The organism is Trabulsiella odontotermitis (assembly GCF_001297775.1).
Classification (GTDB): Bacteria; Pseudomonadota; Gammaproteobacteria; order Enterobacterales; family Enterobacteriaceae; genus Trabulsiella; species Trabulsiella odontotermitis.
Genome location: NZ_LIFX01000008.1, coordinates 57,672 through 114,612, shown reverse-complemented (window position 1 = coordinate 114,612; position 56,941 = coordinate 57,672). Strand labels below are relative to the sequence as shown.

The following is a 56,941-nucleotide window of genomic DNA, read 5'->3' as shown; positions in this document are numbered from 1 at the left end:
AACCACCAGGCCGCCGAAGTCGTCGATGTTGCTGCAAACCACCGGGCTAATCATTGAGCGCGCGTTGGCGTTCAGGAAGTCCAGATCCATCTCAAGGATGGGTTGGCCTGCTGTCACTTCCGCACCCTCTTCCACCAGACGTTTGAAGCCTTCACCGTTCAGTGCGACGGTATCGATACCCATGTGGACAACGATTTCCGCGCCTTTGTCGGTTTCCAGGCAGAACGCGTGGTTGGTGTTGAAGATTTTCACGATCGTGCCCGCCGCCGGAGAAACCACAACGCTTTCCGTCGGTTTCACCGCCACACCGTCACCCACCGCTTTGCTGGCAAAGGCTTCGTCAGGCACCTGATCCAGCGCGACGACATCACCGGTCACTGGGGAAACCAGCGCCGCGATGGTGACCGCGTTCGGTACTGCCTGCGGTTTTGCCGCCGCCTGTGCTGGCGCTGCAGCCGGAGCCGCTTCTGCCGCCGCGACAGGGCCGGTAGTGTGCATTGCGTTAGCGATTTTTTCCGCCACAAAGCCAACGATAATCTGTACGCTGGTTTTGTTCAGACGGATAACACCGGTTGCGCCCAGGCGTTTAGCCAGCGCTTCGTTCACCAGGCTTGAATCTTTCACTGACAGACGCAGACGGGTGATACAGGCATCGATACCAGTCAGGTTGTCAGAACCACCGACAGCGGCGATGTACTGACGTGCCAGACCTGCGACGTCCTGATCTTTACCACTGCTCAGATTCACGTCCTGACCATCCGCTTCGCTGCCAGCAACCGCCAGTTCGCGACCCGGAGTCATCAGGTTGAATTTGGTGATGGTGAAGCGGAACACCAGGTAGTAGATCACGAAGAACACCAGGCCCTGCGGGATCAGCATGTACCACTGTGTGGCCAGCGGGTTACGCGAAGACAGCACCATATCCACCAGACCGGCGCTGAAGCCAAAGCCCGCAATCCAGTGCATGCTCGCCGCGATGAACACGGAGATACCCGTCAGGATAGCGTGGATGACGTACAGCACAGGCGCAACGAACATGAAGGAGAATTCCAGCGGTTCGGTGATACCGGTGAAGAAGGCCGCGAAGGCGCCTGCCATCATGATACCCAGCACTTTCGCTTTGTTTTCCGGACGTGCGCAATGGTAGATAGCCAGTGCCGCGCCAGGCAGACCGAACATCATGATCGGGAAGAAACCTGCCTGATAACGACCGGTGATACCCACAACCGCTTTACCTGCTTCGATGGACTGTGCGCCGCCGAGGAAGTTAGGAATGTCGTTGATACCCGCCACGTCGAACCAGAATACTGAGTTCAGCGCGTGGTGCAGACCGACCGGGATCAGCAAACGGTTGAAGAAGGCGTAAACGCCCGCACCGATAGAGCCCAGTTTCTGGATGTGCTCACCAAAGTTCACCAGACCATCGAAAATCACCGGCCAGATGTACATCATGATGAACGCGACAACGATCATCACAAAGGAGGTGAGGATCGGCACCAGACGACGACCGCTAAAGAAGGAGAGCGCTTTCGGCAGCTCTACGCTTGAGAAGCGGTTGTACAGTTCAGCGGAGATGATACCGACCAGGATACCCACGAACTGGTTGCTGATTTTACCAAACGCCGCCGGAACCTGGTCCGCCGGAATTTTTTGGATCATCGACACGGCAGCTGGCGAGCAGAGTGTCGTTAAAACGAGGAAACCGACGAAGCCGGTGAGTGCTGCTGCACCGTCTTTATCTTTAGACATACCGTAAGCAACACCGATGGCGAACAGTACGGACATGTTGTCGATAATGGCAGAGCCGGATTTGATGAAGAACGCCGCCAGCGCGTTCTCACCACCCCAACCTACCGGGTCGATCCAATAGCCGACACCCATCAGGATGGCTGCGGCCGGCAGCGTGGCCACTGGCACCATCAGTGCGCGGCCTACTTTTTGTAAATAACCTAGAATACTCACTTTCTTCCCCCTATGAGACCCCGTTCAGACTCATTCAAAGCCGTTTTTTTATTGTGTAACAAACCTTGAAGCGTGGCGATTTATCACCTACGTTCAGAGTGTGTGGAAAATTAATTCGTCTCGCAAATTAAACACCCGTTTTTTGTGATTATAATCACCAAATATCGTAATACCCCCTCCCATTCGCTGGCTAACAGCCAAAACTTATTTTATCATTCAAAAAATCAAGACGGATTGTCCCCTTTCGCTGGCAAACCAGGTTACCCTTAACAGAGTATCGGTACCAATCCGCCAATGCTTTAAATCAACTTTATTGAGGTGAACAATGAGACTGATCCCCCTGGCGACCGCTGAGCAAGTAGGTAAATGGGCCGCACGTCATATCGTCAATCGTATCAATGCGTTCAAACCTACTGCGGATCGTCCGTTTGTACTCGGCCTCCCGACCGGCGGCACGCCGCTCACCGCGTACAAAGCGCTGGTTGAGATGCATAAAGCAGGCCAGGTTAGCTTTAAGCACGTTGTCACCTTCAACATGGACGAATACGTTGGTCTGCCGAAGGAACATCCGGAAAGCTATCACAGCTTCATGCACCGCAACTTCTTCGATCATGTTGATATCCCGGCAGAAAACATCAACCTGCTGAATGGTAACGCACCGGACATCGACGCGGAATGCCGTCAGTACGAAGAGAAGATCCGTTCGTACGGTAAAATCAATCTGTTCATGGGCGGCGTAGGTAACGATGGTCATATCGCGTTCAACGAACCGGCCTCTTCACTGGCATCCCGCACCCGCATTAAAACCCTGACCCATGACACTCGCGTGGCAAACTCCCGTTTCTTCGATGGCGATGTCAACCTGGTGCCGAAATATGCGCTGACCGTTGGCGTGGGTACCCTGCTGGATGCCGAAGAAGTGATGATTCTGGTGCTGGGCTCTCAGAAAGCGCTGGCGCTGCAGGCAGCGGTTGAAGGGAACGTCAACCACATGTGGACCATTAGCTGTCTGCAACTGCACCCGAAAGCGGTCATGGTCTGCGACGAACCGTCCACCATGGAGCTGAAAGTGAAAACGTTGAAATACTTCAATGAGTTAGAAGCAGAAAACGTTAAAGGTCTTTGATTCAATACCGTCTCTCCTTCGGGGGAGACGGTCGTATTTTTGTTACCGGGGGTTGTAATGTATGCATTAACCCATGGTCGGATTTATACCGGCCACGAAATTCTGGATGACCATGCGATTGTTGTCGCCAATGGCCTGATCGAACGTCTCTGTCCGCTGGCGGATTTACCGTCTGACATTGAGCAGCGCTCAGTCAATGGCGCCATTCTCGCCCCGGGTTTTATTGATGTTCAGTTGAACGGCTGCGGCGGTGTGCAGTTTAACGACACCATGGACGCCGTCAGCGTGAAGACGCTGGAAATCATGCAGAAGGCCAATGAAAAATCGGGCTGCACCAGCTATCTGCCGACGCTGATTACCTCCAGCGACGAACTGATGAAACAGGGCATTCGCGTGATGCGCGAGTATCTGGCGAAATACCCGAACCAGGCGCTGGGTCTGCATCTGGAAGGGCCGTGGCTGAATATCGTCAAGAAAGGCACCCATAACCCGGATTACGTGCGCAAACCGGACGCTGAACTGGTGGATTTCCTCTGCGCTAACGCAGACGTCATTACCAAAGTCACCCTCGCGCCGGAAATGGTGGAGCCTGAGGTGATCCGCAAGCTGGTGAACGCCGGGATTGTGGTCTCTGCCGGTCATTCCAACGCCACGCTAAAAGAAGCGAAAATCGGCTTCCGCGCCGGGATTACTTTCGCCACGCACCTTTATAACGCGATGCCGTACATCACCGGGCGTGAGCCGGGTCTGGCGGGCGCGATTTTTGATGAGCCGGACGTTTACTGCGGCATTATCGCCGACGGTCTGCATGTCGATTTCGCCAACGTGCGTAACGCAAAACGTCTGAAAGGCGACAAGCTGTGTCTGGTGACAGATGCGACCGCACCGGCAGGCGCAAATATTGACCAGTTCATTTTTGCCGGGAAAACAATATACTACCGGAATGGATTGTGTGTAGATGAGAATGGCACGCTGAGCGGCTCCTCTCTGACCATGATTGAAGGGGTTCGCAATCTGGTTGAGCACTGCGGCATCGCGCTGGATGAAGTCCTGCGTATGGCGACGCTCTACCCGGCGCGTGCGATAGGTGTCGACAAGCAACTGGGCAGCATTGCGCCCGGGATGATCGCCAACCTGACCGCATTCACTCGCGACTATAAGGTAACCAAGACCATCGTTAATGGTAACGAGGTCGTCACTGAGTAAGTAAATGTATGACACCTGGCGGACAAGCTCAAATTGGCAATGTTGACCTCGTAAAACAACTGAACAGCGCAGCGGTATACCGTCTGATCGATCAGCACGGCCCCATCTCGCGCATTCAGATCGCAGAACAAAGCCAGCTTGCTCCCGCCAGCGTGACAAAAATTACCCGTCAGTTAATTGAACGCGGCCTGATTAAAGAAGTCGATCAGCAAGCCTCCACCGGGGGCCGCCGCGCGATCTCCATCGTCACCGAAACCCGCAATTTCCACGCTATCGGCATTCGCCTCGGGCGTCATGACACGACCCTGACGCTCTATGATCTGAGCAGCAAAGTGCTGGCGGAAGAGCACTACCCGTTACCGGAGCGCACGCAGGAAACGCTCGAACACGCGTTGCTGAATACCATTTCGCTGTTTATCGCTTCCTGTCAGCGGAAAATCCGCGAGCTGATTGCCATCTCCGTGATCCTGCCCGGGCTGGTCGACCCCGACAGCGGGGTGATTCGCTATATGCCGCACATCCCGGTGGAGAACTGGGCGCTGGTCGATGCGATGGAAAAACGCTTTAACGTCACCTGTTTTATTGGACATGACATCCGCAGTTTAGCGCTGGCGGAGCACTATTTCGGTGCAAGTCAGGACTGCGAAGACTCCATTCTGGTGCGTGTTCACCGCGGTACCGGCGCCGGGATCATCTCCAACGGGCGTATTTTTATCGGACGTAACGGCAACGTCGGTGAAATCGGCCACATTCAGGTCGACCCGCTGGGCGAACGCTGCCACTGCGGCAATTTCGGCTGTCTGGAAACCGTTGCCGCCAACGCCGCCATCGAACAACGCGTCCGTCATCTGCTGGAACAGGGCTATCAGAGCCGTGTGACGCTGGATGACTGTTCGATCAGCGCCATCTGCAAAGCCGCTAATAAAGGCGACCCGCTGGCGAGCGAAGTCATCGAACATGTTGGCCGCCAGCTTGGCAAAACCATTGCCATCGCCATTAACCTGTTTAACCCGCAGAAAGTGGTGATTGCCGGGGAAATCATCGAAGCCGAGCGCGTGCTGCTCCCCGCCATTGAAGGGTGCATTAATACGCAGGTGCTGAAGGCGTTTCGCAAGAATCTGCCGGTCGTGCGTTCCACGCTAGATCACCGCTCCGCCATTGGCGCGTTTGCGCTGGTAAAACGCGCTATGCTTAACGGCATCCTGCTACAGCGTTTGCTGGAAAGCTAAAGCGGTTTTATAGTACGCCTCTCTTTAAGCTGTTGAGCCTGGGTAGTCCATGACCATTAAGAACGTAATTTGTGATATCGACGGTGTGCTGATGCACGATAACGTCGCCGTTCCCGGTGCTGCGGAGTTTGTTACCCGCATCCTGGAGAAAGGCCTGCCGCTGGTCCTGCTGACCAACTACCCTTCCCAGACCGGGCAGGATCTGGCAAACCGTTTCGCCACCGCCGGTGTCGATGTGCCGGACAGCGTGTTTTACACCTCGGCTATGGCGACCGCGGATTTTCTGCGTCGTCAGGAAGGTAAAAAGGCGTATGTCGTCGGCGAAGGCGCGTTGATCCATGAATTGTATAAAGCCGGATTCACCATCACAGACGTCAATCCGGATTTCGTGATCGTCGGTGAAACGCGCTCTTATAACTGGGACATGATGCATAAAGCCGCGTTCTTCGTCGCCAACGGCGCGCGCTTTATCGCCACCAACCCGGACACCCACGGTCGTGGTTATTATCCGGCCTGCGGCGCGCTCTGCGCGGGTATCGAGAAAATCTCCGGTCGCAAACCGTTTTACGTCGGCAAGCCCAGCCCGTGGATCATTCGTGCCGCGCTCAATAAAATGCAGGCGCATTCCGAGCAAACGGTCATTGTCGGCGACAACCTGCGTACCGATATCCTGGCGGGCTTCCAGGCCGGTCTGGAAACCGTGCTGGTGCTCTCCGGCGTTTCAACGGTCGATGACATCGACAGCATGCCGTTCCGCCCCTCCTGGATTTACCCGTCCGTTGCGGAAATTGACGTTTTTTAATTCCAGAGCCGGATGTTGCATAACGCATCCGGCCTTCCATTATTATTCATCTAATAAATAATGCGATTTACTGATAATTCATCAACAGATGCATAGTATTGCCGCGTCTTTTTCATCATTCGACAACTCTCATTGCATTATTTTCTGATACGCCCGTAAACCCCTTGCGCCAGCCTCGCGCTTTGCGGCATTGTCTCTCTCAGAGCAAATGACACAACAGCATTACGCAACAGGTTAACGGAGACGTTTATGTGTTCTATTTTTGGTGTACTGGATATCAAAACTGACGCGGGAGAGCTGCGCAAAAAAGCGCTGGAGCTTTCCCGCCTGATGCGCCATCGCGGCCCGGACTGGTCCGGTATTTATGCCTGCGATAAAGCGATTCTCGCCCACGAACGTCTGTCTATTGTCGACGTCAACGCCGGTGCCCAGCCGCTGTATAACGAAAAGAAAACGCACGCGCTGGCGGTTAACGGTGAGATCTACAACCACCAGGCGCTGCGCGCAGAGTACGGCGATCGCTACGCGTTCCAGACCGGTTCTGACTGTGAAGTGATCCTCGCCCTGTATCAGGAAAAAGGGGCTGAGTTTCTCGACGATCTGCAGGGCATGTTTGCTTTCGTCCTTTATGACAGCGAAAAAGACGCTTACCTGATTGGCCGCGATCATATCGGCATTATTCCGCTGTATATGGGTTACGACGAGCACGGCAACTTCTACGTCGCCTCTGAAATGAAAGCGCTGGTACCAGTGTGCCGCACCATCAAAGAGTTCCCTCCGGGAAGCTATCTGTGGAGCAAAGACGGCGAGATCCGCTCTTATTACCAGCGTGACTGGTTTGACTACGACGCCGTCAAAGACAACGTGACGGACAAAGCAGAGCTGCGTCAGGCACTGGAAGATTCCGTTAAAAGCCATCTGATGTCTGACGTGCCGTACGGCGTGCTGCTGTCCGGCGGGCTGGATTCGTCAGTTATCTCCGCGATCACCAAAAAATATGCCGCGCGCCGCGTTGAAGATCAGGAGCGTTCGGAAGCCTGGTGGCCGCAACTGCACTCCTTCGCCGTTGGTCTGGTGGGCTCGCCGGATCTGAAAGCCGCGCAGGAAGTCGCGAACCATCTCGGCACTGTTCACCATGAAATCCACTTCACGGTGCAGGAAGGGCTTGACGCGATCCGCGATGTTATCTATCACATTGAAACCTACGATGTGACCACGATCCGAGCCTCAACGCCGATGTACCTGATGTCGCGTAAAATCAAAGCGATGGGCATCAAAATGGTGCTCTCCGGCGAAGGTTCTGATGAAGTGTTCGGCGGTTATCTTTATTTCCATAAAGCGCCGGATGCGAAAGAGCTGCATGAAGAGACCGTGCGTAAACTGCAGGCGCTGCATATGTTTGACTGTGCCCGCGCTAACAAAGCGATGTCAGCCTGGGGTGTTGAGGCGCGTGTCCCGTTCCTCGACAAGAAATTCCTCGACGTGGCGATGCGCATCAACCCGCAGGACAAAATGTGCGGTAACGGTAAAATGGAAAAACACGTCCTGCGTGAATGTTTTGAAGCTTACCTGCCGGCAAGCGTCGCATGGCGTCAGAAAGAGCAGTTCTCCGACGGTGTGGGTTACAGCTGGATCGACACGCTGAAAGAGGTCGCGGCGAAACAGATTTCTGATCAACAACTGGAAACCGCCAGCTTCCGTTTCCCGTACAACACGCCGACCTCTAAAGAAGCGTATCTGTATCGTGAAATTTTCGAGGAGCTGTTCCCGGTACCGAGCGCAGCAGAATGTGTGCCTGGCGGCCCGTCTGTCGCCTGCTCTTCCGCCAAAGCGATCGAGTGGGATGAAGCCTTCAAAACCATGAACGATCCCTCTGGTCGCGCGGTCGGCGTACACCAGTCCGCTTACCAGTAAAAGTGATGAAAATTCGCATCGGGCCCTGCGGGGCCCTTTGTTGTTTTTCCTCAGCAAATTTGAGAAATAACCAATAATTGCCGAATAATGCACCACGCTGTTCGCAACCTAACCAAACAGTCACATTCCGGCGGTTTTCCGTCAAAAAGAGGTTGACGCTACAAGGCTCAATACGCATAATGCGCCCCGCAACGCCGATAAGGTAACGCGAAAAAGATGGCTACGTAGCTCAGTTGGTTAGAGCACATCACTCATAATGATGGGGTCACAGGTTCGAATCCCGTCGTAGCCACCATCTTTTTGCGGGAGTGGCGAAATTGGTAGACGCACCAGATTTAGGTTCTGGCGCCGCAAGGTGTGCGAGTTCAAGTCTCGCCTCCCGCACCATTCCCAGGTACGCGTTGCACGGATGGGGTATCGCCAAGCGGTAAGGCACCGGTTTTTGATACCGGCATTCCCTGGTTCGAATCCAGGTACCCCAGCCATATTTCATCGACTTACTGACGTACCTGTTGTTGGGGTATCGCCAAGCGGTAAGGCACCGGTTTTTGATACCGGCATTCCCTGGTTCGAATCCAGGTACCCCAGCCAGTCGATGAAAGGAAGTCCGGCTACGTAGCTCAGTTGGTTAGAGCACATCACTCATAATGATGGGGTCACAGGTTCGAATCCCGTCGTAGCCACCAAATAAAATTGGGGTATCTCCAGGCTGTATGACATCGGTCTGATTGCGGCACGAAAACAGAGATAAACCACAAACAATTGGGGTATCGCCAAGCGGTAAGGCACCGGATTCTGATTCCGGCATTCCGAGGTTCGAATCCTCGTACCCCAGCCAAATTTGAAAGACGTTTTAGAACGCACCCTGTTGGGGTATCTCCAGGCTGTAAGGCTCCGGTCTGATTCCGGAACACAGACAGAGATAAACCACAAACAATTGGGGTATCTCCAGGCTGTAAGGCTTCGGTCTGATTCCGGCACACAGACAGAGATAAACCACAAACAATTGGGGTATCGCCAAGCGGTAAGGCACCGGATTCTGATTCCGGCATTCCGAGGTTCGAATCCTCGTACCCCAGCCACTTCAATGCAAAAAAGCTCGCTTAGGCGGGCTTTTTTGTTTTATTTCGGACAACATTTCACCTTTTAACAAGAAACAGCAATGGTAAAATTCGCTAAATTTTGCTTAAAATGGTGTATAGTGAACTACCAAATCTTTCCTTTATTTATCAACAAAATATCTCACCTCCTAATCATCCTGGCAGCAACTATCCTGGCGTACTTAGGATACTCAGCTTTAGTGAGTTATCTCATTTTGCTAAAAATACTCTTCCCCATAGTGATTTGTCTGCGCCTGCATATTCTAAGCAATCACGGGGCGGTGCAACTTCTCTCCGAGAAGTCCGAATGGATGATTTATATAGCGGGTTTTCCCGCAAATGAGCAAAGACTTGTGCTAAACAACATTTCTTTTACTTCCCCTGAACGCCTTCGTCAGTTTTACCTGCGGGGCTTCACCTTAAAATCGATAATACAATTAGCTTGTATTATCATTGCCTTAAATGAGTATGCTCATCCGATAAGGCATCTCATTCCAAAGGTATTGGCTTTGCCTGTAATACCTGGTTTGATATATATGCTCTCAGTCAGTGGCTTCACGCTTTTAAAGATCATTCGTAACGAATGGCCGAGTGTTTCCCAGAGCATACAGTTCAACCACAACTGGTATCAGGGGTATTTGTTGTCCAGGAAAGGAACAATACCAATGCTGAGTCGTTTATTCTGATTCACAACCCTAACGCATACTTCAGCGCCTGACGTTTCAGGATACCCGCGCGTTCGGCCGCCATCAGGCCGATATTGCGCAGCACTCGTACCGGCGCCAGGTCGTTGCTGAATCCGGCATAAAACAGATCCATCCCCGACTGCATAATGTAGTTATCCGCCATACGGCGCGTCTGGTAGCGTTTCAGAACGTGATAACTGTGCCATGCTTCGCCGTGACTACGCGCACTGGCTAAAACATCCAGCAGCGCATCTACGTCGCGATAGCCGAGGTTAACGCCCTGCCCGGCCAGCGGATGAATCGTGTGCGCCGCATCACCGACCAGCGCCAGCGATGGCTGGACATACTGCAACGCGTGGCGGCGGGTCAACGGGAAGGCGCCTGCGGCCACCGGTTTCACCTTGCCCAGTCGCGACGGAAAGATTCGCGCAATCTCCTGCTGCAGCTGCTCCATCGTCAGCGTTTGTAGCTGGCGAATACGGGCGGGATGGTCATACCACACCAGCGACGCCCAGTGGTCGAACAGCGGCAGGAAGGCGCGCGGCCCGTCAGGGGTAAACTGCTGCCAGGTGCTGTCACCTGGATCATCTTCGCATTCAACGGTAATTAACATGCAGGATTGCTGATACTGCCAGGAATGGGTACCGATACCCGCCATCTGCCGTACCTGTGAATTCGCGCCGTCAGCGCCCACGACTAATGACGCAGACAACTCACTGTCATCGGCAAACAGCAGCCGGTAACCTTCGTCCTGACGCAACATCGTGACAAGCCCGTTGGCAACCTGCAACGTTACCTGCGGATGAGCCTCCAGTGCCTGCCAGAGCGCGCGCTGCAATACCGGATTTTCGACCATAAACCCGAGCTGGGGGAGCTTCAGCTCTGCGGCATCAAAAACCACATGCGCGTTTTCCCACTCCCAGGTTTCCAGCCGACGCCATGGATGACAGCGCATCTCCCGCACGGTATCCCAGACGCCCAGCCCGCGCAGCAATGAGACAGACGCGGCGCTGATCGCAGAAATGCGTACGTCCGGCTGCGATTGCGCATCGAACACCGGCGGTTCCGCCTGTTCGATCACCGTTACCGTAAAGCCCTGCTGCGCCAGGCCCAATGCCAGTGCGCTGCCGACCATCCCGCCGCCGACAATGGCAACATCAGTGGTTAGATTGTTCATGGTCACTTATCCTTAAACCTGAATACCCTAAGTTTACCGGATTTTTAACGTCTTGAGGCCAGGCTGGTCACAACGACGGCAAAGCATTACAATACGCGCCCTGCAATCCTGGCGTTACACTGAGCATGAGCAAGTCGATGACAAAAAAACTCCATATTAAAACCTGGGGCTGTCAGATGAACGAATACGATTCATCCAAGATGGCCGATCTGCTGGATGCCACTCACGGGTATCAACTGACCGACGTGGCGGAAGAAGCGGATGTGCTGCTGCTTAATACCTGCTCAATCCGCGAGAAGGCACAGGAAAAAGTCTTCCACCAGTTAGGTCGCTGGAAGCTGCTGAAGGAAAAGAATCCCGACTTGATTATCGGCGTTGGTGGCTGCGTGGCATCGCAAGAAGGCGATCACATTCGCCAGCGCGCGCACTACGTCGATATTATTTTTGGCCCGCAAACGCTGCACCGCCTGCCGGAGATGATCAACTCCGTGCGCGGCACCCGCAGCCCGGTGGTGGATATCAGTTTCCCGGAAATCGAGAAATTTGACCGCCTGCCGGAACCGCGCGCTGACGGCCCGACCGCATTTGTCTCCATTATGGAAGGCTGCAACAAGTACTGTACTTACTGCGTGGTGCCGTACACCCGTGGGGAAGAGGTCAGCCGTCCGTGTGACGATATCCTGTTTGAAATCGCCCAACTGGCGGCGCAGGGCGTGCGTGAAGTGAACCTGCTCGGCCAGAACGTGAACGCCTGGCGCGGTGAAAACTACGACGGCACTACCGGCACATTTGCCGAGTTGCTGCGTCTGGTGGCGGCGATCGACGGTATCGACCGCATTCGCTTTACCACCAGCCACCCGATCGAATTTACCGATGACATTATTGATGTCTATCGCGACACGCCGGAGCTGGTGAGTTTCCTGCATCTGCCGGTGCAGAGCGGGTCGGATCGTATTCTTAACCTGATGAGCCGCACTCACACGGCGCTGGAGTATAAAGCAATCATCCGTAAGCTGCGTGAAGCGCGCCCGGATATCCAGATTAGCTCTGATTTTATCGTTGGCTTCCCGGGCGAAAGCACCGAAGACTTCGAGAAAACCATGAAGCTCATCGCTGATGTGAATTTCGATATGAGTTACAGCTTCATTTTCTCTGCCCGTCCTGGCACGCCTGCCGCCGATATGGTGGACGATGTCCCGGAAGAAGAGAAAAAGCAGCGTCTGTACATTCTGCAGGAGCGCATCAACCAGCAGGCGATGGCGTGGAGCCGCCGTATGCTCGGCACCACCCAGCGTATTCTGGTCGAAGGCACGTCGCGTAAGAGCATCATGGAGCTCTCTGGCCGTACCGAAAATAACCGCGTGGTGAACTTTGAAGGTTCCCCGGAGATGATCGGCAAATTTGTGGATGTGGAAATCGTCGACGTTTATCCGAACTCGCTGCGCGGCAAGCTGGTGCGCACCGAGGACGAAATGGGCCTGCGCGTGGTGGAATCCCCGGAATCCGTCATCGCCCGTACCCGTAAAGAGAACGACCTCGGCGTGGGAATTTATCAGCCCTGATCCCGGCGGCCTGCCCGCTCGGGCAGGCCCTTGCATTTTCCCCTCCCCGACCACATCTACAGGGTGTCGCTTGCGCCTTTTTCAAGCACCGTGAATAATTCCCTTAAGAGGCTCGCCGCCCCAGGCCGGAGAAGCAAAACGCGTCCGGCGATACTGTAAAAGAGGAACAGTTTGAACATAGAAACCCGAGAAATTACCCTGGAGCCAGCAGACAACGAACGCCTGCTGGGCCTGTGCGGCCCGTTTGATGACAACATCAAACACCTGGAGCGACGTCTTGGTATAGAGATCAGCCGCCGCGATAACCACTTCAAACTCACCGGGCGCGCCATTTGCGTCAACGCCGCCGCCGATATCCTGCGAACCCTGTATGTCGATACCGCACCGATGCGCGGGCAGGTTCAGGACATTGAACCCGAGCAAATCCACCTCGCGATCAAAGAAGCGCGCGTGCTCGAGCAGAGCGCGGAAAGCGTACCGGATTACGGCAAGGCCATTAATATCAAGACCAAACGTGGGGTCATCAAACCGCGTACGCCGAATCAGGCGCAGTACATCGCCAATATTCTCGATCACGACATCACTTTCGGCGTCGGCCCGGCGGGTACCGGTAAAACGTATCTGGCGGTCGCTGCGGCGGTGGATGCGCTCGAGCGTCAGGAAATCCGCCGTATTCTGCTCACCCGCCCTGCGGTGGAAGCCGGTGAAAAACTGGGCTTCCTGCCGGGCGATCTGAGCCAGAAGGTTGACCCTTATCTGCGACCTCTGTACGACGCCCTGTTCGAAATGCTTGGCTTTGAAAAAGTCGAAAAGCTGATTGAGCGTAACGTGATTGAAGTCGCGCCGCTGGCTTACATGCGTGGTCGTACGCTGAATGACGCGTTCATCATTCTTGATGAGAGTCAGAACACCACCATCGAACAGATGAAAATGTTCCTGACGCGTATCGGCTTTAACTCGAAAGCCGTGATCACCGGTGACGTGACGCAGATTGACCTGCCGCGCAATACCAAATCCGGCCTGCGTCACGCGATTGAAGTGCTGGCGGAAGTGGATGAGATCAGCTTTAACTTTTTCCACAGTGAAGACGTGGTCCGCCACCCGGTTGTCGCGCGTATCGTCAATGCCTATGAAGCCTGGGAAGAGGCGGAACAAAAACGTAAAGCCGAGCTGGCTGCCGAGCGTAAACGCGAAGCTCAGATGGCGCAGGAGCAGAAATGAGTCAGGTGATCCTCGATTTACAGTTAGCCTGTGAAGACACCACCGGTTTGCCGGACGAAGCACGTTTTCAGACATGGCTGGATGCCGTTATTCCGCAATTTCAGGAAGAATCAGAAGTGACAATTCGTCTGGTTGATGAAGCCGAAAGCCACGATTTAAACCTGACCTACCGCGGCAAAGATAAATCCACTAACGTGCTCTCTTTCCCGTTTGAAGCGCCGCCGGGCATCGAAATGCCGTTGCTCGGCGATCTCATCATCTGCCGTCAGGTGGTTGAGCGCGAGGCCGAAGAGCAGGGAAAACCGCTGGAAGCGCACTGGGCGCATATGGTCGTGCATGGCAGTCTGCATCTGCTCGGCTATGACCATATTGAAGACGACGAGGCGGAAGAGATGGAAAGTCTGGAAACAGAGATAATGCTTGCTCTGAACTATGATGATCCGTACATTGCCGAGAAAGAATAGTCCTTCATGCCGTCTGCGCTGAGTTTACGCGAGACGGCGAATTTTTCATTAACATGAGACCCCACACGACGCCATGAGCGACGACAATTCACACAGTAGTGACACCATTAACAGCAAGAAGGGATTTTTCTCCCTGTTACTGAGCCAGCTTTTCCACGGTGAACCCAAAAATCGTGATGAGTTGCTGGCGCTGATCCGTGATTCCGGGCAGAACGACCTTATCGACGAAGATACGCGCGATATGCTCGAAGGGGTAATGGACATCGCCGACCAGCGCGTCCGCGATATCATGATCCCCCGCTCGCAGATGATTACCCTGAAACGCAATCAGACGCTGGACGAATGCCTCGATGTGATCATCGAATCCGCCCACTCGCGCTTCCCGGTCATCAGCGAAGATAAAGATCACATTGAAGGGATTCTGATGGCCAAAGATCTGCTGCCGTTTATGCGCAGCGATGCCGAAGCCTTCAGCATGGACAAAGTGTTACGCCCGGCGGTTGTCGTACCTGAAAGCAAGCGGGTTGACCGCATGCTCAAAGAGTTCCGTTCACAGCGTTATCACATGGCGATCGTCATTGACGAGTTTGGCGGCGTCTCGGGTCTGGTGACCATTGAAGACATCCTTGAGCTGATCGTCGGTGAAATTGAAGACGAATACGACGAAGAAGAAGATATCGATTTTCGTCAGCTGAGCCGCCACACCTGGACGGTGCGCGCGCTGGCTTCCATTGAAGATTTCAATGACACTTTTGATACCCATTTCAGCGATGAAGAAGTGGATACCATCGGCGGGCTGGTGATGCAGGCCTTCGGCCATCTCCCGGCGCGCGGGGAAACCATCGACATTGATGGTTACCAGTTTAAGGTCGCGATGGCCGACAGCCGACGTATCATTCAGGTTCATGTCAAACTTCCGGACGACGCACCACAACCGAACCTGGAAGACTAAATTAACGGGACGACAAATTTTCATGGCATTTGCCTCTCTTCTTGAACGCCAGCGCATGCGCTTGCTGCTGGCGCTACTCTTCGGGGCCAGCGGAACGCTGGCTTTTTCTCCTTATGACTTCTGGCCTGCGGCGCTGGTTTCGCTGTTCGGTCTGCAGGCGCTCACTCTCAACCGCCGTCCGCTGCAAAGCGCGTGGATTGGCTACGCCTGGGGCATGGGGCTGTTTGGCAGCGGTGTGCACTGGGTTTACGTCAGTATCGCCCAGTTTGGCGGCATGCCCGGCCCGGTTAACGTTTTCCTCGTGGTATTGCTTGCCGCGTATTTATCGCTCTACACCGGGCTGTTCGCGGGCATCCTCGCCCGTCTGTGGCCGCAAACCAGCTGGCTGCGCCTGGCGATTGCCGCCCCCGTGGTCTGGCAGATTACGGAATTCCTGCGCGGCTGGGTGCTGACCGGTTTCCCGTGGCTGCAGTTCGGCTACAGCCAGATTGACGGCCCGCTGAAAGGGCTGGCGCCGGTGATGGGTGTGGAAGCGATTAACTTCCTGCTGATGATGGTCAGCGGCCTGCTGGCGCTCGCCGTTGTTCGCCGCAACTGGCGTCCGCTGGTGGTGGCGCTGGTCCTGTTTGCGCTCCCCTTCCCACTGCGCTACATCCAGTGGTATCAGTTGCTGCCTGAGCGTGCCACGCGGGTGTCGCTGGTGCAGGGCAATATTCCGCAGGCGCTGAAGTGGGACGAAGACCAGCTGATCAACACGCTGAAAATCTATCTCGATGCCACACAGAAGGTGATGGGCCAGTCACAGCTGATTATCTGGCCGGAGTCTGCGATCCCTGATCTCGAAATCAACCAGCAACGTTTGCTGAGCATGATGGACGATATGCTGCGCGCCAAAAACAGCTCGCTGATCACCGGGATCGTCGATTCACGTCTGAATCAGAAAAACCGCTACGACACCTACAACAGCATCATCACGCTGGGCAAAGATAACCCGTACAGCTACAACTCGCCCGATCGTTACAATAAAAACCATCTGGTGCCGTTTGGCGAGTTCGTGCCGCTGGAAACGATCCTCCGCCCGCTGGCGCCGTTCTTCGATCTGCCGATGTCGTCGTTCAGCCGCGGCGCGTATGTTCAGCCACAGCTCAGCGCGCATAACCTGAAACTGACGGCGGCTATCTGTTATGAAATCATTCTTGGCGAGCAGGTGCGCGATAACTTCCGCCCGGATACCGATTTTCTGCTGACGCTCTCCAATGATGCCTGGTTCGGAAACTCCATTGGTCCGTGGCAGCATTTCCAGATGGCACGTATGCGTGCGCTGGAGCTGGCGCGCCCGCTGTTGCGCAGCACCAATAATGGCGTTACCGCGGTGATTGACCCGCGTGGTGACGTGCAGGCCATCATTCCGCAGTTTACCCGCGATGTGCTGACGACCACCGTCACGCCGACGCGCGGCATGACGCCTTATGCCCGTACCGGCAACTGGCCGCTGTGGATCCTGACCGCGCTGTTCGGCTTTGGCGCGCTGCTGCTGAGCCTGCGTCAGCGTCGTCAGTAATTTTTCGCCCCACCCCACTCCTCTCTCTTATCGGGAGAGGAGAAATCTCCCTCCTTTTCATCACTTCTGGCACGTCTATTGCTTTGTTAAATCACAGGATTCGCTTTTGGCTTATTGTGCAACCTGGTTGCACCGCATCAGTTCAGAGGTAGCACCCGTCTGGTGCAATCGGCGTTTTTTGCTTCAAAATGGTGCGGTGCGCTTCGCAAAAATAAACAAAAAAACAGCATTATCTTTACAATAAGCCAAACTAAATGCTAACAAACAGGCATAACACTGCACATTTAAGCGGCAGACCATAACAACATCACAATAGGTAGCAATGGCGTCTCTGGCGCTGACGATAAGGAGTTGGATATGCAATTACGTAAACTGACCACAGCAATGCTGGTATTGGGTCTGACTGCCGGTCTGGCTCATGCAGAAGACGCACCTGCTGCGGGCAGCACCCTGGACAAAATCGCTAAAAACGACGTGATTGTCGTCGGGCACCGTGAATCTTCCGTTCCATTCTCTTACTACGACAACCAACAAAAAGTGGTGGGTTACGCGCAGGATTACTCCAACGCCATCATTGAAGCGGTTAAAAAACAGCTTAATAAACCTGACCTGCAGGTGAAACTCATCCCTATCACCTCGCAGAACCGTATCCCGCTGTTACAGAACGGCACTTTCGACTTCGAGTGCGGTTCCACCACCAACAACCTCGAGCGCCAGAAACAGGCCGCATTCTCGAATACTTTCTTCGTTGTCGGCACCCGTCTGCTGGTGAAGAAAGGCGGTCCGATCAAAGATTTCTCGGATCTGAAAGGCAAAACGGTGGTTGTCACCTCCGGCACCACTTCTGAAATTCTGCTGCACAAGCTGAACGATGAGAAACAAATGAACATGCGCATCATCAGCGCGAAAGATCACGGTGACTCCTTCCGTACACTGGAAAGTGGTCGCGCGGTGGCATTTATGATGGATGACGCGCTGCTGGCCGGTGAACGTGCGAAAGCGAAGAAACCGGACAACTGGGAAATCGTCGGTACGCCGCAGTCCAAAGAAGCTTACGGCTGCATGCTGCGTAAAGACGACCCGGCCTTCAAGAAACTGATTGACGATACTATCGCTCAAGCCCAGACCTCGGGCGAAGCCGCGAAATGGTTTGATAAGTGGTTCAAAAACCCAATCCCACCGAAAAACCTGAACATGAACTTTGAATTGTCTGACGACATGAAAGCGCTGTTCAAATCACCAAATGACAAGGCTCTTAACTAATTAGAACTACAGGGGCGGGTTCTCCTGCCCTCTCGATTGTCGGGAAGCATGGACAGACTATACGTAGAGTGGTCGTTCCCCACTCAGCGCGAAAAATGAGCTTCTCACCAATCTTCGAGGGTAGCCCTGCTACCCTTTTTTTTTCCGGAGTCGATTTATGTCAATAGACTGGAACTGGGGCATCTTCCTGCAACAAGCCCCGTTCGGCAACACCACCTATCTGGGCTGGCTGTGGAGTGGTTTTCAGGTTACCGTCGCGCTGTCGATTTCCGCCTGGATTATCGCTTTCCTCATCGGCTCTCTTTTTGGCATTCTGCGTACCGTCCCCAACCGTTTTCTTTCCGGTATCGGCACGCTGTATGTTGAGCTTTTCCGTAACGTTCCGCTGATTGTGCAGTTTTTTACCTGGTATCTGGTCGTGCCGGAGTTACTGCCGGAAAATCTCGGCATGTGGTTTAAATCTGAGTTGGATCCAAACATTCAGTTCTTCCTCTCGTCGCTGTTCTGCCTCGGGCTGTTTACCGCCGCCCGTGTGTGTGAACAGGTACGAGCCGGGATCCAGTCGCTGCCGCGCGGGCAAAAAAATGCCGGGCTGGCGATGGGGCTGACCCTGCCGCAAACCTACCGTTATGTGCTGCTGCCAAATGCCTATCGCGTGATTGTGCCGCCCATGACCTCCGAGATGATGAACCTGGTGAAGAACTCCGCCATCGCCTCGACGATAGGCCTGGTGGATATGGCGGCGCAGGCGGGCAAATTGCTGGACTACTCGGCGCACGCCTGGGAATCGTTCACTGCCATTACGCTGGCCTATGTGTTCATTAACGCTGTGATTATGCTGGTGATGAATCTGGTTGAACGCAAGATTCGCCTGCCTGGCAATCTGGGAGGCAAATAATGTACGAGTTCGACTGGAGTTCCATCATTCCTTCCATGCCGTATCTGCTGGCAGGACTGGTCATCACCCTGAAAATCACTGTAACAGCGGTGGTTATCGGCATCGTCTGGGGCACACTGCTGGCGGTCATGCGACTGTCGAGCTTCCTGCCACTGGCATGGTTTGCCAAAGCTTACGTTAACGTGTTCCGCTCAGTGCCCCTGGTGATGGTGCTGCTGTGGTTTTACCTGATTGTGCCGGGTTTCCTGCAAAACGTGCTCGGCCTGTCGCCGAAAACCGATATCCGCCTGATTTCCGCGATGGTGGCGTTTTCGATGTTCGAAGCGGCTTACTACTCCGAAATCATCCGTGCGGGCATCCAGAGCATCTCCCGCGGGCAGTCGAGCGCGGCGCTGGCGCTGGGGATGACCCACTGGCAGTCAATGAAACTCATTATTCTGCCGCAGGCGTTCCGCGCCATGGTGCCGCTGCTGCTCACGCAGGGCATCGTCCTGTTCCAAGATACCTCTCTGGTTTATGTATTGAGCCTGGCGGACTTTTTCCGTACCGCCTCCACCATTGGCGAACGTGACGGCACCCAGGTCGAAATGATCCTTTTTGCAGGCGCCGTGTACTTTGCCATCAGTTTAAGCGCATCGCTGTTGGTCAGCTGGTTGAAGAAAAGGACAGTGTAATGATTACCCTGAAAAATGTTTCTAAATGGTATGGTCACTTTCAGGTGCTGACCGACTGCTCCACGGAAGTCAAAAAAGGTGAAGTGGTGGTAGTTTGCGGGCCTTCCGGCTCCGGGAAATCAACCCTGATTAAAACCATTAACGGTCTCGAACCGGTACAGGAAGGCGATATCGTCGTCAACGGCACCAAAGTGAATGACAAGAAAACCAACCTCGCGGCACTGCGTTCCCATGTCGGGATGGTTTTTCAGCATTTCGAGCTGTTCCCGCACCTGTCGATCATTGAAAACCTGACGCTGGCGCAGGTAAAAGTGTTGAAACGCAATAAAGCCTCGGCGCGTGAAAAAGGGTTGAAACTGTTGGAGCGCGTTGGTCTGTCGGCGCATGCGGATAAATACCCGGCACAGCTGTCGGGCGGTCAGCAGCAGCGTGTGGCGATTGCCCGTGCGCTGTGTATGGATCCAGTCGCCATGTTGTTTGACGAACCGACCTCTGCGCTCGACCCGGAAATGATCAACGAAGTGCTGGACGTCATGGTCGAACTGGCGCAGGAAGGGATGACAATGATGGTGGTGACCCACGAAATGGGCTTCGCCCGTAAAGTGGCAAACCGTGTCATCTTTATGGATGAAGGCAAAATCGTGGAAGACTCCGAAAAAGAGGCCTTCTTCGCTAACCCGAAATCCGATCGCGCGAAAGATTTCCTCGCCAAAATCCTGCACTAACCAGACCTGTCGGCGCGCACCTCCAGTGTGCGCGCCACGTCACGCTTTCCGTTCTGTTTTCTCGTCTGTCATACTTGTTGGCGTTACCCTTGTCACAAATTCACGCCACAAGGAGCCGTTATGACGCTGCCCATCATTCTTGATTGCGATCCGGGGCACGACGACGCGATCGCCATGGTGCTCGCCCTCGCCTCGCCAGAACTTGACGTTAAAGCCATTACCTCATCCGCTGGTAACCAGACGCCCGATAAAACCCTGCGCAACGTGCTGCGGATGCTGACGCTGTTAAAACGCGGAGATATCCCGGTCGCCGGAGGCGCGGTAAAACCGCTGATGCGCGAGCTGATTATTGCTGACAACGTCCACGGCGAAAGCGGCCTTGATGGCCCGGCGCTACCGGAACCGGGTTTCGCGGCTCAACAGTGTACCGCGGTTGAGCTGATGGCGAAGGTACTGCGCGAAAGCCCGACACCGGTCACGATCGTGGCGACCGGCCCGCAGACCAACGTCGCGCTGCTGTTGAACAGCCATCCTGAGCTGCATCACAACATCGCCCGCATCGTGATCATGGGCGGCGCGATGGCGCTGGGTAACTGGACACCGGCGGCGGAGTTCAATATTTTCGTCGATCCGGAAGCGGCGGAGATCGTCTTCCAGTCGGGGATCCCGGTCGTTATGGCGGGTCTCGACGTCACGCACAAAGCACAGATCCACCGGGAAGATATCGAGCGTTTTCGCGCCATCGGCAACGAAGTATCGACCATTGTCGCTGAGTTGCTGGATTTCTTCATGGAGTATCACAAACAGGAAAAATGGGGATTCACCGGCGCGCCGCTGCACGACCCGTGCACCATCGCCTGGCTGCTGAAGCCGGAGATGTTCACCACCGTGGACCGCTGGGTCGGCGTTGAAACCCAGGGCAAATATACCCAGGGCATGACAGTGGTGGATTACTTCTTCCTCACCAAAAACCAGCCCAACGCCACGGTGATGATTGACATCGACCGCCAGGCGTTTGTCAGCCTGCTGGCGGAACGACTGGCGTTTTACCGTTAAGGCTCGAACGGACGGCGCTGAAACTGATCGTGCCCGCATTTCGGGCACAACGGCAGCACGTCCGGGGTGTAAATAGCCAGATGGTAATGGCACTTTTCACACACCAGATTTCCAAGGCCAACGACTTCACCGCTGTGGTAAACGCCATGATGGTTGAGATCCTGGAACACCTCGCGCCACTCAAGCTGCGTTTTGTCGGTGATGTCCGCCAGCTCCTGCCAGAGACTTTCTTTGATGACCCGCATAAACACGCTGTCGTTGAGCTCGTCCTGGCTCTCTTCATAACTACGGGCAAACTCTTCAAGGTCACGGCGCACGGCGCGCGTCACCTCCTCAACTTCGGTACGCGTTAACTCCCCGGTTTGACTGACCCGTTCGCGCGCATGTTCCACCAGCGCGTCGATATCGCGCTCTCCGTTGCGTAGACGCTCGGTCAGCGTCGTTACCAGTTCACGATAATATTGAGCAACCTTGTTCATTGTTTCGTCTCCTGGGTCGTTAACTCTCTCTAATGATAGACCTTATTTGTTCAGTGCTGTGTCAGGCAGGCCACAGACCCGGTAAATAAACGCCAGCGCTTAATGTGTGAAAGGCTGTTTTGCCAGGGACGTTTGGGCTATGCTATGCGGATCTGAAATAACACATCCATTGGCTACGTTTGTAGCTGTATTGAAAAACAGGACCACTGGCTGCCATGCAAGAGCAATACCGCCCGGAAGAGATAGAATCGAAAGTCCAGCAACACTGGGATGAGAAGCGCACATTTGAAGTTACTGAAGACAACAGCAAAGAGAAATACTATTGCCTGTCGATGCTCCCCTATCCTTCTGGTCGACTACACATGGGCCACGTGCGTAACTACACCATCGGTGATGTGATCGCGCGTTATCAACGCATGCTGGGTAAAAACGTCCTGCAGCCTATCGGCTGGGATGCATTCGGTCTGCCAGCAGAAGGTGCCGCGGTGAAGAACAACACCGCTCCGGCGCCGTGGACCTACGACAACATCGCCTACATGAAAAACCAGCTCAAAATGCTGGGCTTCGGTTATGACTGGAGCCGCGAGCTGGCGACCTGCACCCCGGAATACTACCGCTGGGAGCAGAAGTTCTTTACTGAGCTGTATAAAAAAGGCCTGGTCTACAAAAAAACCTCCGCGGTGAACTGGTGCCCGAACGACCAGACCGTACTGGCGAACGAACAGGTTATCGACGGCTGCTGCTGGCGCTGCGACACCAAAGTTGAGCGTAAAGAGATCCCGCAGTGGTTCATCAAAATCACCGCCTACGCTGACGAACTGCTGAACGATCTGGACAATCTGGATCACTGGCCGGACACGGTCAAAACCATGCAGCGCAACTGGATCGGCCGTTCTGAAGGGGTTGAAATCTCGTTTGACGTGACCGGTTATGCCGACAAGCTGACCGTCTACACCACCCGCCCGGACACCTTCATGGGTTGTACCTATCTGGCCGTGGCCGCGGGTCACCCGCTGGCGCAGCAGGCGGCGGCGAACAATCCTGAACTGGCGGCGTTCATCGACGACTGCCGTAACACCAAAGTGGCCGAAGCCGACATGGCGACCATGGAGAAGAAAGGCATCGACACCGGGTTTAAAGCGATTCATCCGCTGACCGGCGAAGCCATTCCGGTGTGGGCTGCTAACTTCGTGCTGATGGAATACGGCACCGGCGCCGTGATGGCCGTTCCGGGCCATGATCAGCGCGACTACGAATTTGCCAGCAAATACGGTCTGTCCATCAAGCCGGTTATTCTGGCGGCAGACGGCTCTGAACCGGATCTCTCCGAACAGGCGCTGACCGACAAGGGCACGCTGTTTAACTCCGGCGAGTTCAGCGGCCTGTCTTATGAAGACGGTTTCAACGCCATTGCCGATAAACTGGCCTCGCTGGGCGTTGGTGAGCGCAAAGTCAACTTCCGTCTGCGCGACTGGGGCGTTTCCCGTCAGCGTTACTGGGGCGCGCCGATCCCGATGGTCACCCTGGAAGATGGCACCGTGATGCCAACGCCGGAAGATCAGTTGCCGGTGATCCTGCCGGAAGACGTCGTGATGGACGGCATTACCAGCCCGATCAAAGCGGATCCGCAGTGGGCAAAAACCACCGTCAACGGCAAGCCTGCCCTGCGTGAAACCGACACCTTCGACACCTTTATGGAGTCGTCCTGGTACTACGCGCGTTACACCTGCCCGCAGTACAACGAAGGCATGCTTGATTCCGACGCCGCCAACTACTGGCTGCCGGTCGATATTTACATCGGTGGTATCGAACACGCCATCATGCACTTGCTCTATTTCCGCTTCTTCCACAAGCTGATGCGTGATGCAGGCATGGTGAATTCTGACGAACCAGCAAAACAGCTGCTCTGTCAGGGCATGGTGCTGGCGGACGCGTTCTATTACGTCGGCGAAAGCGGCGAGCGTAACTGGGTTTCTCCGGTTGACGCCATCGTCGAGCGCGACGACAAAGGCCGCATCGTGAAGGCGAAAGATGCCGCAGGCCACGAGCTGATTTACACCGGCATGAGCAAAATGTCGAAGTCGAAAAACAACGGCATCGACCCACAAGTGATGGTTGAGCGTTACGGCGCGGACACCGTGCGTCTGTTCATGATGTTCGCCTCCCCGGCGGATATGACGCTGGAATGGCAGGAATCCGGCGTGGAAGGGGCAAACCGCTTCCTGAAACGTGTCTGGAAACTGGTTTACGAACACACCGCGCCTGGCCCGGTCGCGCCGCTGAACGTTGCCGCGCTGACGGAAGATCAAAAAGCGCTGCGTCGCGATGTGCATAAAACGATTGCCAAAGTGACCGATGATATCGGTCGTCGTCAGACCTTCAACACCGCGATTGCGGCGATCATGGAGCTGATGAACAAGCTGGCGAAAGCCCCGCAGGAAGGCGAGCAGGATCGCGCCCTGATCCGCGAAGCGCTGCTGGCGGTGGTTCGCATGCTCAACCCGTTCACCCCGCACGTCAGCTTTACGCTGTGGCAGGAGCTGGGCGGCGAAGGCGATATCGACCACGCGCCGTGGCCGGTCGCTGACGAAAAAGCGATGGTGGAAGACAGCACGCTGGTGGTAGTCCAGGTAAACGGTAAAGTTCGTGGTAAAATTACCGTTCCGGTGGATGCGACCGAAGAACAGGTTCGTGAACGTGCGGGCCAGGAACATCTGGTCGCGAAATATCTTGACGGTGTTACCGTGCGTAAAGTGATTTACGTACCGGGTAAACTGCTCAACCTGGTCGTTGGCTAAGCGCGGGAGGAAGCGTGCGATATCTGGCAACATTATTGTTATCCCTGACGGTGCTGGTCACCGCCGGGTGTGGCTGGCACCTGCGTAGTACCACGCAGGTACCGGAGACGATGAAAACCATGATTTTCCAGTCTGGCGACCCCAATGGCCCGTTAAGCCGTTCGGTGCGTAACCAGCTGCGTCTGAATGGCGTGGAACTGGTGGATGGCAGCACCCTGCGCAAGGACATTCCGTCCCTGCGTCTGCTCGGCTCCACCATCAGCAAAGATACCGCGTCGATTTTCCAGGATGGTCGTACGGCGGAATATCAGATGGTGCTGACGGTCAACGCCAGCGTGCTCATTCCGGGCCATGACATCTATCCGATCAACACGAAGGTTTATCGTTCCTTCTTCGATAACCCGCAAACGGCGCTGGCAAAAGATGCCGAACAGAGTCTGATCATTCAGGAAATGTACGACAAGGCCGCTGAGCAATTAATTCGTAAGCTGCCAAGCGTACGGGTTGCTGATGCTCAGGAAACCCAAAACGACACCATGCCGCCGGTGACGACAACCGAAGAAACGTCATCCGACTCGCGTGTCTCCACGACGCTGGGTAACTGATGATTCGGCTGTACCCCGAACAACTCCGCGCGCAGCTCACTGAAGGGCTGCGCGCGGCGTATCTGCTGTTGGGTAACGATCCGCTGCTGCTGCAGGAGAGTCAGGACGCGGTCCGTCAGGCGGCTGCGGCGCAGGGGTTCGAAGAACATCACACGGTCAGCATTGACGCCAGTACCGACTGGAACGCCCTTTTCTCGCTCTGTCAGGCGATGAGCCTGTTCGCCAGCCGACAAACCATCCTGCTGTTGCTGCCGGAAAACGGCACCAACGCGGCCATCAACGAACAACTCGCCACGCTTATCGGTTTGCTGCATGACGATCTGCTGCTAATTTGCCGCGGCAACAAGTTCACGAAAGCGCAGGAAAATGCAGCGTGGGTGACGCAACTGGCTAACCGCTCGGTAATGATTACCTGCCAGACGCCTGAACAGGCGCAACTGCCGAAATGGCTGGCCGCGCGCGCCCGCCAGCTCAAACTACAGTTGGATGACGCCGCCAGTCAGTTGTTGTGCTATTGCTATGAAGGCAACCTGCTGGCACTGTCGCAGGCGCTGGAGCGTCTGGCATTGTTGTGGCCGGATGGCAAACTGACGCTACCGCGCGTCGAAAAAGCGGTGAACGACGCCGCGCATTTCACTCCCTTCCACTGGCTCGACGCGCTGCTCGCCGGGAAAAGTAAACGGGCGCTGCACATTCTTCAACAGTTGCGTCTGGAAGGCAGCGAACCGGTGATTCTGTTGCGTACCCTGCAACGGGAACTGCTGATGCTGGTCACGCTCAAACGCCAGTCCGCACAGGTGCCGTTGCGTACCCTGCTCGACAAACATCGTGTCTGGCAGAATCGTCGACCGCTCATCACCGACGCGCTGAACCGCCTGAGCGCGGCCCAGCTGCGGCAGGCCGTGACGCTGCTGAGCCGTACCGAATTAACGCTGAAAAAGGATTACGGTCAGTCCGTGTGGGCTGAGCTGGAAAGCCTTTCTCTGCTACTCTGTCATAAGGCACTGGCTGACGTATTTATTGATGGATGATATGACATCGTTGCAGGCAATTTATGGTGGCACCTTTGATCCGGTGCATTACGGGCATCTGAAACCCGTGGAAATTCTGGCAAACCAGATCGGTCTGTCGAAAGTGATCATCATACCCAACAACGTACCGCCGCATCGCCCACAACCAGAAGCGAACAGTGAACAACGCAAACAGATGGTCGAACTGGCGATCGCCGATAAGCCCCTGTTTGTGCTTGATGAACGCGAACTGAAACGCGATGCGCCCTCCTGGACGGCGCTGACGTTAAAAGAGATGCGCGAAGAAGCGGGGCCGCAAAAACCGCTGGCGTTTATTATCGGCCAGGATTCTCTGCTGAACTTCCCCAGCTGGTACCAGTACGACACCATCCTCGACAACGCGCATCTGATCGTCACTCGCCGTCCCGGCTATCCGTTAGAGATGGCAGAAGAACAGCATCAGCGGTGGCTGGAAAATCATTTGACCTGGGATATCGAAAACCTGCATTCGCTTCCTGCCGGTAAAATCTATCTGGCGGAAACGCCGTGGTTTGATATCTCCGCCACCATCATCCGCGAACGCCTGGAGCGTGGGGAACCCTGCGACGATCTGCTGCCCGACGCGGTGCTGGAGTACATTCATCAGCAAGGTCTGTATCAGGCGGGGTAACGATGAAACTGTGGCTGGTTCGACACGGTGAAACGGAGGCTAACGTCGCAGGCGTGTACAGCGGCCATGCCCCCACCTCGCTGACACCACGCGGAGTCCGGCAGGCAGAAACCCTCGCCACGCTTCTCCGGCATGTGCCCTTTGACCAGTTGCTGTGCAGCGAACTGGAACGTGCGCAGCACACCGCCAGGCTGGTACTGGCCGGGCGCGACGTTCCGACGATCACCACGCCGCTACTGAATGAAATGTTTTTCGGCGACTGGGAAATGCGCCACCATCGCGATCTGACCATCGAAGACAGCGAAAATTACGCCGCGTGGTGCGCCGACTGGCAGCATGCCATACCGACCAATGGCGAAGGATTTCAGGCTTTTTCTCGTCGCGTGCAGGAATGCCTGGCGCTGCTTCGCGAACACCATCATCACCAGCACGTTCTGGTCGTCAGCCATCAGGGTGTATTAAGCCTGATGACGGCCCTGCTCCTCGGGCTTCCCGCCGCCGCGATGTGGCATTTTCCCATCGACCAGGGAGCCTGGAGTGTGTTTGACTTAAAGGATGATTTTATCTCGCTTCAGGTGCTTAATAGTCGTGCAATTTACGAGAAAGCATCGGGATAACTCTATTTTCTTTCTTCAGCCGCCCCCAGACCATTGACACGCCCGGACAGGCTGTTATTCTCCGCAGCCAGACAGCGCTTCCCGACAGGTTTACAGAAATTGTTTTACAAAAATGGCGATGCATTCCCCGACGATGAATGGGATGATAGCGCGCCTTAAACCTGTCTGGTGACATTTGTCCCGACATCACCTTCAGTTCGGGTATACTATCTGGCTGTTTATCGTTATTCATTTTCACGCACCCAGGGGGAACACTTGCAGGGTAAAGCACTCCAGGATTTTGTAATCGACAAAATTGATGACCTGAAAGGTCAGGACATCATCGCCTTAGACGTTCACGGCAAATCCAGCATCACAGACTGTATGATTATCTGCACCGGCACCTCCACTCGCCATGTGATGTCTATTGCCGATCATGTTGTCCAGGAATCCCGCGCTGCCGGTATGCTGCCGCTCGGTGTGGAAGGCGAAAACGCCGCCGACTGGATTGTTGTCGATTTAGGCGATGTGATTGTCCATGTGATGCAGGAAGAGAGCCGTCGCCTGTATGAACTGGAAAAACTCTGGGGTTAATGCGTGAAGCTGCAACTGGTGGCTGTTGGCACCAAAATGCCGGACTGGGTACAGACTGGATTTACTGAATATCTGCGCCGTTTTCCCAAAGATATGCCGTTTGAACTGGTGGAGATCCCCGCCGGTAAGCGCGGCAAGAACGCAGATATCAAACGCATTCTTGATAAAGAGGGCGAACTGATGCTGGCCGCCGCAGGCAAAAACCGCATCGTCACCCTCGATATTCCAGGCAAACCCTGGGATACGCCGCAGCTGGCGCTGGAACTGGAGCGCTGGAAGCAGGATGGCCGCGACGTTAGTCTGCTGATTGGCGGCCCTGAGGGGCTGTCCCCCGCCTGTAAAGCCGCGGCTGAGCAAAGTTGGTCTCTCTCCGCCCTGACGTTGCCGCACCCGCTGGTTCGGGTACTGGTCGCGGAAAGCCTTTACCGGGCGTGGAGCATTACCACCAACCACCCTTACCACCGCGAGTAATGATGACCAGGGTAGATTAAGCAGCGGATGAAACTACAGAATTCTTTTCGCGACTATACGGCTGAGTCCGCGCTGTTTGTGCGCAGGGCGCTGGTCGCCTTTACGGGGATTTTGCTGCTTACTGGCGTGCTGATTGCTAACCTCTACAATCTGCAGATTGTCCGTTTCACTGATTACCAGACCCGTTCGAACGAAAACCGCATCAAACTGGTTCCCATCGCCCCGAGCCGCGGCATTATTTACGATCGCAACGGCACGCCGCTGGCGCTCAACCGCACCATCTACCAGCTGGAGATGATGCCGGAAAAAGTCGATAACGTGCAGGAAACCCTTGATGCGTTGCGCAGCGTCGTAGAACTGAGCGACGATGACATCGCCACGTTCAAAAAAGAGCGCGCACGTTCGCACCGCTTTACCTCGATTCCGGTGAAAACCAACCTGACGGAAGTTCAGGTGGCGCGTTTTGCGGTCAATCAGTACCGCTTCCCGGGCGTGGAAGTAAAAGGCTACAAACGCCGCTTTTACCCATACGGCTCCGCGCTGACCCACGTGATCGGCTACGTCTCGAAAATTAACGATAAAGACGTCGAACGTCTGGATAAAGACGGCAAGCTGGCGAACTACGCGGCGACGCATGACATCGGCAAACTGGGCATCGAACGCTATTACGAAGACGTGTTGCACGGCCAGACCGGCTACGAAGAGGTTGAAGTCAACAACCGCGGGCGCGTTATCCGTCAGCTCAAAGAAGTGCCGCCGCAGGCCGGGCATGATATCTATCTGACGCTCGATCTTAAACTACAGCAATACATTGAAACCCTGCTGGCGGGCAGCCGTGCCGCTGTCGTCGTCACTGATCCGCGTACCGGCGGGATTCTGGCGCTGGTTTCCATGCCCAGCTACGACCCGAACCTGTTCGTTGACGGTATCTCCAGCAAGGATTATTCCGGCCTGCTGAATGACCCGAATACGCCGCTGGTCAACCGCGCGACGCAGGGGGTCTATCCTCCGGCATCCACCGTGAAACCGTTTGTTGCCGTTTCGGCGCTGAGCGCAGGCGTGATCACCCGCAATACCAGCCTGTTCGACCCGGGCTGGTGGCAGTTGCCGGGCTCGGAAAAACGTTACCGCGACTGGAAAAAATGGGGCCACGGTCATCTGAACGTCACTAAATCGTTAGAAGAATCAGCGGATACGTTCTTCTATCAGGTGGCATACGACATGGGTATTGACCGCCTCTCGCAATGGATGAGCAAGTTTGGCTACGGCCATTACACCGGTATCGATCTCTCCGAAGAGCGTTCCGGGAACATGCCAACCCGTGAATGGAAACAGAAACGCTTTAAGAAGCCGTGGTATCAGGGTGACACCATCCCGGTCGGGATCGGCCAGGGATACTGGACCGCCACACCCATACAAATGAACAAGGCGCTGATGATCCTTATCAACGATGGCGTGGTGAAAGTGCCACATCTGTTGATGAGTACCGTGGAAGAAGGCAAGAAAGTTCCGTGGTCACAGCCGCAGGAAACCCCGGTGGGCGACATCCATTCCGGCTTCTGGGAGATAGCCAAAGACGGTATGTTCGGCGTGGCCAACCGCGGGAACGGAACGGCGCATAAATACTTTGCTGGCGCGCCCTACAAAGTGGCGGCAAAATCCGGTACGGCGCAGGTCTTTGGCCTGAAAGCGAACGAAACCTATAACGCACACAAGATTGCTGAACGACTGCGTGACCACAAACTGATGACCGCCTTTGCGCCATACGATAATCCCCAGGTCACTGTGGCGATGATTCTGGAGAACGGCGGCGCGGGTCCGGCGGTCGGGACAATTATGCGTCAGATCCTCGATCACATCATGCTTGGCGATAACAACACGGTTCTGCCTGCGGAAAATCCGGCAGTATCGGCAGCGGAGGACCAATAATCATGACGGATAATCCGAACAAAAAATCGTTCTGGGATAAAATCCATCTCGATCCGGCAATGCTGCTGATCCTGCTGGCGCTGCTTGTCTACAGCGCGCTGGTGATCTGGAGCGCCAGCGGCCAGGATATCGGCATGACCGAGCGTAAAATCGGCCAGATAGCCATGGGTCTGGTGATCATGGTGGTGATGGCGCAAATTCCGCCGCGCGTGTACGAGGGCTGGGCGCCATGGCTGTATATCGTCTGTATTATTCTGCTGGTCGCCGTGGACGCGTTTGGCGCGATCTCGAAAGGCGCGCAGCGCTGGCTGGATCTGGGCGTTGTCCGCTTCCAGCCGTCGGAAATAGCCAAAATCGCGGTGCCGCTGATGGTGGCGCGCTTTATCAACCGCGATGTCTGCCCGCCGTCGCTGAAAAATACCGGTATCGCGCTGGTGCTGATTTTCCTGCCGACGCTGCTGGTGGCGGCGCAGCCAGACCTCGGAACGTCAATTCTTATCGCCCTCTCCGGCCTGTTTGTCCTGTTCCTGTCCGGGCTGAGCTGGCGGCTGATTGCCATCGCGGTGGTGTTGATCGCGGCGTTCATCCCGATACTGTGGTTCTTCCTGATGCATGATTACCAGCGTCAGCGCGTGATGATGCTGCTCGATCCGGAAACCGATCCGCTCGGCGCGGGCTATCATATTATTCAGTCGAAAATCGCTATCGGCTCTGGCGGTCTGCGCGGCAAAGGCTGGCTGCACGGAACGCAGTCGCAGCTGGAATTTTTGCCGGAACGCCACACCGACTTTATTTTCGCCGTCCTGGCGGAAGAGCTGGGGCTGATTGGCATTCTGATCCTGCTGGCGCTGTATGTCCTGCTTATCATGCGCGGGCTGTGGGTCGCCGCGCAGGCGCAAACCACCTTTGGCCGCGTAATGGCCGGTGGCTTGATGTTGATTTTATTCGTTTATGTCTTCGTAAATATTGGTATGGTGAGTGGTATCCTGCCGGTGGTTGGCGTTCCGCTACCGCTGGTGAGCTACGGGGGGTCAGCCCTGATAGTGCTCATGGCCGGGTTTGGTATCGTAATGTCGATCCATACCCACAGGAAAATGTTGTCGAAAAGCGTGTAAGGGGTGCGCAATGCGTAAGCTTTGGATTGGAGTCTGCATCGCCGCAGGTGTGCTGGCGGGTTGTACGAGCGATGATGGTCAACAGCAGACCGTCACCACGCCGCAACCAGCCGTGTGTAATGGCCCGGTCGTGGAAATCGGCGGCGCCGACCCTCGCTTTGAACCGCTGAACGCCACCGCGAATCAGGACTATGAGCGCGACGGCAAGAGCTACAAAATCGTCCAGGATCCCTCTCGCTTCAGTCAGGCCGGTTTTGCCGCCATTTATGATGCCGAACCCGGCAGTAATCTGACCGCCAGCGGTGAAGCGTTTGATCCGATGCAACTGACGGCGGCGCATCCGACGCTGCCGATCCCGAGCTATGCCCGTATCACTAACCTGGCGAATGGCCGCATGCTGGTGGTGCGCATTAACGATCGCGGCCCGTACGGCAATGATCGCGTGATTTCGCTGTCCCGTGCTGCCGCCGATCGCCTGAATACGTCAAACAACACCAAAGTGCGGATCGACCCGATTATCGTGGCGCAGGATGGTTCGCTGTCCGGCCCGGGCATGGCCTGTACGACGGTTGCCAAACAAACTTATGCCCTTCCCTCACGCCCTGATCTGAGCGGTGGTATGGGCAGTGCGACTTCCGCGCCGCAGATGCAAACTCCCGATACGGACGTCCGCGCCATCAGCAACAGCACGCTGAAACCGGAAGACGCTACTGGCGCGCCGGTCAGCGGTGGCGGATTTTTAGGCGCTGCCACGCCGCTGAACAATGGCGTGCTGGAGAGTAGCGAACCGGCAACGCCTGCTGTGCAACCCGAACCAGCCACGCAGAATACACCCGTGACAGCGCCCGGCTCCGTTCAGGGTAGCGTAGCGCCTGCAGCAGCACCCGCTGCCAGCGCCGCCTCCGGCGATTTCGTGGTACAGGTGGGCGCCGTGAGCGATCAGGCGCGTGCACAGCAGTACCAGCAGCGTCTCAGCCAACAGTTTTCTGCACCGGGCCGCGTCACACAAAATGGCGCAGTCTGGCGTATACAGCTCGGGCCATTCAGCAGCAAAGCGGAAGCCACCACGCTTCAGCAACGTCTGCAGAATGAAGCTCAGTTGCAATCGTTTATCACGCGGGCCAACTAAACCCCAGTGAAGGCAAGCATCTCATTGTCAATGCGTGTAAATGTCGTTAACAAAGTCATGCGTAATGTCAGATGTTTGCCCCTGGCGTATTTGTTATAGTTAGGCACTTTTTTAACTCCATCACGGATGTCGTTGTTCAGACCATGAAGACCACTTTTTCTGCTCGTTTACTCATTACGGCGCTCTCCGTCGCAGCCCTCTCTTCCGCTGCCCGCGCCGATGACCTGAATATCAAAACTATGATCCCGGGCGTTCCGCAGATTGACGCGGAATCCTACATCCTGATCGATTACAACTCAGGTAAAGTGCTGGCCGAGCAGAATGCGGACGCACGCCGCGACCCTGCCAGCCTCACCAAAATGATGACCAGCTACGTTATCGGTCAGGCCATGAAAGCCGGTAAATTCAAAGACAGCGACCTGGTGACCATCGGTACCGATGCCTGGGCGACAGGTAACCCTGTATTCAAAGGCTCCTCCCTGATGTTCCTGAAGCCAGGCATGCAGGTGCCGGTATCACAGCTGGTGCGCGGTATTAACCTGCAATCCGGCAACGATGCCTGCGTGGCGATGGCGGACTACGTGGCGGGCAGCCAGGACGCGTTCGTCGGGCTAATGAACAACTACGTTAACGCGCTGGGCCTGAAGAATACCCATTTCCAGACCGTTCACGGTCTTGATGCTGACGGGCAGTACAGCTCTGCGCGCGATATGGCGACCATCGGTCAGGCGCTGATCCGCGATGTGCCGAACGAATACGCCATCTATAAAGAAAAAGAGTTCACCTTTAACGGTATTCGTCAGATGAACCGCAATGGCCTGCTGTGGGACAACAGCCTGCAAGTGGACGGCATTAAAACGGGTCACACTGACAAAGCGGGCTTTAACCTGGTCGCTTCCGCGACGGAAGGCCAGATGCGTCTGATCTCCGCAGTGATGGGCGGTCATACCTTTAAAGGCCGTGAAACCGAGAGCAAGAAACTGCTGACCTGGGGCTTCCGTTTCTTTGAAACCGTCAGCCCGCTGAAAGCCGGTAAAGAGTTCGCCTCCGAGCCTGCCTGGTTTGGCGACAGCGATCGCGCCTCCCTTGGCGTAGACAAAGACTTGTATCTGACGATCCCGCGTGGCCGTATGAAAGATCTCAAAGCCAGCTATGTGCTGAATACCGCTGAGCTGCACGCGCCGCTGCAAAAAAATCAGGTGGTAGGCACCATCAACTTCCAGCTGGATGGTAAAACCATCGATCAGCGCCCGCTGGTGGTACTGCAGGAAATCCCGGAAGGAAACTTCTTCGGCAAAATCATTGATTACATTAAGTTAATGTTCCATCACTGGTTTGGCTAATAATTGCACACTTGAAAGTGTGATTTACGTCCCCATATACTAGCTATCAATACCACTACTCCCTGTTTTTGCGCAGTGCGCGAAAGCAGGGAGTCGTTTTTTATACCACCCGGAGCTGACATGAAAACCAAACTTAACGAACTGCTTGAATTCCCTACGCCATTTACTTACAAAGTGATGGGGCAGGCGTTGCCTGAGCTGGTTGATCAGGTGGTGGAAGTGGTGCAGCGCCATGCGCCAGGGGATTACTCCCCGCAGGTAAAACCCAGCAGCAAAGGCAATTACCACTCGGTCTCCATCACCATCACGGCGACGCATATTGAGCAGGTCGAAGCGCTGTACGAAGAGTTAGGCAATATCGACATTGTTCGTATGGTGCTGTAATGCCTCTGTTACCCGGTGCGCCGGGTAACCGCCCTCCCCGCTGTGTTATACTCCCCGCCATCTGATTTTCCTTCTCTGCGGAGATGCTGTAGTGGATCATTCTAAAATTCTCATCCGCCAACTCGGCCTGCAACCTTATGAACCCGTCTCTCAGGCGATGCACGATTTCACCGATCATCGCGATGAGACCACACTGGATGAAATCTGGCTGGTGGAACACTTGCCGGTCTTTACGCAAGGCCAGGCGGGTAAAGCCGAGCACGTGTTGATGCCTGGCGATATCCCGGTGATTCAGAGTGATCGCGGTGGTCAGGTGACCTACCACGGGCCCGGTCAGCAGGTGATGTACGTCTTGCTGAACCTGAAACGTCGCAAACTGGGCGTGCGCGAGCTGGTAACGCTGCTGGAACAAACCGTGGTTCATACGCTGGCGGAATATGGTGTCGAGGCACATCCTCGCGCTGACGCGCCTGGCGTCTACGTTGGCGAAAAGAAAATTTGTTCGCTGGGACTGCGGATCCGTAAAGGGTGTTCATTTCACGGCCTGGCGCTGAATATTGCTATGGATTTATCGCCGTTTTTACGTATCAACCCGTGCGGGTATGCCGGAATGGAGATGACGCAATTACAACAATGGCGTCCTGAAGCTACAACAGAGAATATTGCCCCGGTCCTGATTTCTAATTTGTTAGCCTTGCTAAACAATCCGCCTCATGAATATATTCTGGCTTAATAAATAATTCCGAAAGGTCCGGTAATTTACCGGACCATGCCCTCTTTAACGCGCCATCTCTTTACTTCCTGCCCGAGTTTCTATATTTTTTCTTTCTGCAAAAATTTCATTTAACGCACATTTTTGTTTTTTTTACCGTCTGGCTATCGCCAGAAAGGTGTATGCATTCACACAGATAATGCATTGACAAAAAAGAAAAAATAGCACGCTGACTAATGGCTTCACCTGAAAAAAGAAAATAACAAAACAGGGATCCTCAACTATCATTCATATTGTGAATGAATATGGAGTAAGAGAGTGGAATATAACGATTTACCGGAAAGCCCAATTAGTCAGCATCGCGAAAATGGCATGCCACAAATCTTCCGGACATTACGCAATATCGACCTCAATTTACTGACTATTTTTGAGGCGGTATATGTCCATAAAGGTATTGTTAACGCTGCGAAAATTCTGAATCTTACTCCTTCGGCTATTAGTCAGTCGATCCAGAAACTGCGTACCATATTTCCTGACCCGCTTTTCATCCGCAAGGGTCAGGGCGTGACGCCAACAGCCTATGCCTCGCATCTCCACGAGTACATCAGCCAGGGGCTGGAATCGATTCTGGGGGCGCTGGATCTGACGGGTTGCTACGACAAGCAGCGCACCATCACCATTGGCACACCGCCATCTATAGGCTCCGTCATCATGCCAGGCATCTACCAGGCGGTGAAACAGCACTTTCCTCAGTTGCTGATTCGCAATATTCCGGTGGTTGACGCACCCAGCCAGCTGGGCCAGTTTCAGACCGATTTGATTATTGACAGCCATGTCCATACCACCCGCACGCTCAGCCATCACGTGCTGTTTCGCGACAACATCGTACTGGCCTGCCGGAACAACCACCCTCTGCTGAAAAGCCCGATCACAGCAGAAGCGCTCGGCGGCTGGGAATATACGATGCTGATGACCGAAGGGCACGCGCTTGCCCATCTGCAGAAGCGGCTCTACGACCTGTTCCCCAACCGTCAAATCAACTTCAGCAGTTACAATCTGTTCACCACTGCGGCGCTCATCGGCAGCAGCGATTTGCTCGGCCTGATGCCAGGGCGGTTTTTCAGCGTAGCGGCAAATTGCTGGCATTTAAAAGCCATTCACTACGCCCCGCTACAGGAAGAACAGATTGAATTTTCATTGCATTACAACAAACTGAGCCTGCGCGATCCGATACTGCAAAATGTCATCAACGTGATTCGCCAGGCTTTTTTGTGATTCTTCATTCTCAGGAACGCTGGCTGCGGCGCGCAGGCTAAAAAGCATTAATCAACAATTATTTTACAATTTGGCGCGCTGTCAGGCTGCTTTATTACCCGTTTCAATGATATACTGCCTGTCATTAATTCAAAAATAGTTGATAAATACAACATTCCCTTGAATTGAAACGCTTTCCTTCTGTTACTCGCAACTGGAACACGCACGCTATGAGTAAACCCATTGTGATGGAACGCGGTGTTAAATACCGCGATGCCGATAAAATGGCCCTTATCCCGGTTAAAAACGTGGTCACTGAGCGAGAAGCTCTGTTGCGCAAGCCGGAATGGATGAAAATTAAGCTTCCGGCGGACTCTTCCCGTATCCAGGGTATCAAAGCAGCAATGCGCAAAAACGGCCTGCACTCCGTCTGCGAAGAGGCCTCCTGCCCTAACCTTGCTGAATGTTTCAATCACGGTACTGCCACCTTTATGATCCTCGGGGCTATCTGCACCCGCCGCTGCCCGTTCTGCGATGTGGCCCACGGCCGCCCTGTTGCGCCGGACGCCAACGAACCGCAGAAACTGGCACAGACCATCGCCGACATGGCGCTGCGTTATGTAGTGGTGACCTCGGTTGACCGTGATGATTTACGTGATGGCGGTGCGCAGCATTTCGCTGACTGCATCACGGCCATTCGCGAAAAAAACCCGTCGATTAAAATCGAGACGCTGGTTCCGGATTTCCGTGGCCGTATGGATCGCGCGCTGGAAATCCTCACCGAAACCCCGCCTGACGTCTTCAACCACAATCTGGAAAACGTACCGCGCCTGTATCGTCAGGTTCGCCCGGGTGCGGATTACAACTGGTCGCTGAAACTGCTGGAACGCTTTAAAGAAGCGCATCCGGAGATCCCGACGAAATCGGGTCTGATGGTCGGTCTGGGTGAAACCAATGCAGAAATCATCGAAGTGATGCGCGATCTGCGTCGCCATGGCGTCACCATGCTGACGCTGGGCCAGTACCTGCAGCCGAGCCGTCATCACCTGCCGGTACAGCGCTACGTCAGCCCGGACGAGTTTGATGAAATGAAAGCGGAAGCGCTGGCGATGGGCTTTACCCATGCGGCCTGCGGCCCGTTTGTTCGTTCGTCTTACCATGCCGATCTGCAGGCGAAAGGCGAAGAAGTGAAGTAATATCGTCACATCTGCTTACAGATCCCATAAAAAAACCGGCAAATCTGCCGGTTTTTTGTTTCTGCGAGCCGCTCAGTCAGGCTTGTGGTTACTCTTTATGAGCGATCTTATCCGCCGGAGCCGCTTCCTCTGTGCTCTGTTTCGCCGTGGTTTCATCGTCATTCATGGCTTTCTTGAAGCCTTTAATGGCAGAACCCAGGTCTCCGCCCAGCGTACGTAACTTTTTAGTACCAAACACCAGGATAATCAGTGCTGCCACAACCAGCAGTTTGGTAATACTAATCTCACCCATAGATACCTTCTTCAATAAACAGGCTGCATAACGCGCCATTAACCCATAACCTATTAACGGCCATTTGACGCCCGCACACAATAGCAATCTGTAACAAGGTGAATCAAGCGCTGTTTAAAATAACATCACAATAGTTGCGGTGGCGCAAAACGGCGGTTCTTAAGCACCGGCAGTTTACCCCGCACCTGCAACACATGCTCGCGATTAACCTCCGCGAAAATGACCTGCCGCTGATCGGATGCCCCCGCGAGCGTCACACCCAGCGGGTCAACAATCCGGCTCAGACCGATATTTCGGTTCCCGCATTCGCCCGATGCCACTACATAACAGGTGGTATCCAGCGCCCGGGCCGCAATCAACGTCGACCAGTGATGTTCTTTCAGTGGCCCGCGCACCCACGCGGCCGGTAGCGCCAGCAGTTCAGCCCCTTGTAATGCGAGGGTGAGCGCCAGTTCAGGGAAACGCAAATCATAACAGGTCATCAGCCCGACCCGCAGGCCATCCACCTCTATCAGCGGCGGGAGCTGATGACCGGCATCAACCAGCCGCGATTCCTGAATACTGAACGCATCATAGAGATGGAGTTTCTCATAGTGAGCAATCACCTCGCCTGCACGCAGCGCCACCAGCGTATTAATCGCGCGCCCGGCAGATGACGGGACATGGATTGTCAGCACCGTGGTCATGGCGTTGCGGCGGCTCTCGGCTAGCAGCACAGCGAGAAATCCGCCTTCCAGCGTTTGTGCGGATTTTACCGATAAGTCAGGGTCGTCATCTGCCCTGGCCAGTAGCGCTTCCGGTAAAACCAGTAATGAGGCGTGATGTTGCGCCGCCTCCTGCATTAACGCCACACAGCTTTCGGCATTTCGCTGCCAGTCAGGAGTGACGATAAATTGTCCCGCTGCGACTATCATGTTCTGATTCTCATTGTGTTACCCCGTAGCCAGAGACGGAACTCTGACGGTAAACTTAACCCTTTCTATTTTGATAGCAGGAAATCGCAGTGTTACAAATCCTTTTAGCAGTTTTTATTGGTGGTGGGACGGGAAGTGTGATGCGCTGGCTGTTGGGGATGCGTTTAAATCCTCTGCACCATGCGGTACCGGTCGGAACGCTGACAGCTAACCTGCTCGGGGCGTTTATCATTGGTGCCGGGCTCGCGTGGTTTAACCGGGCGACGGGGATTGATCCGATGTGGAAGTTGCTTATTACCACCGGGTTTTGCGGGGGGTTAACGACCTTCTCCACCTTTTCTGCGGAGGTGGTTTTCCTGCTACAGGACGGACGTTTTGGCTGGGCGATGCTTAACGTTGCCGTGAACCTGCTGGGCTCTTTCGCGATGACGGCGGCAGCGTTCTGGCTCTTCTCCAGCCGGTAAGCAGGCACAAAAAAACCCGCTCAGGGAGCGGGTTTTGGAATTTAGCTATCGTAATGCTTACAGAGCAGTTACGTTTGCAGCAGAAGGACCTTTGGCACCGTTAGTGATTTCGAACTCTACACGCTGACCTTCAGCCAGAGTTTTGAAGCCGTTGGTCTGGATTGCAGAGAAGTGTACGAACACGTCTTTGCTACCATCTTCAGGAGTAATGAAACCGAATCCTTTGGACTCATTAAACCACTTAACGTTACCTTTAATCTTAGACATCAATATTACCTTTACATGAAAATAGACACAAATGCTGTGTCGCGTACCAGTACAACAATTGTGATGGCTTTTGTCCAGCGTAAGTTTGCTAAAAAGTGATAAAAGTCTCTATCTTTTCACTTGAGCAGACATTACTCCTTGTTTTGCAACGTCAGAAATGACTTATGACGTTTCTGCATATCCGTATGCAAAATTTAAAACTGAAAGCGCACCCAGGCAAAGTACACGTTGCCGTTATTATAGGTTCCAGGAATATAGGTCATCTGGAACGTCGCCGGGCCATAGCCCACGGAAGCTAACGGGAGAACTAAGGGCACAGGAATGTAGTGCCAGTTATCGCGTGCGGTGACGCCGATGGTATAGCCCAGACCGAGGTGGAAATTATCATCACTCAGCGGTCGCCAGGTTTTTTCCCAGCCGTAGCCGCCAATCGGTTCCCATTTGTTATAGGAGTCTTTGAACGCCATCAGGTACAGGCCGTGCCAGTTACCTTTGTCATCCCAGCGGGACTGACCAAAACCCGCCCCCCAGGGGCGCTCGTTATACCGGTCCGTCTTTTCTTTATCGTAGGCAAAGCGGGCATGCCAGGTGATCGCAGGAACATAAAGTTCATAATGTTCCGGGTCGTTCCACGTTTGCGCAATGTTATCGCTGAGGGTGTTATAGCCGTCGCGCACTGTTGCTGTAAACGAGGCTTGCGCAACTGCGGAAAACAGCACAGAACCTGACAGCACCAGAAAGAATAAAAAGAATCGTTTAATACTCACCACGTTATTATTACCACGTCCATTTACTGAGCCGGTTACCTTAACGAAGATAATATTAATAGTTCCTTAACAACATCGGATTTTATCTCAATTTCCGCGAAAAATCGGATAACGTGCTGATTCCATTTTTTAACACCTCGCGTTCACCGCTTCATTACCCTGTCTGTGACGAAAAAAGTCCTGGTGGCGAAAATTTGTGACGCAAGATTTTTAATTCACATAGCACCCGGCAAATCTTCCACTTTCTTGATTTTCGTCAGCAAGTTTTGTCCGATTTTTCGGCAGATTGCATCTCTTCATTTCTTGAGCGACTTCTCTTGCAGAACATTCTTTGGGAACGGTGATAATAATGTTAATGATAATGATTGAACTCCTTATAGGAGTTTTGGTGGTGGCGGGTGTTGCCCGTTATATCATCAAAGGGTATTCCGCCACGGGGGTATTATTTGTTGGCGGTTTGTTATTGCTGATCGTCAGTGCCTTAATGGGGCATAAGATTTTACCGTCAAGTAACACGAGCACCGGTTACTCTGCCACTGACATCGTCGAATACGTTAAAATCCTGCTGATGAGCCGCGGCGGCGATCTCGGCATGATGATCATGATGCTGTGTGGTTTTGCCGCTTATATGACCCATATCGGCGCCAATGACATCGTGGTTAAGCTGGCCTCGAAACCGCTTCGTTACATCAACTCCCCTTACCTGCTGATGATCGCAGCTTACTTCGTTGCCTGTCTGATGTCGCTGGCGGTCTCTTCCGCAACCGGCCTCGGCGTGCTGTTAATGGCGACGCTGTTCCCGGTGATGGTCAACGTCGGCATCAGTCGCGGCGCGGCGGCAGCTATCTGCGCCTCTCCGGCGGCGATTATTCTCGCCCCAACGTCAGGCGACGTGGTACTGGCGGCCCAGGCGGCAGAAATGCCGTTAATTGATTTTGCCTTCAAAACCACGCTGCCAATCTCCATTGCGGCGATTATTTGCATGGCAATCGCGCACTTTTTCTGGCAGCGCTATCTGGATAAAAAAGAGAACGCCACGCATGAAATGCTGGATGTGAACGAAATCACCACCACTGCCCCGGCGTTCTACGCCATTCTGCCGTTCACACCTATCATTGGCGTGCTGATCTTTGACGGCAAATGGGGCCCGGAACTGCATATCATCACCCTGCTGGTGATCTGCATGTTGCTGGCGGCGGTGCTGGAATTTATCCGCAGCTTCAATATGAAAAGCGTATTTGCCGGTCTGGACGTGGCTTACCGCGGCATGGCGGATGCGTTCGCCAACGTGGTCATGCTGTTGGTCGCGGCGGGCGTATTCGCACAAGGTCTGAGCACGATCGGTTTTATCGACAGCCTGATCGCCATCGCCACCTCGTTTGGTTCGGCAAGTATCATTCTGATGCTGGTGCTGGTCATTCTGACCATGCTGGCGGCCGTCACCACCGGTTCCGGTAATGCGCCGTTCTACGCCTTTGTCGAGATGATCCCGAAACTGGCACAGTCGTCCGGTATCAACCCGGCCTATCTGTCGATTCCGATGCTGCAGGCGTCAAACCTCGGTCGCACCATTTCGCCGGTGTCCGGCGTGGTAGTTGCTGTTGCCGGTATGGCAAAAATTTCACCGTTTGAAGTGGTGAAGCGCACCTCGGTTCCGGTGCTGGTTGGCCTGATCGTGGTGATTATCGCAACGGAAGTTCTGGTACCTTCTGCCAGAATCCTGTAAGGCGTGACAGTGATGAAAAGGCGCCTGCGGGCGCCTTTTTTATGCTTTAATTATTCACAGAAATCAATCAACGCCAAATCATCAGGAATATAAATGTTCAGGAAGGATATTGCTGCCTGCATCGCGGCCGTCGCGACGGTTGTCTCTGCGACCAGCGCCATTGCCACCCCGTTGACTGCCACCCGCTACGCTGATTTTGATCGCTATGTTCTGGCGCTCTCCTGGCAAACCGGCTTTTGCCAGAGTCAGCATGACATGAATCGCGATATCCCCGCCGAGTGCCAGTTGCAGCGCGAGCAAAAGGATAAAACCCGTCATCTCACCGTTCACGGATTGTGGCCCGGTCTCCCCAAATCGATTGCGTCACGCGGCGTCGACGAGCGTCGCTGGATGCGTTTTGGCTGCGCGACGCGTCCGATCCCCAACATGCCGGAAGCCCGCGCCAACCGAAAATGCGCGGCAGCAGAAACGGGTCTGTCGCTGGAGATGGCTAATCAGCTCAACAACGTGATGCCGGGCGCGGGCGGGAACTCCTGTCTTGAACGTTACGAATATGCCAAACACGGCGTCTGTTTTGGCTTTGACCCCGATGCCTATTTCGGCACGATGGTACGACTGAACGAGGAAATCCGGCAGAGTGCGGTGGGTCAGTTTCTTGCCAACAACTATGGCAAAACCGTCAGCCGCAGCGATTTTAATGCCGCAGTGGCGAAAAGCTGGGGCAAAGAAGGTGTCAGCGCATTTAAATTAACCTGCGACGGCAACCCCGCCTGGCTCACAGAAGTGCAAATCGCTATCAAAGCCTCAGCCATCAACGCTCCGCTGAGCAGTGACGCGTTGCTGCGGCAACCGCACCCCGGTAACTGTGGCAAGCAATTTGTCATCGATAAAGCCGGTTATTAAGCATTGCCCGGCGCCGTGTGCGTCGGGCAACATCGTCAGCGCTGAAGAAACGCCAGCAAATCCTCGTTAATCTGCTGCTTATGGGTGGTACAGATCCCGTGAGAGCCCCCTTTGTAAACCTTCAGCTCTGCATCGGGCAGCATTTCCGCCGCCACTTTGCCGCAGGTTTCAAAGGGAACAATCTGATCGTCATCACCGTGGATCACCAGCGTCGGGATCGTCATTCGACGCAGATCTTCACGCAGATCGGTTTCCGAAAATGCTTTGATACAGTCATAAAGCGCTTTAATCGAGCCCTGTAATCCCTGGGCGACAAACCCCTGACGTACGGCTTCGGACGCTTTCGCACCATCACGGTTATAACCATAGAACGCCTGCGTCAGCTCATAGAAAAAAGCGCCGCGATCATTAATCACCCCGTCGCGAATGCCGTCGAAAACCTCTTTCGGTACGCCGTTCGGGTTGAAATCCGTTTTGATCATGATTGGTGTCACCGCCCCGATCAACACCGCTTTCGCCACCCGTTCCGTGCCGTGGCGACCAATATAGCGCGCCACTTCGCCGCCACCGGTAGAATGACCGACATGCACGGCGTCTTTCAGATTCAGATGTGCGGTCAGTTGCGCCAGATCGTCGCCATACTGATCCATATTATGCCCGTCCCAGGGCTGCGCCGAACGACCATGGCCGCGGCGGTCGTGAGCAATCACACGATATCCCTTCGAGGCCAGAAATAACATTTGATCTTCAAACGCATCCGCTGTCAGTGGCCAGCCATGGCTGAACACGACCGGTTGCCCGCTGCCCCAGTCTTTAAAGTACAGATAGCTGCCATCGTTAAGAGTAAGTTTGTCGAAGTTGCTCATAAGAACTCCTGAAACGGAGGGTGTCACCCCACGCGACACCGCCTGAAAAGGATAAGCCAGAATCCAGAAAGGTGACGGATTTCGCATAAAATTCATATGAGCACCCGGATAAACATTCTTTATTGTGCTCTTTATCACTTCAAACTGGCGTCAACTCTCAGTATGATGGCGAGAGGACAACCCTTGCCGCTGACGGTGAGGGTTTTCTTTTGGATACAGGTACCTGGAAAGACATGGAGTAAATAATGACCAGACCCGCCATCATTATTAATGAGCTTGATGCTGAACGCATCGACCGCCTGCTTGAACAACCGGCTTTTGCCAGCTCACCCGTGGCTGAAGCACTGAACGCCGAACTGGATCGTGCAAAGATGTGTGCGCCTGAAGAGATGCCTCATGACGTCGTCAGCATGAACAGTCAGGTACGCTTCCGTGATTTAGCCTCCGGTGAAGAACGTGTGCGAACCCTGGTCTTCCCGTCGCAAGTGACTGACAGCAATACCCAGCTTTCCGTCATGGCACCGGTGGGTGCTGCGCTGCTGGGCTTACGCGTGGGCAACACCATTCACTGGCAACTGCCAGGCGGCACGACAACCCACCTCGAAGTGCTGGAGCTGCTCTACCAGCCTGAAGCCGCCGGGGATTTCCACCGCTAATTCTGCTGCTTTTTACAGAGGATGTTGAAACATCCTCTTTCCGTTTCTCCCGCCGACAAAACTTTACGCCATACCACCCCGCCTCCTGACAAATTTGCGACTTGAATGACACAAAACGGTCGCCGGATATGTTTCAATATATGTATCTCATAAGGACAAGGAGCTACGCATATGTACAAAACAATCATTATGCCGGTTGATGTCTTTGAAATGGAGCTAAGTGACAAGGCTATCCGCCATGCGGAGTTTATGGCGCAACAGGATGGCGTTATTCATTTGCTTCATGTCCTGCCGGGTTCCGCCAGTTTTACGATGAGCCGCTTTGCCGCAGATTTGCGCCGTTTTGAAGAGCATCTGCAACATGAAGCGGAAACCCGCCTGCAGACGATGATCGGGCATTTCAGCATCGACCCCTCCCGGATAAAAATGCATGTTCGCATCGGTACTGTTCGCGACGTCGTGAACGAGCTTGCCGAAGATCTGGATGCCGACGTGGTGGTGATCGGCTCCCGCAATCCCTCCATCACGACCCACCTGCTCGGCTCGAACGCGTCAAGCGTTATTCGTCACGCCCATATCCCGGTGCTGGTGGTTCGCTAACCGCTTCAGAGGCTACCGACAGGTAGCCTCTCTGTATTCTATTGCTGCCGGGTAAGCAGCAGTCTGATCCCCAACCCGACAAACCCCGTCGCAAAACCGATGCGCAGCGCTTTAAGGATCCCCGGTTTTGACAACACCTGCCCGCGCGCGAAAGCGGAAAACACGCCATACAGCGCAAACAGGCACAACGTCATCAGCATAAAAATACCGCTGAGGATCAACAGTTCAGTGACCGGTGAAGCGGCGTCGGCGCGAATAAACTGCGGCAGAAAGGCGAGGAAAAAGAGCGGCAGCTTGGGATTCAGCAGGTTAATCAGTATCGCGTGAATAATAATTTCGATCGGCGATTTCCCCTTTCCTTGCGGGTTGAGCTGCATCGATCCTGTCTCTTTGAGCGTATTCCACGCCATATACAACAGCCAGATCACGCCGAGAAACTTAATGCCCTCAAACGCCAGTTGACTGGTATGAAAAATTGCCGCCAGACCCGTAATCGCGGCAATCATGTGGGGAATGATACCGAGTGTGCAGCCAATGGCGGCAAAAAGACTCTTTTTTATCCCCTGTGATAATCCGGTAGCGACGGTATAAAGGGTACCGGTACCGGGCGATACCACGACGATAAATGACGTTATCAGAAATTCGGTGCTGATTTGCATGGCGTTATGTCTCACTGAAATGAGGAATAACGCCGACTATTCCTGACAGCCCGCCGCACTGTCTTGAACAAAATTGCAGAGCACGTTTTACGCCAGCGAAAGCACGTACTGGCCCGGTGTAACACCAAACTGCCGCTGAAACGCGCGGGTCAGGTGACTCTGATCGGCAAAACCGGCCAGCAGCGCAGCATCGACGGGTCGCTCACCCTGCTGTAAAAGCCGTTTCGCCAGCCGCACACGTGACTGAAGGAGCCATGCATGCGGTGTGGTTCCAGTTTCGCGGGAAAACCCTCTTATCAACTGAAAACGGCTCATGCCGCATAACCCGGCCAGGGCGGCGAGCGTCACAGGCTCGGCGGGCGAGTCATCAAGATATTCTCTGGCGAGCGCAATAGAGGGAGAAAAAGCGTGGCGCGGCGTGGTCGAAAGCAAATGCTGTTTCGTCACCCGCATCAGGCACAGCATGACGGCTTCTTCGATGGCGGCGGGGTCGGGCACCGGGCTGTTCAGCATCAAAAAGAGCCGCTGCATGTGTCCGCTAAGTGCTGCATCTGTGGCTATCGGTTTCATCTCAACCTGCCCGTGAAGCTCTTCTGCCACCACCTCTGGTTCGAGATAAAGCATGTGCCAGCCACGCGGCCCGGCTAGCGGCACGCCGTCATGGATCTCGCCGGGATTCACCATGATGATATTTCCCGCCGACGCCTCCACACTACCGATACAACTCTGTGAGCGTTGCGCCCCTTCGACAAACACGCCGATGCCGAACTGATCATGCGAGTGGCGCGGAAAGCTATGCGCTGTCAGCAGCGAGACGGCTTCCACGCCCGGCAATGGCTGGCGATACTGCCTGACCTGGTGGATGGCTGCTTTCATAAACGTCCCGCGCGCATTGACCTGAAACCTTAGGTGTAGCAAAAACCCGGGCCGGATGTCACTAAAAACGAAAAAGCCCGGAAGCTTTCGCCGCCGGGCTGCATTGCAGGTGTCGTCTTACTTTTTTTATGCGGTTTTAGTGCGAATCAGATAATCGAACGAACTCAGAGAGGCTTTTGCGCCTTCGCCGGTCGCGATGATGATCTGCTTATACGGTACCGTGGTGCAGTCGCCCGCCGCGAAGATGCCCTTCACGCTGGTTTCGCATTTTGCATCAATGATGATTTCGCCCATGCGGTTGCGTTCGATAGCGCCTTCCAGCCAGGTGGTGTTCGGCAGCAAGCCAATCTGGACAAAAATCCCGGACAGCGCGACCTGGTGCGTGTCACCGCTGACGCGGTCGCGATACTCAAGCCCCGTCACTTTACTGCCATCGCCCTTCACTTCCGTGGTCTGCGCGTTGAGGATGATATCGACATTTTTCAGGCTGCGGACTTTATCCTGCAACACCTGGTCGGCTTTCATTTCCGGGGCGAATTCGAGCAGCGTGACATGCTCAACGATACCCGCCAGATCAATCGCCGCTTCCACGCCGGAGTTACCGCCGCCGATGACTGCCACGCGCTTGCCTTTAAACAGCGGGCCGTCGCAGTGCGGGCAGTAGGTGACGCCTTTGGTACGATACTGATCTTCACCCGGCACGTTCATGTTGCGCCATTTAGCACCGGTCGCAATGATGATGCTGCGCGCTTTCAGAACAGCGCCAGACGCCGTTTCAATCTGATGCAAACCACCTTCCTGCGCCGCCGGTACCAGCTTGCTGGCGCTCTGGCTGTCGATCACATCCACTTCATAATCAGAGACGTGGGCCTTCAGTGCGCCTGCCAGTTTCTGACCTTCGGTTTTCGGCACAGAAATGTAGTTTTCGATATCGACGGTATCCAGCACCTGGCCGCCGAAGCGTTCACCCATCAGGCCGGTACGGATCCCTTTACGTGCGGAATAGACCGCCGCGGCGGCACCCGCCGGGCCGGAGCCGACAATCAGCACATCGTAGGCGTCACGTTTGTTCAGCTCTTCCGCCGCGCGTTTTTCCGCACCGGTATCCACTTTGGCGACAATTTCGGCGAGCGTCATGCGCCCCTGACCAAACTCTTTACCGTTCACGAACACCGCCGGAACGCCCATCACGTTGCGGTCGGTAATTTCATTCTGGAACGTACCGCCATCAATCGCTGTGTGCTTAATGCGCGGGTTCAGCACTGACATCAGGTTCAGCGCCTGAACCACGTCCGGGCAGTTATGGCAGGAGAGTGAGTAATAGGTTTCAAATTCGAAATCACCGTCAATATCGCGGATCTGCTCCAGCAGCGTCTGCGCTTCTTTCGACGGGTGTCCACCGGTCCACAGCAGCGCCAGCACCAGTGAAGTAAATTCATGGCCGAGCGGCGAGCCTGCGAAACGCGGCCCCTGCGTGGAACCCGGGTTGGTTATCAGGAACGACGGTTTGCGCACCGGCAGACTGTTATCTTCTTTGAAGGTCACCTGTGGCGACAGTTCAGCAATCTCAGCCAGCAGTTCTTTGATTTCGGCCGATTTTCCGCTGTCGTCCAGCGTGGCAATCAGCTCAACAGGTTTTGTCAGTTTCTCAAGATAAGCCCTGAGCTGGGTTTTCATATTGGTGTCGAGCATCATTATTCCCTCTCTAAAAACGCCATCATGCAAGCCGATCGCGTTGCGACAGCCTGAAGGCGACTTGCATCATGGTGCTGGAATGAAATGGGCGCGGCTGCGCCCATGACGAAAGCAATCTTCTGAGGCCTGCTGCAGGCCCTGTCAGACTTAGATTTTACCAACGAGGTCTAAGGACGGCGCCAGAGTCGCATCGCCTTCTTTCCATTTCGCCGGGCAAACTTCGCCTGGGTGAGAGGCAACGTACTGAGCGGCTTTCACTTTACGCAGCAGGTCAGACGCATCGCGGCCGATACCTTCAGCGGTCACTTCGATAGCCTGAATGATACCCTGCGGGTCAACAACGAAGGTTGCACGATCGGCCAGGCCTTCATCTTCACGCATGTTGTCAAAGTTACGGGTCAGGGCGCCAGTCGGGTCGCCGATCATCGCGTATTTGATTTTGGCAATGGTGTCAGAGCTGCTGTGCCATGCTTTGTGGGTGAAGTGGGTGTCGGTAGACACAGAGTAAACGTCTACGCCCAGTTTCTGCAGCTCGTCGTAGTGATCTGCCACGTCGCCCAGTTCGGTCGGGCAGACGAAAGTAAAGTCAGCCGGGTAGAAGAAGAAGACGCTCCAGCGGCCTTCGGTATCTTTCTCGGTAACTTCGATGAATTCACCGTTTTTGAACGCCTGGTTTTTGAAAGGTTTGATTTTGGTATTAATTAAGGACATCTATACTTCCTCCGTGTTTTCGTTGACTGGTAAGGTAACGAACTTTTCCTGGTCCGGCTAATGCGTTTCCTTTATCAAATCAATAAGTATTAGCTAACAACACGCCACGGCCTGGCTGACCAGACACCACCATGAAGTATGTGACCCATTGATTTATAAGGATTGTCATGATTAAACGCACCCTTCTTATCGGCATGATCCCCTGGTTCGTATCCGCTCAGGAACTGCCGGAAGCAGTAAGAGCCATCGAAAAACAGGGCATTACGATCGTCAAACCGTTTGATGCGCCGGGCGGCATGAAAGGGTATCTAGGCAAATATCAGGATATGGGAGTGACTATCTACGTCACGCCGGACGGTAAACATGCCATCTCGGGCTATATGTACGACGATAAAGGCGCAAACCTGAGCGAGCAGATCATCCAGAAAGAAATTTATGCGCCTGTTGGCCGCGACATGTGGCAGCGCATGGAAAAAGCCAGCTGGATCCTCGATGGCAAAAAAACAGCCCCGACGGTGATTTACGTCTTCGCCGATCCCTTCTGCCCGTACTGTAAACAATTCTGGAACCAGGCGCGTCCGTGGGTCGAATCCGGAAAAATTCAGCTCCGCACGCTGATGGTCGGTGTGATTAAACCGGAAAGCCCTGCCACCGCTGCCGCCATTCTCAGCGCCCGCGATCCGGCCAAAACCTGGCATGATTACGAACAATCCGCGGGCAAGCTGACGCTGGACGTACCGAAATCCATCCCGCCTGCACAGATGAAAGTGCTGAACGAAAACCAGAAGCTGATGGACGATCTCGGGGCTAACGCCACGCCCGCTATTTATTACATGAATAGCGAGAATGAACTTCAGCAGATTGTCGGGCTGCCCGACAACGCACAGCTAAAAGCCATGCTGGGCGAAAGGCCCTAAAGAACAAGGCGATAGTTTTCACAGGCAATATTCCTTGCCTGTGAAAACGGCTACAAATGTTCCTTAGCAAATTTTCATTTATCGAATATACTGATTTATTAATCTCTATTGCCAACTCAACGATTAAATACAACTCACCAGGAACGGTGATATATCGTCGTCTCGTTGATGCGATTGCCTGCTAAAGGATAAAAAATGGCTAACCTCTACGATCTCAAAAAGTTCGATCTCAATCTTTTAGTCGTATTTGAATGCATTTACCAGCATTTGAGTATCAGTAAAGCGGCGGAAACGCTGTTTATCACCCCCTCGGCTGTCAGCCAGTCATTACAACGCCTGCGCAGCCAGTTTAACGATCCTCTGTTTATTCGTTCCGGTAAAGGCATCACGCCCACTACCGTCGGCATAAATCTGCATCGGTATCTTGAGAATAACCTCAATCAAATCGAGCAAACTATCAATATTATGCATAGTTCAGTGCTGAAAAAACAGTTTGTGATCTACTGCTCTTCGCTATTACTGGCAGGCGGAATGCTGGATCTTATTACAACATTGCGTAAGCAAAACGATTATGAAATAGAGCATCACGATATTTTTGTTACCCCCGAATCCGCCGAAGATTTACTCGCCTGGCGTAAAGCGGATTTGATTATCTCTATTTTCCCGACCAACAACCGCTCAGTGATATCTGAACATTACATGAGTACGCCGGTGATCCTCGCCTGCCGCAAGAACCACCCACGAATGGGGGATTTCGCTGGCCTTTCTGCGCTGCGCGAAGAGGAGTTTACCTACTACTTAACCGATGAACCTGGCGCAAAGCAGATGCGCGATTTCACTGATGCGCAGTTCCCGGATCGCAAAACCACGTTTCGCAGCGATTCGCTAATCTCCATTATAAATATTGTAGCGCACACGGATATTCTTGGGTTTATTCCCAAACTGGCTTTCGATTATTACAAAGACATATTACAGTTACGGGAAATAAAAACCTCACTGACGCTTCCCGAAGTTAATCTTTATCTTATGTATAACCGGGCATCGTTGGCCAGCGACTCATTTGTGACGTTCATTAATCAAGTTAAGAAATAACCGCACGCCTTAAAGCATTCATTTTATGAATGCTTTAATTTTCTTTTATTCACTTGAATCATATTAAATAAAAAATTCTTTCGAATATTTGTCATACTAAAATATCACTATATTATAAGGAACTCTGGATACACACTTGTACGGAAACTGACCATGTCAATTTACAAATATCCGCTCAATCAGAATGTGCTGGATGCCACCACCGAACGTATTTCATGGGCGCTGACTAATTTACCCAAAGTCTGTATCTCTTTTTCCGGTGGCAAAGATTCCACCGTCATGCTGCATATCGCGGCACAGCAGGCGCGCAAATACCATAAAAAAATCTGCGTGTTATTTATCGACTGGGAAGCGCAATTTTCTGCGACAATTAACCACATTGAAGCCATGCGCGCACAATATCAGGATGTGATTGACGATTTCTGGTGGGTTGCGTTGCCGTTAACCACGCAAAATTCCCTGTCGCAATTCGAACCGGAATGGCAATGCTGGCAACCGGGAACCGCCTGGGTTCGCCAGCCACCGCCGGATGCCATCACCCGGCCCGATTACTTCCCTTTTTACCAGACCGGAATGACTTTCGAAGCGTTTGTGCGCAAATTTGCCGACTGGTTCGCCGGCAACCGCCCGGCCGCCATGCTGGTCGGCATCCGCGCCGACGAATCCTACAATCGTTTTTTAACCATCGCTTCCGCCCGCAAACAACGCTTTGCCGATGACAAACCCTGGACCACCATCGCCCCGGGTGGCCACACCTGGTATGTCTACCCGATCTATGACTGGAAAACGGCGGATATCTGGACCTGGTTTGCCAAAACGCAGTTGAGCTACAACCCGTTGTATAACCTGATGTATCAGGCGGGCGTTCCCTTCCGTTATATGCGTATTTGCGAACCGTACGGCCCGGAGCAGCGTCAGGGACTGTGGCTGTATCACGTGATTGAACCTGAACGCTGGGCCGCCATGTGCCAGCGGGTCAGTGGCGCGCAAAGCGGAGGGCTGTACGCCGGGCAGGATAATCAGTTCTATGGCCATCGTAAGCTCGACAAACCGGCCAACCATAGCTGGCAAAGTTATGCGCTGTTTTTACTGGAAAGCATGCCGCAAAAAACAGCCGAACATTACCGAAATAAAATAGCGGTTTACCTGCACTGGTATCAGAAAAAGGGCGAAACGATCCCGGATACGCAACACGGTGATATTGGCTCGAAAGATATTCCCTCGTGGCGACGCATCTGCAAGGTATTGCTGAACAATGATTACTGGTGCCGAATGCTCTCTTTCAGCCCGACAAAACCCGAACACTATCAACGCTACAACAGCCACATGGCAAAAAAACGCAAGGAATGGAACATCTTATGCAACAACAACTGATCCAACAGCTGGAGCATTATCTGGATTCACTTGGCGAAGAGGACCGCGTTGAAGCCATTAATCAGTTTCGTCTGGCGATCCATCGCCACAGTCCGTTTCAGGACCAACCGGTAGATTGCGTGCTCTGGGTTAAGCAGGAAACCGTGGCTCCCAATGACTACAACCCCAACAACGTCGCGCCTCCCGAACGGCGGTTGCTGCAAAAATCGCTGGAAGCAGATGGCTTTACCCAGCCCGTTGTGGTGGTGTCGCGTGGCAGACACCGCTTCGAGATTATCGACGGTTTTCATCGCCAGGAACTGGTTAAAACGAAAAACGTGTTAAAAGAGCAACTTAAGGGCTATCTCCCGATCACCTGCATACAGGATAACGGCCAGAAATCGGCTTCCGGTATGGCGTCAACCATCCGCCACAACCGCGCCAGGGGGCGTCATCAGATCAACGCCATGTCAGACATTATTCGCGAGCTTGCTCACCTGGGGTGGAGTGATGAAAAAATTAGCAAAGAACTGGGCATGGATGGCGACGAAGTGCTGCGTCTGAAGCAGATAAGCGGTCTGCTTGAGCTGTTTGCCGACCGCCATTTCTCCGGTGCCTGGACCGTCAAGTAAACACGGTTTTACGATCCGTTATCCACTTTTTATGCGCGTCTTTGCCGTGAGGTAAAGACGTTTACGAGCAGCGTCGCATCGCGTTATTTCTCTGCTTTACCCCCCTCGCCTTCCGCCCGTAGTCTCTGCGTCATTAGTTAATACAAGAAAAGCTAATTATCTAATTATTTACTTATATTACGCAACGCGATATGCTGGAGGTGTTAGATGACTTTTGTCTGGTCCAGAGCTGCCTGGAAGCAGCTGATGAAAATTGATATTCGTTACCGCCAGAGGGTGAAAGGCAGGCTGTTTGATATCGGTGACATCAACGCGCCACCACCTGATTTGAAAAGGCTGGTGCACCCGGAAGGGCATTTCCGGCTACGGGTCGGCGACTATCGGGTCATCTTTGAGATGCAGGGGGAACTGCAGGAGATCTGCTACATCGTGGCAGTTAAACGCCGAACCTCCGCCACCTATTTGCATGAGGAGAGTGCTACCTATGAATGTTCAGTTTATTAAAGACGGAAACGGCGAACCGCAGTTCGTGGTGATCCCTTACGATCTCTGGTTTCGCCTGCGTCTCGGGCAAACAGAGGTTGATGACAAAAACGAAGAGGGCTGGGAAGAGATCCCTTATGAGTCCGACGAGTATGATGACATCGGCCTCCCAAACCATATCGTTAATATTATGGACGCGGAAGGCGTAAGCCTGCAGGCCGCATGGCGTATCGCTTGCGGTCTCTCACAACAGGAAGTGGCGGAAAAACTGGGGATCACGCAATCTGCGGTGTCACAACTGGAATCGCCAGACTCACGTCCGCAGAAGCGCACCCGTGAAAAACTGGCGGCAATCTATGGTTGTACCCAGGCGCAAATCAGCCTGCGAATTTAACAGCAGCGGGCGCCGCCTTTACCGCCATAGCGCGCATCCTGTCTGTCGCGGAAAAAGGCTTCGTAGGTCATCGGTGTCTGGTCCGGGTGGTTCACTCGCATATGCTCGACATAGTTATCATAGTCGGGCACACCGACCATCATTTTTGCCGCCTGACCCAGGTATTTTCCGGCTTTAGAAAGCGTGTCGAACATAACAGCTCCGGTCTGGTTTTTGCCGGGTAACGTCCTCGCTACCCGGCCGGTGGTGATTAATGCGCGCCTTTTGCCTGCGTCACGATTTGCTCGAGATTTTCTGGCATTGGTTCATACGGCAGTTCTTTGTCCGTCGGTTCATCGACTTTCAATGCCGCCAGCGCGGTTTTCACAGAATACAGCGCCAGTACCACGACCACCACCATAAAGAAGATGGTCAGCCCGGCATCCAGTCGGTTGTTAAACACCAGCTGAGCCAGCTGCGATTCGGTGTACTGCGACGGAATGTTGCCGCTGTCGATCATCCCCTGGAAGCGGTTGGCGATGGCCAGGAAGCCGACTTTCACGTCCGGGCTAAAGGCTTTCTGCCAGCCAGCGACCAGCGTACAAATCAGCAGCCACGCGGTTGGCAGCAACGCCACCCACGCGTAACGCTGGCGCTTCATCTTGAACAGCACCACGGCGCAGAGCATCAGCGCCATCCCTGCCAGCATCTGGTTGGCGATACCAAACAGCGGCCACAGGGTATTGATGCCGCCCAGCGGATCCACCACGCCCTGATGCAGGAAGTAACCCCAGGCCAGCACGCAAAGCGCGGTAGCTAACAGGTTGGCAGGCAGCGAGTCGGTGCGCTTGAGATTCGGGCTGATAACGCCGAGCAGATCCTGCAGCATGAAACGCGCCGCACGGGTACCCGCGTCCACCGCGGTCAGAATAAACAGTGCTTCGAACAAAATGGCGAAGTGGTACCAGAACGACACGTCCATCAGGCCGCCCAGCGAACCGTGCAGAATGTAGGCCATGCCCACCGCTAACGTCGGCGCACCACCTGCTCGCGAAATAATAGACTGCTCGCCCACTTCGCTGGCGATCTGTTTCAGCGTATCCGGCGTAACGGTGAAGCCCCAGCTACTGACCACCTGCGCGGCGGAAGCCACCACATCGGTCGTCCCTGCTGGCGCCAGTACCGCCATCGGGCTGTTCATCGCAAAATAAACGCCCGGATCGATAATGCACGCCGCCACCAGCGCCATGATCGCCACGAAGGATTCCATCAACATGCCGCCGTAACCAATCAGGCAGGCCTGATTTTCGTTCGCCAGCATTTTTGGCGTGGTGCCGGAAGAGATCAGCGCATGGAAGCCAGAGACGGCGCCACAGGCGATGGTAATAAACAGGAACGGGAACAGGTCACCCGTCCACACCGGGCCGGTGCCATCGACAAATTTCGTCAGTGACGGCATGGTCAGCGTCGGACGCATGATCAAAATCCCAATCGCCAGCCCGACGATGGTACCGATTTTCAGGAAGGTGGAGAGGTAATCGCGCGGCGCCAGCAACAGCCACACCGGCAATACCGCCGCCACAAAGCCATAACCCACCAGCATCCAGGTCAGCTGTACGCCGGTAAAGTCAAACCACGGCGCCCAGGTTTCGCTCTCTGCCACCCAGCCGCCGGAAATGATGGCGAACACCAGCAGCACGAGTCCGATAACAGACACTTCACCAATCCGCCCCGGACGCAAATAACGAATGTAGATCCCCATAAACAGCGCCAGCGGAATGGTAAAGGCGACGGTATAGGTTCCCCACGGACTGTGAGTCAGGGCTTTCACCACGATCATCGCCAGCACCGCAAGGATGATCACCATGATCATAAAGGTGGCGATCAGCGCGATGACGCCCGCTGTCGGCCCCATTTCTTCTTTCACCAGCTCGCCCAGCGAACGACCATCGCGGCGGGTGGAGACAAACAGCACCATAAAGTCCTGAACCGCACCTGCCAGCACGACGCCTGCGAGGATCCAGATCATGCCCGGCAGATAGCCCATTTGCGCGGCCAGTACCGGCCCGACCAGCGGCCCGGCTCCGGCTATCGCCGCAAAATGGTGGCCGAACAGCACTTTTTTATCGGTTGGCACGTAATCCAGCCCGTCGTTATGGCGGACGGCGGGCGTCATGCGCGTCGGGTCAACCCCGAGGACATTATTCGCGATATAACGGCCGTAAAAACGATAGGCAATAAGATAAAGGCAGACCGCCGCCACGACGATCCACAACGCATTTATCTGTTCACCACGATTGAGGGCGATATAGCCCAGGGCGAAGGCTCCCACAACAGCAAGCACTGCCCAGATGAGGTATTTCCCTGCGTTATTCATTGTGTAGGTTCCATTAGCGCTGAAGTAAGTTGTTACATTTTGTATCTATAACACTCGAATGGAAATTAACAATCCAATAACCCAAGAAAGCAGACATATCACCGATTTTTTACATCACATTGTTAAGCCGATCACTTTCGCCTTTTTTCACCCCCCAAGCGTAGAGCCGCCATCCACCACGATATCCTGCAACGTGATGTGGCTGGCATGGTCAGAGGCGAGGAACAGGATGGTGCTGGCGATCTCCTGCGGACGGGCGATTTTCCCCAGCGGAATACCCAGCTTAAACTGCTCGCCGAAGCCGCGAATGCGCTGCTGTTCAGCATCATCGTTAAGCCACAGCGTTCGCTGCATGTCGGTATCGGTCGATCCTGGCGAGACGAGGTTACAGCGCACGCCGCTGGCGGCCAGCTCCAGCCCGACGGTCAACGCCAGGCTTTTCAGCGCCGCTTTCG

Annotated in this window: 57 protein-coding genes and 7 tRNA genes (2 of these 64 only partly in view); 49 read left to right on the top strand and 15 right to left on the bottom strand. The window is 54.3% G+C overall.

The genetic code is table 11. The features are described 5' to 3' along the window. Positions 1-1,962: the 5' portion of an N-acetylglucosamine-specific PTS transporter subunit IIBC gene (gene nagE / locus AOY23_RS12295; RefSeq protein ID WP_072170991.1), read on the bottom strand. It extends 60 nt beyond the left edge of the window; 1,962 of the gene's 2,022 nt are visible here — the first part of the coding sequence; its start codon is at positions 1,960-1,962; its stop codon lies off the left edge, out of view. Between the two features lie 325 nt (positions 1,963-2,287). On the opposite strand from nagE, the gene nagB reads away from it, so the two are divergent. From nagB to AOY23_RS12230, 13 genes are all read left to right on the top strand, one after another. Beyond that, positions 2,288-3,088, top strand: a complete 801-nt coding sequence (gene nagB, locus AOY23_RS12290) for a glucosamine-6-phosphate deaminase (RefSeq protein WP_054179902.1) — start codon at positions 2,288-2,290, stop codon at positions 3,086-3,088. A gap of 57 nt (positions 3,089-3,145) precedes the next feature. Next, complete coding sequence (gene nagA, locus AOY23_RS12285; protein WP_054179901.1) at positions 3,146-4,294, top strand: N-acetylglucosamine-6-phosphate deacetylase; 1,149 nt, start codon at positions 3,146-3,148, stop codon at positions 4,292-4,294. Positions 4,295-4,302: 8 nt separating this feature from the next. After that, a complete protein-coding gene (gene nagC, locus AOY23_RS12280) occupies positions 4,303-5,523 on the top strand; it encodes a DNA-binding transcriptional regulator NagC (RefSeq protein WP_054179900.1) in 1,221 nt (406 codons plus the stop codon). Positions 5,524-5,572: 49 nt separating this feature from the next. Beyond that, positions 5,573-6,325 (top strand): ribonucleotide monophosphatase NagD, encoded by a 753-nt coding sequence (gene nagD, locus AOY23_RS12275; RefSeq protein ID WP_054179899.1) that lies wholly within the window; start codon positions 5,573-5,575, stop codon positions 6,323-6,325. Between the two features lie 249 nt (positions 6,326-6,574). Then, complete coding sequence (gene asnB / locus AOY23_RS12270) at positions 6,575-8,239, top strand: asparagine synthase B (protein ID WP_054179898.1); 1,665 nt, start codon at positions 6,575-6,577, stop codon at positions 8,237-8,239. 218 nt (positions 8,240-8,457) lie between these two features. Beyond that, positions 8,458-8,534 (top strand) — tRNA-Met (locus AOY23_RS12265). Between the two features lie 7 nt (positions 8,535-8,541). Next, positions 8,542-8,626, top strand: a tRNA-Leu gene (locus AOY23_RS12260). A 23-nt stretch (positions 8,627-8,649) separates the two neighbouring features. After that, a tRNA-Gln gene (locus AOY23_RS12255) sits at positions 8,650-8,724 on the top strand. A gap of 31 nt (positions 8,725-8,755) precedes the next feature. Next, positions 8,756-8,830, top strand: a tRNA-Gln gene (locus tag AOY23_RS12250). 18 nt (positions 8,831-8,848) lie between these two features. Next, positions 8,849-8,925: transfer RNA gene (locus AOY23_RS12245), tRNA-Met, on the top strand. Positions 8,926-9,002: 77 nt separating this feature from the next. Next, positions 9,003-9,077 (top strand) — tRNA-Gln (locus AOY23_RS12240). 169 nt (positions 9,078-9,246) lie between these two features. Then, positions 9,247-9,321: transfer RNA gene (locus AOY23_RS12235), tRNA-Gln, on the top strand. Positions 9,322-9,440: 119 nt separating this feature from the next. Continuing rightward, positions 9,441-10,025, top strand: coding sequence for a hypothetical protein (locus AOY23_RS12230; RefSeq protein ID WP_152958533.1), 585 nt, complete (start codon positions 9,441-9,443; stop codon positions 10,023-10,025). Position 10,026: 1 nt separating this feature from the next. Here the strand turns inward: AOY23_RS12230 and ubiF are convergent, their stop codons facing one another. Beyond that, entirely contained in the window at positions 10,027-11,202 is a 1,176-nt protein-coding gene (gene ubiF, locus AOY23_RS12225; RefSeq protein WP_054179896.1) for a 3-demethoxyubiquinol 3-hydroxylase, read from the bottom strand. A gap of 137 nt (positions 11,203-11,339) precedes the next feature. Here ubiF and miaB point away from each other — a divergent pair, with 137 nt between their 5' ends. The 10 genes from miaB to rihA all read left to right on the top strand — a co-directional run bounded on the left by miaB (position 11,340) and on the right by rihA (position 21,578). Further along, positions 11,340-12,764 carry a tRNA (N6-isopentenyl adenosine(37)-C2)-methylthiotransferase MiaB gene (gene miaB, locus AOY23_RS12220; protein ID WP_054179895.1) on the top strand — a complete coding sequence of 475 codons (1,425 nt, stop codon included), beginning with the start codon at positions 11,340-11,342 and terminating at the stop codon, positions 12,762-12,764. A 171-nt stretch (positions 12,765-12,935) separates the two neighbouring features. Next, entirely contained in the window at positions 12,936-13,985 is a 1,050-nt protein-coding gene (locus tag AOY23_RS12215; RefSeq protein ID WP_054179894.1) for a PhoH family protein, read from the top strand. Next, the gene (gene ybeY / locus AOY23_RS12210; protein ID WP_054179893.1) at positions 13,982-14,449 is read left to right on the top strand and encodes an rRNA maturation RNase YbeY; all 468 of its coding nucleotides are present in this window, start codon (positions 13,982-13,984) and stop codon (positions 14,447-14,449) included. The genes AOY23_RS12215 and ybeY overlap by 4 nt, the downstream gene beginning before the upstream one ends. A gap of 73 nt (positions 14,450-14,522) precedes the next feature. Further along, complete coding sequence (gene corC / locus AOY23_RS12205) at positions 14,523-15,401, top strand: CNNM family magnesium/cobalt transport protein CorC (RefSeq protein ID WP_054179892.1); 879 nt, start codon at positions 14,523-14,525, stop codon at positions 15,399-15,401. 22 nt (positions 15,402-15,423) lie between these two features. Then, positions 15,424-16,962, top strand: coding sequence for an apolipoprotein N-acyltransferase (gene lnt, locus AOY23_RS12200; protein ID WP_054179891.1), 1,539 nt, complete (start codon positions 15,424-15,426; stop codon positions 16,960-16,962). 357 nt (positions 16,963-17,319) lie between these two features. Beyond that, positions 17,320-18,225 (top strand): amino acid ABC transporter substrate-binding protein, encoded by a 906-nt coding sequence (locus AOY23_RS12195; RefSeq protein WP_054179890.1) that lies wholly within the window; start codon positions 17,320-17,322, stop codon positions 18,223-18,225. Positions 18,226-18,382: 157 nt separating this feature from the next. Beyond that, positions 18,383-19,123, top strand: coding sequence for an amino acid ABC transporter permease (locus tag AOY23_RS12190; protein WP_054179889.1), 741 nt, complete (start codon positions 18,383-18,385; stop codon positions 19,121-19,123). Next, positions 19,123-19,797, top strand: a complete 675-nt coding sequence (gltK, locus tag AOY23_RS12185; RefSeq protein ID WP_054179888.1) for a glutamate/aspartate ABC transporter permease GltK — start codon at positions 19,123-19,125, stop codon at positions 19,795-19,797. Before AOY23_RS12190 ends, gltK begins: the two co-directional genes overlap by 1 nt. Next, a complete protein-coding gene (locus AOY23_RS12180; RefSeq protein WP_054179887.1) occupies positions 19,797-20,522 on the top strand; it encodes an amino acid ABC transporter ATP-binding protein in 726 nt (241 codons plus the stop codon). The genes gltK and AOY23_RS12180 overlap by 1 nt, the downstream gene beginning before the upstream one ends. Before the next feature lie 120 nt (positions 20,523-20,642). Continuing rightward, a complete protein-coding gene (gene rihA, locus AOY23_RS12175) occupies positions 20,643-21,578 on the top strand; it encodes a pyrimidine-specific ribonucleoside hydrolase RihA (RefSeq protein ID WP_054179886.1) in 936 nt (311 codons plus the stop codon). Here rihA and AOY23_RS12170 read toward each other — a convergent pair. Then, positions 21,575-22,057, bottom strand: coding sequence for a zinc ribbon-containing protein (locus AOY23_RS12170; protein WP_054179885.1), 483 nt, complete (start codon positions 22,055-22,057; stop codon positions 21,575-21,577). The two genes, rihA and AOY23_RS12170, sit on opposite strands and share 4 nt — an antisense overlap. 215 nt (positions 22,058-22,272) lie before the next feature. On the opposite strand from AOY23_RS12170, the gene leuS reads away from it, so the two are divergent. The 15 genes from leuS (at position 22,273) to lipA (ending at position 37,863) form a co-directional block, all read left to right on the top strand. Next, on the top strand, positions 22,273-24,855 hold the full coding sequence (gene leuS, locus AOY23_RS12165; protein ID WP_072170989.1) for a leucine--tRNA ligase: 2,583 nt from the start codon (positions 22,273-22,275) through the stop codon (positions 24,853-24,855). Between the two features lie 14 nt (positions 24,856-24,869). After that, positions 24,870-25,460 carry an LPS assembly lipoprotein LptE gene (lptE, locus tag AOY23_RS12160; RefSeq protein ID WP_054179883.1) on the top strand — a complete coding sequence of 197 codons (591 nt, stop codon included), beginning with the start codon at positions 24,870-24,872 and terminating at the stop codon, positions 25,458-25,460. After that, positions 25,460-26,491: a DNA polymerase III subunit delta gene (gene holA, locus AOY23_RS12155; RefSeq protein ID WP_054179882.1), complete on the top strand. Its 1,032-nt coding sequence runs from the start codon at positions 25,460-25,462 to the stop codon at positions 26,489-26,491. The genes lptE and holA overlap by 1 nt, the downstream gene beginning before the upstream one ends. Continuing rightward, the gene (nadD, locus tag AOY23_RS12150) at positions 26,484-27,140 is read left to right on the top strand and encodes a nicotinate-nucleotide adenylyltransferase (RefSeq protein ID WP_054179881.1); all 657 of its coding nucleotides are present in this window, start codon (positions 26,484-26,486) and stop codon (positions 27,138-27,140) included. Before holA ends, nadD begins: the two co-directional genes overlap by 8 nt. 2 nt (positions 27,141-27,142) lie before the next feature. Beyond that, the gene (locus tag AOY23_RS12145; protein WP_054179880.1) at positions 27,143-27,757 is read left to right on the top strand and encodes an adenosylcobalamin/alpha-ribazole phosphatase; all 615 of its coding nucleotides are present in this window, start codon (positions 27,143-27,145) and stop codon (positions 27,755-27,757) included. Positions 27,758-28,012: 255 nt separating this feature from the next. Next, entirely contained in the window at positions 28,013-28,330 is a 318-nt protein-coding gene (gene rsfS, locus AOY23_RS12140; RefSeq protein ID WP_049848093.1) for a ribosome silencing factor, read from the top strand. Between the two features lie 3 nt (positions 28,331-28,333). Continuing rightward, on the top strand, positions 28,334-28,801 hold the full coding sequence (gene rlmH, locus AOY23_RS12135) for a 23S rRNA (pseudouridine(1915)-N(3))-methyltransferase RlmH (protein ID WP_038159501.1): 468 nt from the start codon (positions 28,334-28,336) through the stop codon (positions 28,799-28,801). 27 nt (positions 28,802-28,828) lie between these two features. After that, positions 28,829-30,730: a peptidoglycan DD-transpeptidase MrdA gene (gene mrdA / locus AOY23_RS12130; protein ID WP_054179879.1), complete on the top strand. Its 1,902-nt coding sequence runs from the start codon at positions 28,829-28,831 to the stop codon at positions 30,728-30,730. A 2-nt stretch (positions 30,731-30,732) separates the two neighbouring features. Continuing rightward, positions 30,733-31,845, top strand: a complete 1,113-nt coding sequence (gene mrdB / locus AOY23_RS12125) for a peptidoglycan glycosyltransferase MrdB (RefSeq protein WP_054179878.1) — start codon at positions 30,733-30,735, stop codon at positions 31,843-31,845. A 10-nt stretch (positions 31,846-31,855) separates the two neighbouring features. Further along, on the top strand, positions 31,856-32,974 hold the full coding sequence (gene rlpA / locus AOY23_RS12120; protein WP_054179877.1) for an endolytic peptidoglycan transglycosylase RlpA: 1,119 nt from the start codon (positions 31,856-31,858) through the stop codon (positions 32,972-32,974). 143 nt (positions 32,975-33,117) lie between these two features. After that, positions 33,118-34,317 (top strand): D-alanyl-D-alanine carboxypeptidase DacA, encoded by a 1,200-nt coding sequence (gene dacA / locus AOY23_RS12115; RefSeq protein ID WP_054179876.1) that lies wholly within the window; start codon positions 33,118-33,120, stop codon positions 34,315-34,317. 120 nt (positions 34,318-34,437) lie between these two features. Then, positions 34,438-34,701 (top strand): DUF493 family protein YbeD, encoded by a 264-nt coding sequence (gene ybeD / locus AOY23_RS12110; RefSeq protein WP_038159486.1) that lies wholly within the window; start codon positions 34,438-34,440, stop codon positions 34,699-34,701. Positions 34,702-34,792: 91 nt separating this feature from the next. Further along, a complete protein-coding gene (gene lipB / locus AOY23_RS12105) occupies positions 34,793-35,434 on the top strand; it encodes a lipoyl(octanoyl) transferase LipB (RefSeq protein ID WP_054179875.1) in 642 nt (213 codons plus the stop codon). 297 nt (positions 35,435-35,731) lie between these two features. After that, positions 35,732-36,688 (top strand): YbeF family transcriptional regulator, encoded by a 957-nt coding sequence (locus AOY23_RS12100; RefSeq protein ID WP_054179874.1) that lies wholly within the window; start codon positions 35,732-35,734, stop codon positions 36,686-36,688. Between the two features lie 209 nt (positions 36,689-36,897). After that, positions 36,898-37,863, top strand: a complete 966-nt coding sequence (gene lipA / locus AOY23_RS12095; RefSeq protein WP_054179873.1) for a lipoyl synthase — start codon at positions 36,898-36,900, stop codon at positions 37,861-37,863. A gap of 88 nt (positions 37,864-37,951) precedes the next feature. Here lipA and tatE read toward each other — a convergent pair whose 3' ends face one another. Continuing rightward, positions 37,952-38,155 carry a twin-arginine translocase subunit TatE gene (gene tatE, locus AOY23_RS12090; RefSeq protein WP_054179872.1) on the bottom strand — a complete coding sequence of 68 codons (204 nt, stop codon included), beginning with the start codon at positions 38,153-38,155 and terminating at the stop codon, positions 37,952-37,954. A 125-nt stretch (positions 38,156-38,280) separates the two neighbouring features. Continuing rightward, positions 38,281-39,069, bottom strand: a complete 789-nt coding sequence (locus AOY23_RS12085; protein WP_054179871.1) for a deaminated glutathione amidase — start codon at positions 39,067-39,069, stop codon at positions 38,281-38,283. Positions 39,070-39,158: 89 nt separating this feature from the next. Here AOY23_RS12085 and crcB point away from each other — a divergent pair, with 89 nt between their 5' ends. Continuing rightward, positions 39,159-39,533, top strand: coding sequence for a fluoride efflux transporter CrcB (crcB, locus tag AOY23_RS12080; protein WP_054179870.1), 375 nt, complete (start codon positions 39,159-39,161; stop codon positions 39,531-39,533). A gap of 57 nt (positions 39,534-39,590) precedes the next feature. Here crcB and cspE read toward each other — a convergent pair whose 3' ends face one another. After that, positions 39,591-39,800, bottom strand: a complete 210-nt coding sequence (gene cspE, locus AOY23_RS12075) for a transcription antiterminator/RNA stability regulator CspE (protein ID WP_000034826.1) — start codon at positions 39,798-39,800, stop codon at positions 39,591-39,593. Between the two features lie 194 nt (positions 39,801-39,994). Further along, entirely contained in the window at positions 39,995-40,570 is a 576-nt protein-coding gene (gene pagP / locus AOY23_RS12070) for a lipid IV(A) palmitoyltransferase PagP (RefSeq protein ID WP_081005596.1), read from the bottom strand. Between the two features lie 346 nt (positions 40,571-40,916). Between pagP and dcuC the strand changes: the two genes are divergently transcribed. Both dcuC and rna read left to right on the top strand, forming a co-directional pair. Then, positions 40,917-42,293: an anaerobic C4-dicarboxylate transporter DcuC gene (dcuC, locus tag AOY23_RS12065; RefSeq protein WP_054179869.1), complete on the top strand. Its 1,377-nt coding sequence runs from the start codon at positions 40,917-40,919 to the stop codon at positions 42,291-42,293. Between the two features lie 93 nt (positions 42,294-42,386). Then, positions 42,387-43,196 (top strand): ribonuclease I, encoded by an 810-nt coding sequence (gene rna / locus AOY23_RS12060; RefSeq protein WP_054179868.1) that lies wholly within the window; start codon positions 42,387-42,389, stop codon positions 43,194-43,196. A 35-nt stretch (positions 43,197-43,231) separates the two neighbouring features. Here rna and AOY23_RS12055 read toward each other — a convergent pair whose 3' ends face one another. Further along, entirely contained in the window at positions 43,232-44,062 is an 831-nt protein-coding gene (locus tag AOY23_RS12055; protein WP_054179867.1) for an alpha/beta fold hydrolase, read from the bottom strand. 245 nt (positions 44,063-44,307) lie between these two features. On the opposite strand from AOY23_RS12055, the gene rnk reads away from it, so the two are divergent. Continuing rightward, a complete protein-coding gene (gene rnk / locus AOY23_RS12050; protein ID WP_054179866.1) occupies positions 44,308-44,718 on the top strand; it encodes a nucleoside diphosphate kinase regulator in 411 nt (136 codons plus the stop codon). 171 nt (positions 44,719-44,889) lie between these two features. Then, entirely contained in the window at positions 44,890-45,318 is a 429-nt protein-coding gene (gene uspG, locus AOY23_RS12045) for a universal stress protein UspG (RefSeq protein ID WP_054179865.1), read from the top strand. A gap of 38 nt (positions 45,319-45,356) precedes the next feature. Here uspG and AOY23_RS12040 read toward each other — a convergent pair whose 3' ends face one another. From AOY23_RS12040 to ahpC, 4 genes are all read right to left on the bottom strand, one after another. Continuing rightward, positions 45,357-45,977 carry a LysE family translocator gene (locus tag AOY23_RS12040; protein WP_152958529.1) on the bottom strand — a complete coding sequence of 207 codons (621 nt, stop codon included), beginning with the start codon at positions 45,975-45,977 and terminating at the stop codon, positions 45,357-45,359. 87 nt (positions 45,978-46,064) lie between these two features. Further along, positions 46,065-46,853 (bottom strand): AraC family transcriptional regulator, encoded by a 789-nt coding sequence (locus tag AOY23_RS12035; protein WP_054179864.1) that lies wholly within the window; start codon positions 46,851-46,853, stop codon positions 46,065-46,067. Between the two features lie 126 nt (positions 46,854-46,979). Beyond that, entirely contained in the window at positions 46,980-48,545 is a 1,566-nt protein-coding gene (gene ahpF, locus AOY23_RS12030; protein ID WP_054179863.1) for an alkyl hydroperoxide reductase subunit F, read from the bottom strand. 150 nt (positions 48,546-48,695) lie between these two features. Next, entirely contained in the window at positions 48,696-49,259 is a 564-nt protein-coding gene (gene ahpC, locus AOY23_RS12025; protein WP_054179862.1) for an alkyl hydroperoxide reductase subunit C, read from the bottom strand. Positions 49,260-49,426: 167 nt separating this feature from the next. On the opposite strand from ahpC, the gene dsbG reads away from it, so the two are divergent. The 6 genes from dsbG to AOY23_RS11995 all read left to right on the top strand — a co-directional run bounded on the left by dsbG (position 49,427) and on the right by AOY23_RS11995 (position 54,130). Further along, the gene (gene dsbG / locus AOY23_RS12020; protein ID WP_054179861.1) at positions 49,427-50,176 is read left to right on the top strand and encodes a thiol:disulfide interchange protein DsbG; all 750 of its coding nucleotides are present in this window, start codon (positions 49,427-49,429) and stop codon (positions 50,174-50,176) included. A 195-nt stretch (positions 50,177-50,371) separates the two neighbouring features. Further along, positions 50,372-51,268: a DNA-binding transcriptional repressor CitR gene (citR, locus tag AOY23_RS12015; protein WP_054179860.1), complete on the top strand. Its 897-nt coding sequence runs from the start codon at positions 50,372-50,374 to the stop codon at positions 51,266-51,268. 153 nt (positions 51,269-51,421) lie between these two features. Further along, complete coding sequence (locus AOY23_RS12010; protein ID WP_054179859.1) at positions 51,422-52,642, top strand: phosphoadenosine phosphosulfate reductase; 1,221 nt, start codon at positions 51,422-51,424, stop codon at positions 52,640-52,642. After that, on the top strand, positions 52,627-53,253 hold the full coding sequence (locus tag AOY23_RS12005) for an IbrB-like domain-containing protein (protein WP_054179858.1): 627 nt from the start codon (positions 52,627-52,629) through the stop codon (positions 53,251-53,253). Before AOY23_RS12010 ends, AOY23_RS12005 begins: the two co-directional genes overlap by 16 nt. A 207-nt stretch (positions 53,254-53,460) precedes the next feature. Next, positions 53,461-53,757 (top strand): type II toxin-antitoxin system RelE family toxin, encoded by a 297-nt coding sequence (locus tag AOY23_RS12000; RefSeq protein WP_054179857.1) that lies wholly within the window; start codon positions 53,461-53,463, stop codon positions 53,755-53,757. Continuing rightward, entirely contained in the window at positions 53,738-54,130 is a 393-nt protein-coding gene (locus AOY23_RS11995; RefSeq protein WP_054179856.1) for a helix-turn-helix domain-containing protein, read from the top strand. Before AOY23_RS12000 ends, AOY23_RS11995 begins: the two co-directional genes overlap by 20 nt. Here AOY23_RS11995 and AOY23_RS11990 read toward each other — a convergent pair. The 3 genes from AOY23_RS11990 to entA form a co-directional block, all read right to left on the bottom strand. Then, on the bottom strand, positions 54,127-54,324 hold the full coding sequence (locus tag AOY23_RS11990; RefSeq protein WP_038159427.1) for a YbdD/YjiX family protein: 198 nt from the start codon (positions 54,322-54,324) through the stop codon (positions 54,127-54,129). The genes AOY23_RS11995 and AOY23_RS11990 overlap by 4 nt on opposite strands. A 56-nt stretch (positions 54,325-54,380) precedes the next feature. Continuing rightward, positions 54,381-56,486 carry a pyruvate/proton symporter CstA gene (cstA, locus tag AOY23_RS11985; protein WP_054179855.1) on the bottom strand — a complete coding sequence of 702 codons (2,106 nt, stop codon included), beginning with the start codon at positions 56,484-56,486 and terminating at the stop codon, positions 54,381-54,383. Positions 56,487-56,633: 147 nt separating this feature from the next. Continuing rightward, positions 56,634-56,941: the end of a 2,3-dihydro-2,3-dihydroxybenzoate dehydrogenase EntA gene (gene entA, locus AOY23_RS11980; protein ID WP_054179854.1), read on the bottom strand. It continues 448 nt past the right edge of the window; 308 of the gene's 756 nt are visible here — the last part of the coding sequence; its start codon lies off the right edge, out of view — the gene reads right to left on this strand; the stop codon is at positions 56,634-56,636.

What these genes read in the sequence shown, in the direction of transcription:
- nagB (WP_054179902.1), top strand. Translation starts at nt 2,288, where the DNA reads ATGAGACTGATCCCCCTGGCGACCGCTGAGCAAGTAGGTAAATGGGCC.
- nagA (WP_054179901.1), top strand. Translation starts at nt 3,146, where the DNA reads ATGTATGCATTAACCCATGGTCGGATTTATACCGGCCACGAAATTCTG.
- nagC (WP_054179900.1), top strand. Translation starts at nt 4,303, where the DNA reads ATGACACCTGGCGGACAAGCTCAAATTGGCAATGTTGACCTCGTAAAA.
- nagD (WP_054179899.1), top strand. Translation starts at nt 5,573, where the DNA reads ATGACCATTAAGAACGTAATTTGTGATATCGACGGTGTGCTGATGCAC.
- asnB (WP_054179898.1), top strand. Translation starts at nt 6,575, where the DNA reads ATGTGTTCTATTTTTGGTGTACTGGATATCAAAACTGACGCGGGAGAG.
- ubiF (WP_054179896.1), bottom strand. Translation starts at nt 11,202, where the DNA reads ATGAACAATCTAACCACTGATGTTGCCATTGTCGGCGGCGGGATGGTC.
- miaB (WP_054179895.1), top strand. Translation starts at nt 11,340, where the DNA reads ATGACAAAAAAACTCCATATTAAAACCTGGGGCTGTCAGATGAACGAA.
- ybeY (WP_054179893.1), top strand. Translation starts at nt 13,982, where the DNA reads ATGAGTCAGGTGATCCTCGATTTACAGTTAGCCTGTGAAGACACCACC.
- corC (WP_054179892.1), top strand. Translation starts at nt 14,523, where the DNA reads ATGAGCGACGACAATTCACACAGTAGTGACACCATTAACAGCAAGAAG.
- lnt (WP_054179891.1), top strand. Translation starts at nt 15,424, where the DNA reads ATGGCATTTGCCTCTCTTCTTGAACGCCAGCGCATGCGCTTGCTGCTG.
- AOY23_RS12195 (WP_054179890.1), top strand. Translation starts at nt 17,320, where the DNA reads ATGCAATTACGTAAACTGACCACAGCAATGCTGGTATTGGGTCTGACT.
- AOY23_RS12190 (WP_054179889.1), top strand. Translation starts at nt 18,383, where the DNA reads ATGTCAATAGACTGGAACTGGGGCATCTTCCTGCAACAAGCCCCGTTC.
- gltK (WP_054179888.1), top strand. Translation starts at nt 19,123, where the DNA reads ATGTACGAGTTCGACTGGAGTTCCATCATTCCTTCCATGCCGTATCTG.
- AOY23_RS12180 (WP_054179887.1), top strand. Translation starts at nt 19,797, where the DNA reads ATGATTACCCTGAAAAATGTTTCTAAATGGTATGGTCACTTTCAGGTG.
- rihA (WP_054179886.1), top strand. Translation starts at nt 20,643, where the DNA reads ATGACGCTGCCCATCATTCTTGATTGCGATCCGGGGCACGACGACGCG.
- AOY23_RS12170 (WP_054179885.1), bottom strand. Translation starts at nt 22,057, where the DNA reads ATGAACAAGGTTGCTCAATATTATCGTGAACTGGTAACGACGCTGACC.
- leuS (WP_072170989.1), top strand. Translation starts at nt 22,273, where the DNA reads ATGCAAGAGCAATACCGCCCGGAAGAGATAGAATCGAAAGTCCAGCAA.
- holA (WP_054179882.1), top strand. Translation starts at nt 25,460, where the DNA reads ATGATTCGGCTGTACCCCGAACAACTCCGCGCGCAGCTCACTGAAGGG.
- nadD (WP_054179881.1), top strand. Translation starts at nt 26,484, where the DNA reads ATGGATGATATGACATCGTTGCAGGCAATTTATGGTGGCACCTTTGAT.
- AOY23_RS12145 (WP_054179880.1), top strand. Translation starts at nt 27,143, where the DNA reads ATGAAACTGTGGCTGGTTCGACACGGTGAAACGGAGGCTAACGTCGCA.
- mrdA (WP_054179879.1), top strand. Translation starts at nt 28,829, where the DNA reads ATGAAACTACAGAATTCTTTTCGCGACTATACGGCTGAGTCCGCGCTG.
- mrdB (WP_054179878.1), top strand. Translation starts at nt 30,733, where the DNA reads ATGACGGATAATCCGAACAAAAAATCGTTCTGGGATAAAATCCATCTC.
- rlpA (WP_054179877.1), top strand. Translation starts at nt 31,856, where the DNA reads ATGCGTAAGCTTTGGATTGGAGTCTGCATCGCCGCAGGTGTGCTGGCG.
- dacA (WP_054179876.1), top strand. Translation starts at nt 33,118, where the DNA reads ATGAAGACCACTTTTTCTGCTCGTTTACTCATTACGGCGCTCTCCGTC.
- ybeD (WP_038159486.1), top strand. Translation starts at nt 34,438, where the DNA reads ATGAAAACCAAACTTAACGAACTGCTTGAATTCCCTACGCCATTTACT.
- lipA (WP_054179873.1), top strand. Translation starts at nt 36,898, where the DNA reads ATGAGTAAACCCATTGTGATGGAACGCGGTGTTAAATACCGCGATGCC.
- tatE (WP_054179872.1), bottom strand. Translation starts at nt 38,155, where the DNA reads ATGGGTGAGATTAGTATTACCAAACTGCTGGTTGTGGCAGCACTGATT.
- AOY23_RS12085 (WP_054179871.1), bottom strand. Translation starts at nt 39,069, where the DNA reads ATGATAGTCGCAGCGGGACAATTTATCGTCACTCCTGACTGGCAGCGA.
- cspE (WP_000034826.1), bottom strand. Translation starts at nt 39,800, where the DNA reads ATGTCTAAGATTAAAGGTAACGTTAAGTGGTTTAATGAGTCCAAAGGA.
- dcuC (WP_054179869.1), top strand. Translation starts at nt 40,917, where the DNA reads ATGTTAATGATAATGATTGAACTCCTTATAGGAGTTTTGGTGGTGGCG.
- rna (WP_054179868.1), top strand. Translation starts at nt 42,387, where the DNA reads ATGTTCAGGAAGGATATTGCTGCCTGCATCGCGGCCGTCGCGACGGTT.
- AOY23_RS12055 (WP_054179867.1), bottom strand. Translation starts at nt 44,062, where the DNA reads ATGAGCAACTTCGACAAACTTACTCTTAACGATGGCAGCTATCTGTAC.
- rnk (WP_054179866.1), top strand. Translation starts at nt 44,308, where the DNA reads ATGACCAGACCCGCCATCATTATTAATGAGCTTGATGCTGAACGCATC.
- uspG (WP_054179865.1), top strand. Translation starts at nt 44,890, where the DNA reads ATGTACAAAACAATCATTATGCCGGTTGATGTCTTTGAAATGGAGCTA.
- AOY23_RS12040 (WP_152958529.1), bottom strand. Translation starts at nt 45,977, where the DNA reads ATGCAAATCAGCACCGAATTTCTGATAACGTCATTTATCGTCGTGGTA.
- AOY23_RS12035 (WP_054179864.1), bottom strand. Translation starts at nt 46,853, where the DNA reads ATGAAAGCAGCCATCCACCAGGTCAGGCAGTATCGCCAGCCATTGCCG.
- ahpF (WP_054179863.1), bottom strand. Translation starts at nt 48,545, where the DNA reads ATGCTCGACACCAATATGAAAACCCAGCTCAGGGCTTATCTTGAGAAA.
- ahpC (WP_054179862.1), bottom strand. Translation starts at nt 49,259, where the DNA reads ATGTCCTTAATTAATACCAAAATCAAACCTTTCAAAAACCAGGCGTTC.
- dsbG (WP_054179861.1), top strand. Translation starts at nt 49,427, where the DNA reads ATGATTAAACGCACCCTTCTTATCGGCATGATCCCCTGGTTCGTATCC.
- citR (WP_054179860.1), top strand. Translation starts at nt 50,372, where the DNA reads ATGGCTAACCTCTACGATCTCAAAAAGTTCGATCTCAATCTTTTAGTC.
- AOY23_RS12010 (WP_054179859.1), top strand. Translation starts at nt 51,422, where the DNA reads ATGTCAATTTACAAATATCCGCTCAATCAGAATGTGCTGGATGCCACC.
- AOY23_RS12005 (WP_054179858.1), top strand. Translation starts at nt 52,627, where the DNA reads ATGCAACAACAACTGATCCAACAGCTGGAGCATTATCTGGATTCACTT.
- AOY23_RS12000 (WP_054179857.1), top strand. Translation starts at nt 53,461, where the DNA reads ATGACTTTTGTCTGGTCCAGAGCTGCCTGGAAGCAGCTGATGAAAATT.
- AOY23_RS11995 (WP_054179856.1), top strand. Translation starts at nt 53,738, where the DNA reads ATGAATGTTCAGTTTATTAAAGACGGAAACGGCGAACCGCAGTTCGTG.
- AOY23_RS11990 (WP_038159427.1), bottom strand. Translation starts at nt 54,324, where the DNA reads ATGTTCGACACGCTTTCTAAAGCCGGAAAATACCTGGGTCAGGCGGCA.
- cstA (WP_054179855.1), bottom strand. Translation starts at nt 56,486, where the DNA reads ATGAATAACGCAGGGAAATACCTCATCTGGGCAGTGCTTGCTGTTGTG.